This is a genomic window from Bacillus sp. NPDC057893, from assembly GCF_042796455.1.
Lineage (GTDB): Bacteria > Bacillota > Bacilli > Bacillales > Bacillaceae_G > Bacillus_A.
In genome coordinates, this window is record NZ_JBHVNG010000002.1 from 402,020 (window position 1) to 459,153 (window position 57,134).

General features: G+C 36.4%; 63 protein-coding genes and 2 other annotated features (2 of these 65 running past the window's edge). Of the genes, 38 read left to right on the forward strand and 25 right to left on the reverse strand.

Annotation, left to right across the window (positions count from 1 at the left end; all coding sequences use genetic code 11):
- On the forward strand, positions 1–1,151 hold the 3' portion of the coding sequence (locus tag ACFVQC_RS10685; protein WP_377898320.1) for a peptide ABC transporter substrate-binding protein. It extends 496 nt beyond the left edge of the window; only the last 1,151 of its 1,647 coding nucleotides appear in the window; the start codon falls outside the window, past its left edge; the stop codon is at positions 1,149–1,151.
- 29 nt (positions 1,152–1,180) lie between these two features.
- Here ACFVQC_RS10685 and ACFVQC_RS10690 read toward each other — a convergent pair whose 3' ends face one another.
- Entirely contained in the window at positions 1,181–1,384 is a 204-nt protein-coding gene (locus ACFVQC_RS10690) for a hypothetical protein (protein ID WP_000559981.1), read from the reverse strand.
- A gap of 579 nt (positions 1,385–1,963) precedes the next feature.
- Between ACFVQC_RS10690 and spx the strand changes: the two genes are divergently transcribed.
- A complete protein-coding gene (spx, locus tag ACFVQC_RS10695; RefSeq protein ID WP_002011348.1) occupies positions 1,964–2,359 on the forward strand; it encodes a transcriptional regulator Spx in 396 nt (131 codons plus the stop codon).
- A 50-nt stretch (positions 2,360–2,409) separates the two neighbouring features.
- Here spx and ACFVQC_RS10700 read toward each other — a convergent pair whose 3' ends face one another.
- Entirely contained in the window at positions 2,410–3,084 is a 675-nt protein-coding gene (locus ACFVQC_RS10700; protein WP_193654807.1) for a TerC family protein, read from the reverse strand.
- Positions 3,085–3,520: 436 nt separating this feature from the next.
- Here ACFVQC_RS10700 and mecA point away from each other — a divergent pair, with 436 nt between their 5' ends.
- The 4 genes from mecA (at position 3,521) to pepF (ending at position 9,024) form a co-directional block, all read left to right on the forward strand.
- A complete protein-coding gene (gene mecA / locus ACFVQC_RS10705; protein WP_377896125.1) occupies positions 3,521–4,204 on the forward strand; it encodes an adaptor protein MecA in 684 nt (227 codons plus the stop codon).
- Between the two features lie 72 nt (positions 4,205–4,276).
- Positions 4,277–5,821 (forward strand): cardiolipin synthase, encoded by a 1,545-nt coding sequence (locus ACFVQC_RS10710; protein ID WP_002149818.1) that lies wholly within the window; start codon positions 4,277–4,279, stop codon positions 5,819–5,821.
- A gap of 90 nt (positions 5,822–5,911) precedes the next feature.
- Complete coding sequence (locus tag ACFVQC_RS10715) at positions 5,912–7,147, forward strand: competence protein CoiA (RefSeq protein ID WP_377898661.1); 1,236 nt, start codon at positions 5,912–5,914, stop codon at positions 7,145–7,147.
- A gap of 50 nt (positions 7,148–7,197) precedes the next feature.
- Positions 7,198–9,024 carry an oligoendopeptidase F gene (gene pepF / locus ACFVQC_RS10720; protein ID WP_377898321.1) on the forward strand — a complete coding sequence of 609 codons (1,827 nt, stop codon included), beginning with the start codon at positions 7,198–7,200 and terminating at the stop codon, positions 9,022–9,024.
- A 146-nt stretch (positions 9,025–9,170) separates the two neighbouring features.
- Here pepF and ACFVQC_RS10725 read toward each other — a convergent pair whose 3' ends face one another.
- The 4 genes from ACFVQC_RS10725 to ACFVQC_RS10740 all read right to left on the reverse strand — a co-directional run bounded on the left by ACFVQC_RS10725 (position 9,171) and on the right by ACFVQC_RS10740 (position 11,629).
- On the reverse strand, positions 9,171–9,344 hold the full coding sequence (locus ACFVQC_RS10725; RefSeq protein WP_000748141.1) for a hypothetical protein: 174 nt from the start codon (positions 9,342–9,344) through the stop codon (positions 9,171–9,173).
- Positions 9,345–9,573: 229 nt separating this feature from the next.
- Positions 9,574–10,467, reverse strand: coding sequence for a ClpXP adapter SpxH family protein (locus tag ACFVQC_RS10730; protein WP_002149814.1), 894 nt, complete (start codon positions 10,465–10,467; stop codon positions 9,574–9,576).
- Positions 10,467–10,865 (reverse strand): globin domain-containing protein, encoded by a 399-nt coding sequence (locus ACFVQC_RS10735; RefSeq protein ID WP_000043388.1) that lies wholly within the window; start codon positions 10,863–10,865, stop codon positions 10,467–10,469. Before ACFVQC_RS10735 ends, ACFVQC_RS10730 begins: the two co-directional genes overlap by 1 nt.
- A gap of 185 nt (positions 10,866–11,050) precedes the next feature.
- Entirely contained in the window at positions 11,051–11,629 is a 579-nt protein-coding gene (locus ACFVQC_RS10740; RefSeq protein ID WP_377898322.1) for a CYTH domain-containing protein, read from the reverse strand.
- A 144-nt stretch (positions 11,630–11,773) separates the two neighbouring features.
- Between ACFVQC_RS10740 and ACFVQC_RS10745 the strand changes: the two genes are divergently transcribed.
- The 4 genes from ACFVQC_RS10745 to ACFVQC_RS10760 are packed head-to-tail and all read left to right on the forward strand — an operon-like array spanning position 11,774 to position 14,539.
- The gene (locus tag ACFVQC_RS10745) at positions 11,774–12,145 is read left to right on the forward strand and encodes a UPF0738 family protein (RefSeq protein WP_377898323.1); all 372 of its coding nucleotides are present in this window, start codon (positions 11,774–11,776) and stop codon (positions 12,143–12,145) included.
- Between the two features lie 30 nt (positions 12,146–12,175).
- Positions 12,176–12,814 (forward strand): GTP diphosphokinase, encoded by a 639-nt coding sequence (gene yjbM / locus ACFVQC_RS10750; protein WP_377898324.1) that lies wholly within the window; start codon positions 12,176–12,178, stop codon positions 12,812–12,814.
- An 18-nt stretch (positions 12,815–12,832) separates the two neighbouring features.
- Positions 12,833–13,630: an NAD kinase gene (locus tag ACFVQC_RS10755; RefSeq protein ID WP_000673196.1), complete on the forward strand. Its 798-nt coding sequence runs from the start codon at positions 12,833–12,835 to the stop codon at positions 13,628–13,630.
- Between the two features lie 15 nt (positions 13,631–13,645).
- A complete protein-coding gene (locus tag ACFVQC_RS10760; RefSeq protein ID WP_377898325.1) occupies positions 13,646–14,539 on the forward strand; it encodes an RluA family pseudouridine synthase in 894 nt (297 codons plus the stop codon).
- Positions 14,540–14,584: 45 nt separating this feature from the next.
- Here the strand turns inward: ACFVQC_RS10760 and ACFVQC_RS10765 are convergent, their stop codons facing one another.
- From ACFVQC_RS10765 to ACFVQC_RS10795, 7 genes are all read right to left on the reverse strand, one after another.
- Entirely contained in the window at positions 14,585–15,979 is a 1,395-nt protein-coding gene (locus ACFVQC_RS10765; RefSeq protein ID WP_377898326.1) for a peptidase G2 autoproteolytic cleavage domain-containing protein, read from the reverse strand.
- Between the two features lie 298 nt (positions 15,980–16,277).
- Positions 16,278–17,018, reverse strand: a complete 741-nt coding sequence (gene prpE, locus ACFVQC_RS10770; RefSeq protein ID WP_377892493.1) for a bis(5'-nucleosyl)-tetraphosphatase PrpE — start codon at positions 17,016–17,018, stop codon at positions 16,278–16,280.
- 79 nt (positions 17,019–17,097) lie between these two features.
- On the reverse strand, positions 17,098–18,258 hold the full coding sequence (locus ACFVQC_RS10775; protein ID WP_377892492.1) for an FtsW/RodA/SpoVE family cell cycle protein: 1,161 nt from the start codon (positions 18,256–18,258) through the stop codon (positions 17,098–17,100).
- A gap of 130 nt (positions 18,259–18,388) precedes the next feature.
- Positions 18,389–19,315 (reverse strand): glycosyltransferase family 2 protein, encoded by a 927-nt coding sequence (locus tag ACFVQC_RS10780; protein ID WP_377898327.1) that lies wholly within the window; start codon positions 19,313–19,315, stop codon positions 18,389–18,391.
- A gap of 6 nt (positions 19,316–19,321) precedes the next feature.
- Positions 19,322–20,080: a class I SAM-dependent methyltransferase gene (locus tag ACFVQC_RS10785; RefSeq protein WP_377898328.1), complete on the reverse strand. Its 759-nt coding sequence runs from the start codon at positions 20,078–20,080 to the stop codon at positions 19,322–19,324.
- A 224-nt stretch (positions 20,081–20,304) separates the two neighbouring features.
- Entirely contained in the window at positions 20,305–21,150 is an 846-nt protein-coding gene (locus ACFVQC_RS10790) for a TylF/MycF family methyltransferase (protein ID WP_377898329.1), read from the reverse strand.
- Positions 21,151–21,272: 122 nt separating this feature from the next.
- Positions 21,273–22,043: a BclA C-terminal domain-containing protein gene (locus ACFVQC_RS10795; protein WP_377898330.1), complete on the reverse strand. Its 771-nt coding sequence runs from the start codon at positions 22,041–22,043 to the stop codon at positions 21,273–21,275.
- A 165-nt stretch (positions 22,044–22,208) separates the two neighbouring features.
- Here ACFVQC_RS10795 and ACFVQC_RS10800 point away from each other — a divergent pair, with 165 nt between their 5' ends.
- The 10 genes from ACFVQC_RS10800 (at position 22,209) to ACFVQC_RS10845 (ending at position 30,253) form a co-directional block, all read left to right on the forward strand.
- A complete protein-coding gene (locus ACFVQC_RS10800) occupies positions 22,209–23,306 on the forward strand; it encodes a glycosyltransferase (protein ID WP_377898331.1) in 1,098 nt (365 codons plus the stop codon).
- Between the two features lie 155 nt (positions 23,307–23,461).
- A complete protein-coding gene (locus ACFVQC_RS10805; protein ID WP_219917499.1) occupies positions 23,462–24,151 on the forward strand; it encodes a class I SAM-dependent methyltransferase in 690 nt (229 codons plus the stop codon).
- Complete coding sequence (locus ACFVQC_RS10810; protein ID WP_002149797.1) at positions 24,148–24,834, forward strand: glycosyltransferase family protein; 687 nt, start codon at positions 24,148–24,150, stop codon at positions 24,832–24,834. Before ACFVQC_RS10805 ends, ACFVQC_RS10810 begins: the two co-directional genes overlap by 4 nt.
- Before the next feature lie 13 nt (positions 24,835–24,847).
- Positions 24,848–25,528, forward strand: coding sequence for a glycosyltransferase family protein (locus tag ACFVQC_RS10815; RefSeq protein WP_377898332.1), 681 nt, complete (start codon positions 24,848–24,850; stop codon positions 25,526–25,528).
- 14 nt (positions 25,529–25,542) lie between these two features.
- Entirely contained in the window at positions 25,543–26,280 is a 738-nt protein-coding gene (locus tag ACFVQC_RS10820; RefSeq protein ID WP_377898333.1) for a sugar phosphate nucleotidyltransferase, read from the forward strand.
- Between the two features lie 8 nt (positions 26,281–26,288).
- Complete coding sequence (gene rfbC / locus ACFVQC_RS10825; protein WP_377892484.1) at positions 26,289–26,834, forward strand: dTDP-4-dehydrorhamnose 3,5-epimerase; 546 nt, start codon at positions 26,289–26,291, stop codon at positions 26,832–26,834.
- A gap of 15 nt (positions 26,835–26,849) precedes the next feature.
- Positions 26,850–27,821, forward strand: coding sequence for a dTDP-glucose 4,6-dehydratase (gene rfbB, locus ACFVQC_RS10830; protein WP_377898334.1), 972 nt, complete (start codon positions 26,850–26,852; stop codon positions 27,819–27,821).
- Positions 27,822–27,832: 11 nt separating this feature from the next.
- Complete coding sequence (rfbD, locus tag ACFVQC_RS10835) at positions 27,833–28,687, forward strand: dTDP-4-dehydrorhamnose reductase (protein WP_377898335.1); 855 nt, start codon at positions 27,833–27,835, stop codon at positions 28,685–28,687.
- A 108-nt stretch (positions 28,688–28,795) separates the two neighbouring features.
- Entirely contained in the window at positions 28,796–29,566 is a 771-nt protein-coding gene (gene fabI, locus ACFVQC_RS10840) for an enoyl-ACP reductase FabI (RefSeq protein WP_002011384.1), read from the forward strand.
- Between the two features lie 150 nt (positions 29,567–29,716).
- Entirely contained in the window at positions 29,717–30,253 is a 537-nt protein-coding gene (locus tag ACFVQC_RS10845; protein ID WP_377898662.1) for a spore coat CotO family protein, read from the forward strand.
- Between the two features lie 48 nt (positions 30,254–30,301).
- Here ACFVQC_RS10845 and exsY read toward each other — a convergent pair whose 3' ends face one another.
- Positions 30,302–30,766, reverse strand: a complete 465-nt coding sequence (gene exsY / locus ACFVQC_RS10850; RefSeq protein ID WP_377898336.1) for an exosporium assembly protein ExsY — start codon at positions 30,764–30,766, stop codon at positions 30,302–30,304.
- A 124-nt stretch (positions 30,767–30,890) separates the two neighbouring features.
- Here exsY and ACFVQC_RS10855 point away from each other — a divergent pair, with 124 nt between their 5' ends.
- Together ACFVQC_RS10855 and ACFVQC_RS10860 are read left to right on the forward strand one after the other, a co-directional pair.
- Entirely contained in the window at positions 30,891–31,250 is a 360-nt protein-coding gene (locus ACFVQC_RS10855; protein WP_377898337.1) for a DUF1360 domain-containing protein, read from the forward strand.
- Positions 31,251–31,413: 163 nt separating this feature from the next.
- Positions 31,414–31,599, forward strand: coding sequence for a hypothetical protein (locus ACFVQC_RS10860; RefSeq protein ID WP_033718211.1), 186 nt, complete (start codon positions 31,414–31,416; stop codon positions 31,597–31,599).
- Positions 31,600–31,675: 76 nt separating this feature from the next.
- Here ACFVQC_RS10860 and exsF read toward each other — a convergent pair whose 3' ends face one another.
- The 6 genes from exsF to ACFVQC_RS10890 form a co-directional block, all read right to left on the reverse strand.
- The gene (exsF, locus tag ACFVQC_RS10865; RefSeq protein WP_377898338.1) at positions 31,676–32,179 is read right to left on the reverse strand and encodes an exosporium protein ExsF; all 504 of its coding nucleotides are present in this window, start codon (positions 32,177–32,179) and stop codon (positions 31,676–31,678) included.
- Positions 32,180–32,346: 167 nt separating this feature from the next.
- A complete protein-coding gene (gene cotY / locus ACFVQC_RS10870) occupies positions 32,347–32,817 on the reverse strand; it encodes a spore coat protein CotY (RefSeq protein ID WP_002149778.1) in 471 nt (156 codons plus the stop codon).
- Between the two features lie 296 nt (positions 32,818–33,113).
- A complete protein-coding gene (locus tag ACFVQC_RS10875) occupies positions 33,114–35,180 on the reverse strand; it encodes an ATP-dependent helicase (RefSeq protein WP_377892475.1) in 2,067 nt (688 codons plus the stop codon).
- Positions 35,181–35,280: 100 nt separating this feature from the next.
- The gene (locus ACFVQC_RS10880; RefSeq protein WP_377898339.1) at positions 35,281–35,703 is read right to left on the reverse strand and encodes a GNAT family N-acetyltransferase; all 423 of its coding nucleotides are present in this window, start codon (positions 35,701–35,703) and stop codon (positions 35,281–35,283) included.
- Between the two features lies 1 nt (position 35,704).
- Positions 35,705–36,223, reverse strand: a complete 519-nt coding sequence (locus ACFVQC_RS10885; protein ID WP_377892473.1) for a YjcG family protein — start codon at positions 36,221–36,223, stop codon at positions 35,705–35,707.
- Positions 36,224–36,313: 90 nt separating this feature from the next.
- A complete protein-coding gene (locus tag ACFVQC_RS10890; protein ID WP_377898340.1) occupies positions 36,314–37,045 on the reverse strand; it encodes an alpha/beta hydrolase in 732 nt (243 codons plus the stop codon).
- Positions 37,046–37,248: 203 nt separating this feature from the next.
- Here ACFVQC_RS10890 and ACFVQC_RS10895 point away from each other — a divergent pair, with 203 nt between their 5' ends.
- Positions 37,249–38,160 (forward strand): DMT family transporter, encoded by a 912-nt coding sequence (locus ACFVQC_RS10895; protein ID WP_377898341.1) that lies wholly within the window; start codon positions 37,249–37,251, stop codon positions 38,158–38,160.
- Positions 38,161–38,340: 180 nt separating this feature from the next.
- Positions 38,341–38,913, forward strand: coding sequence for a Crp/Fnr family transcriptional regulator (locus ACFVQC_RS10900; protein ID WP_377898342.1), 573 nt, complete (start codon positions 38,341–38,343; stop codon positions 38,911–38,913).
- Here the strand turns inward: ACFVQC_RS10900 and ACFVQC_RS10905 are convergent.
- Positions 38,906–39,577 (reverse strand): DUF4386 domain-containing protein, encoded by a 672-nt coding sequence (locus tag ACFVQC_RS10905; protein ID WP_377898343.1) that lies wholly within the window; start codon positions 39,575–39,577, stop codon positions 38,906–38,908. The genes ACFVQC_RS10900 and ACFVQC_RS10905 overlap by 8 nt on opposite strands.
- An 88-nt stretch (positions 39,578–39,665) precedes the next feature.
- On the opposite strand from ACFVQC_RS10905, the gene ACFVQC_RS10910 reads away from it, so the two are divergent.
- A complete protein-coding gene (locus ACFVQC_RS10910) occupies positions 39,666–40,061 on the forward strand; it encodes a PH domain-containing protein (RefSeq protein WP_377898344.1) in 396 nt (131 codons plus the stop codon).
- Positions 40,062–40,085: 24 nt separating this feature from the next.
- Here the strand turns inward: ACFVQC_RS10910 and ACFVQC_RS10915 are convergent, their stop codons facing one another.
- Both ACFVQC_RS10915 and putP read right to left on the reverse strand, forming a co-directional pair.
- A complete protein-coding gene (locus tag ACFVQC_RS10915; RefSeq protein WP_377892462.1) occupies positions 40,086–40,484 on the reverse strand; it encodes an Ig-like domain-containing protein in 399 nt (132 codons plus the stop codon).
- 162 nt (positions 40,485–40,646) lie between these two features.
- Entirely contained in the window at positions 40,647–42,125 is a 1,479-nt protein-coding gene (putP, locus tag ACFVQC_RS10920) for a sodium/proline symporter PutP (protein ID WP_377898345.1), read from the reverse strand.
- Between the two features lie 306 nt (positions 42,126–42,431).
- Positions 42,432–42,670, forward strand: a binding site (T-box leader).
- Positions 42,671–42,733: 63 nt separating this feature from the next.
- Positions 42,734–42,980, forward strand: a binding site (T-box leader).
- A 51-nt stretch (positions 42,981–43,031) separates the two neighbouring features.
- On the opposite strand from putP, the gene trpE reads away from it, so the two are divergent.
- From trpE to ACFVQC_RS10970, 10 genes are all read left to right on the forward strand, one after another.
- On the forward strand, positions 43,032–44,450 hold the full coding sequence (trpE, locus tag ACFVQC_RS10925; protein ID WP_377898346.1) for an anthranilate synthase component I: 1,419 nt from the start codon (positions 43,032–43,034) through the stop codon (positions 44,448–44,450).
- A complete protein-coding gene (locus tag ACFVQC_RS10930; RefSeq protein WP_002158848.1) occupies positions 44,447–45,034 on the forward strand; it encodes an aminodeoxychorismate/anthranilate synthase component II in 588 nt (195 codons plus the stop codon). Before trpE ends, ACFVQC_RS10930 begins: the two co-directional genes overlap by 4 nt.
- The gene (gene trpD / locus ACFVQC_RS10935; RefSeq protein ID WP_377898347.1) at positions 45,031–46,056 is read left to right on the forward strand and encodes an anthranilate phosphoribosyltransferase; all 1,026 of its coding nucleotides are present in this window, start codon (positions 45,031–45,033) and stop codon (positions 46,054–46,056) included. The genes ACFVQC_RS10930 and trpD overlap by 4 nt, the downstream gene beginning before the upstream one ends.
- Position 46,057: 1 nt before the next feature.
- Positions 46,058–46,819 (forward strand): indole-3-glycerol phosphate synthase TrpC, encoded by a 762-nt coding sequence (gene trpC, locus ACFVQC_RS10940; protein ID WP_377892454.1) that lies wholly within the window; start codon positions 46,058–46,060, stop codon positions 46,817–46,819.
- Positions 46,816–47,430: a phosphoribosylanthranilate isomerase gene (locus ACFVQC_RS10945; protein WP_377898348.1), complete on the forward strand. Its 615-nt coding sequence runs from the start codon at positions 46,816–46,818 to the stop codon at positions 47,428–47,430. The genes trpC and ACFVQC_RS10945 overlap by 4 nt, the downstream gene beginning before the upstream one ends.
- The gene (gene trpB / locus ACFVQC_RS10950) at positions 47,427–48,620 is read left to right on the forward strand and encodes a tryptophan synthase subunit beta (protein WP_377892450.1); all 1,194 of its coding nucleotides are present in this window, start codon (positions 47,427–47,429) and stop codon (positions 48,618–48,620) included. The genes ACFVQC_RS10945 and trpB overlap by 4 nt, the downstream gene beginning before the upstream one ends.
- 3 nt (positions 48,621–48,623) lie before the next feature.
- The gene (trpA, locus tag ACFVQC_RS10955) at positions 48,624–49,400 is read left to right on the forward strand and encodes a tryptophan synthase subunit alpha (protein ID WP_377898349.1); all 777 of its coding nucleotides are present in this window, start codon (positions 48,624–48,626) and stop codon (positions 49,398–49,400) included.
- Positions 49,401–49,473: 73 nt separating this feature from the next.
- The gene (locus tag ACFVQC_RS10960) at positions 49,474–49,824 is read left to right on the forward strand and encodes a DUF4029 domain-containing protein (RefSeq protein ID WP_377898350.1); all 351 of its coding nucleotides are present in this window, start codon (positions 49,474–49,476) and stop codon (positions 49,822–49,824) included.
- A 126-nt stretch (positions 49,825–49,950) separates the two neighbouring features.
- Positions 49,951–51,450 carry an L-lactate permease gene (locus ACFVQC_RS10965; protein WP_377898351.1) on the forward strand — a complete coding sequence of 500 codons (1,500 nt, stop codon included), beginning with the start codon at positions 49,951–49,953 and terminating at the stop codon, positions 51,448–51,450.
- Positions 51,451–51,540: 90 nt separating this feature from the next.
- The gene (locus tag ACFVQC_RS10970; protein ID WP_377898352.1) at positions 51,541–52,224 is read left to right on the forward strand and encodes a DUF2278 family protein; all 684 of its coding nucleotides are present in this window, start codon (positions 51,541–51,543) and stop codon (positions 52,222–52,224) included.
- Positions 52,225–52,238: 14 nt separating this feature from the next.
- Here ACFVQC_RS10970 and ACFVQC_RS10975 read toward each other — a convergent pair whose 3' ends face one another.
- Positions 52,239–53,072 carry a hypothetical protein gene (locus ACFVQC_RS10975; protein WP_377898353.1) on the reverse strand — a complete coding sequence of 278 codons (834 nt, stop codon included), beginning with the start codon at positions 53,070–53,072 and terminating at the stop codon, positions 52,239–52,241.
- 195 nt (positions 53,073–53,267) lie between these two features.
- Here ACFVQC_RS10975 and ACFVQC_RS10980 point away from each other — a divergent pair, with 195 nt between their 5' ends.
- Both ACFVQC_RS10980 and ACFVQC_RS10985 read left to right on the forward strand, forming a co-directional pair.
- Positions 53,268–54,053 (forward strand): zinc ribbon domain-containing protein, encoded by a 786-nt coding sequence (locus ACFVQC_RS10980; protein WP_377898354.1) that lies wholly within the window; start codon positions 53,268–53,270, stop codon positions 54,051–54,053.
- A 19-nt stretch (positions 54,054–54,072) separates the two neighbouring features.
- Positions 54,073–55,311, forward strand: a complete 1,239-nt coding sequence (locus tag ACFVQC_RS10985) for a TcaA 3rd/4th domain-containing protein (protein ID WP_377898355.1) — start codon at positions 54,073–54,075, stop codon at positions 55,309–55,311.
- Positions 55,312–55,354: 43 nt separating this feature from the next.
- Here the strand turns inward: ACFVQC_RS10985 and ACFVQC_RS10990 are convergent, their stop codons facing one another.
- The gene (locus ACFVQC_RS10990; protein WP_002140880.1) at positions 55,355–55,777 is read right to left on the reverse strand and encodes a hypothetical protein; all 423 of its coding nucleotides are present in this window, start codon (positions 55,775–55,777) and stop codon (positions 55,355–55,357) included.
- 199 nt (positions 55,778–55,976) lie between these two features.
- On the opposite strand from ACFVQC_RS10990, the gene ACFVQC_RS10995 reads away from it, so the two are divergent.
- Positions 55,977–57,134: the 5' portion of an FAD-dependent oxidoreductase gene (locus ACFVQC_RS10995; protein ID WP_377898356.1), read on the forward strand. 177 nt of this gene lie beyond the right edge of the window; only the first 1,158 of its 1,335 coding nucleotides appear in the window; its start codon is at positions 55,977–55,979; the stop codon falls past the right edge of the window.

Consider the following 57,134-nt stretch of genomic DNA (forward strand, 5'->3'; position numbering starts at 1 on the left):
TGAAAGCGATTGATGATCATACATTAGAAGTAGAATTAGATAATTCTATTCCATATCTTGTTGATTTAATGGTCTATCCAATCTTCTATCCTGTTAATGAAAAGTATGTGAAAGAGCAAGGGACGAAGTTTGGTTTAGAAGCAAATACAACACTTTATAACGGTCCATTTACATTAAGTGATTGGCAACATGAACGTAGCTTCAAAATGACAAAGAGCTCATCATATTGGGACAATAAAGAAGTGAAGCTTGAGGAAGTAAACTTTAATATTGTAAAAGATACATCTACGCCAATTAATTTATATGAAACAAACGCAGTCGATCGAGCGACGTTATTAGCAGAGTTCATCGATAAATATAAAGGAAAACCAGATTTCAAAACGGTAGAAGATACATCTGTATTCTTCCTTCGCTTAAATCAAAAAGACCCAGCTTTAGCAAATAAAAATATTCGTAAAGCAATTTCTCTTGGTTTTGACCGTAAACCATTCGTTGATACATTATTAAATAACGGTTCTAAGCCAGCGACGGGATTAATTCCTGACAATTTTATTAAAGGACCGGATAAAAAAGATTTCCGTGTTGAAAATGGAGATATTGTAAAACCAAATGTAAAAGAAGCGAAAAAGTATTGGGAAACTGGTAAAAAAGAGCTTGGTAAAAACGAAATTGAATTAGAGCTATTAAATGAAGATGTTGAATTATCGAAGAAAACTGGTGAATATTTAAAAGGTGAATTAGAAAAGAATTTACCAGGATTAACAGTGAAAATTAAACAACAACCATTCGCGCAAAAACTAAAATTAGAAGATGCTGGCGATTATGTAATGTCATTCTCTGGATGGAGTGCAGACTTCCCGGATCCAGTTACATATCTTGATATGTTTGTAACTGATGGAGCGCAAAACAAAATGAAGTATTCTAATCCGAAGTACGATGAGATTATTATGAAAGCGAAGAAAGATGGAAGCGATGTAAATGCTCGCTGGAAAAACTTATTAGAAGCAGAAAAAATGTTACTTGATGATGCTGCGATTGTTCCAGTATATCAACGTGGTAGAGCATATTTACAAAGAGAAACAATTAAAGATATGTACAACCATAAGTATGGTGGCGAAGTAAGCTTCAAATGGGCATCAGTAGAGAAATAACAAAAAAAGCAGGTGATTACCTGCTTTTTTTAGTACGTACGTTTTTTATAAATGCCTTTTCCGCCAACTTGGTTCCAGCCAGATTGTACATCTAAACTTTTGTTAACAAACTTCATTTTTTCTTTCCCACCAAAGAGCTTTTCACCGATGCTATTTGTAATGACACCAATCAATGCTGTTATTCCGATGATGAGGGTAGCAACAATGATAAAATCAGTAAAAAAAGCGATCATATGCAAATTCCCCCTTTGCCTGTCTATATTTTTATTGTATGAGATAAATGGTAAAAAAGAAAGAAATGTCAGAAAAATATTCGATTTACTTTAGAAAGCATATAGACATGAGCGGGGAGATTTGTTAAAATTAGAACAGGTGTTCTTTTTGTTTCTAACCTTTAGAGTCTTACATTTTTCAATTGTTTTGTCGGAAAAAGGTAAGAAAACGCTCTCTTTTTGATAGGGAAGATTATGAAACTGTAATTGTATAGCAATTGAAAATTATTGTAGAAAGTAAGTATCAAAAGGGTTGAAGACCGTTGTTAAAGGACAGTTTTAATGAGTGTAATCATGTTACATAGCAGTGGAGTACACGGAGAATTTTTCTCAACTAGCAGTAAATTCACTGTATATTTCTTGCAAAAACTATTGTATAATGATTATAGAAGTTACTTATTAAAAGTAATTGTTGTTGCTTACATGAATTGCGATTTTTTACTTTGCTATAAGACAAGTTATCGCGAAAAATTGCGGAAGTTAGAAATTTAAACTGTAATTAGTACAGAATTTGTACTCTTTAAGGAGAGTGAGCTTTGTATGGTAACATTATATAGTTCTCCAAGCTGTACGTCTTGTAGAAAGGCGAAATTATGGCTAGAGGAAAATCATATTCCTTATACAGAACGTAATATTTTCTCAGATCCATTAACGATTGATGAGATTAAAGAGATTTTACGTATGACAGAAAGCGGAACGGATGAGATTATTTCTACTCGTTCAAAAGTTTTCCAAGAATTGAATGTGAACTTAGAGTCTTTACCACTTCAAGATTTATATAAGATGATTCGTGACTATCCAGGTATTTTACGTCGTCCAATTATGATTGACGAAAAACGCCTTCAAGTAGGTTACAACGAAGACGAAATCCGTCGTTTCTTACCACGTACAGTAAGAACGTTCCAATTACGTGAAGCACAGCGTCTTGTAAATTAATTATAATAATATGAAAACCTTCTACCTATTATAGGGTAGAAGGTTTTTTTTTACTGTTTCACATTACGTAACCGCACTTGTTGAACGATAAAGCCTATGCATAAAATGGTGAAAATGAACAAATAAGGGATACTTGCGGTAAAACTAGGATTATGATGAAAAAACGTTGCAAGTCTGTCTTCATGTGTAATCATTTTTCCTGCTGTATAGGCGAGAACTGCTGCTCCGCAATAAATGAGAAATGGAAAGCGTTCCATGAGTATTAAAATAAGTTTGCTTCCCCAAATAATAATCGGGATAGAAATGAATAAACCGATAATTACGAGTGAAAGTCTTCCGTGTGCTGCTCCTGCAATGGCAATAACATTGTCAAACCCCATAACGAGATCCGCGAATACAATTGTACGCACAGCTTGGAATAAAGTCGTTTTTCCTTGGATAGAAGAAAGATCGTTGTTATTATCAGTGAGTAAATTGACCGCAATTAATGTGAGTAAAATTCCGCCGGTGAGTTGTAAAAATGGGATATCAAGTAAATAGACAGCTAGTATTGTGAGGAGAATTCGTAGCACAATTGCTAACATAGTACCAATCAAAATGGCTTTATTTCGTTTTGCTTCAGGTAAATTTCGGCTAGCTAGTGCGATGACAATTGCGTTATCGCCACCTAGTACAACATCGATACCGACAATCATTAGTACAGATGTTAAAAACTCTAAGTCCATTCGTCTGCCTCCATTTATGATGTTTTAATAAGCGAAATATATGTATGTGGTGAAGAAAGTTTGTCTAGTTTTGATCCCGCGCCCCCGGGGACAAAATAACCACCTATAATAGAAGTTTCACTTTATTACAGTGTACGGGGGAATATGGGAATGTATGTCCAAATTTTTTGTGAACAGTGAATTGGTATAATGGTATATTTATCCCGATTGGTGCGAGCTAATAATCAGTGGAGGATGAAAAAAATACTGATTACTGTTTCACTTTATGTAAACAGTCGAATACAGATAGGTATATAACTATTTTTGTAAAATAAATCGATTTTATTTCCATTCTGGAGAATCTTATCATAAAATGAGAGTACAAGAATCTATTGTTTTGTCATATGAGTGGGGAATCCCTTCATAACAATTCTAAGCAGGAAGGGAGAGTTGTATTTTGGATATTGAAAGAATTAATGACCATACGATGAAATTTTTTATTACGTACATTGATATAGAGGACAGAGGGTTTAACCGTGAAGAAATTTGGTATGATCGCGAACGAAGTGAAGAGCTCTTTTGGGAGATGATGGACGAAGCTCGTGATCATGATGATTTCTTTGTCGATGGACCGTTATGGATTCAAGTGCAAGCAGTCGATAAGGGGATTGAAGTACTTGTAACGAAAGCGGAGCTTTCAAAGGATGGACAAAAGCTGGAACTACCAATAGGTGTGGATAAAATTATAGACATTCCTCTAGATGAAGGCATCGAATCATTATTCCAGCAAGAATTAGTCGAAGAGGTAGAAGAACAAGTAGGAACAAACTTTAATGAAGATGGTACGTTTGGCTTTTTAATTAAGTTTAATGATTTTGAAGATGTCATTTCATTAAGTCATCGTCTTATCTTTGAAGATATAAAAGATGAATTGCATTCATTTGAGGACCGCTATTATGTATATGTAGAATTTGATGAAGTGCTACATGAAGAAGAAGAGATTGATCGTATTTTAAGTATTGTTTTAGAATATGGAGAAGAATCTACTTTAACGATTCACCGTGTAAGTGAGTATGGGAAACAGGTTGTGAAAGAGCGTGCGCTTGAGACAATTCGCAACAATTTCCCTCCTAAAATGTAGGCCGATTTCTATAGTATGAAATCGGCTTTTTTTATGAAGAATGGGAAGGCTTTCTTATTTAGGGGGTAAGAGATGAAAAATACACTAAAACTACTTTTCTTTTTTCTACTACTGTTCGCATTATTTGTTTCATTACGCATGTTTATTGATGTAGCATTTTATTCGGATGTCATGGGGATAAAGGATGTTTCGATTTTAGGTATTATTAGTATTTTATTTACGGTTTCCGCATTTTTAATTGGATGTGTTATTTTCTTAGAAAACCGCCATCCGTCAAAAACACTTACGTGGTTAATCGTACTAGGTATTTTTCCAGTGTTCGGTTTCTTTGCTTATCTTTTATTTGGACAAAACTTTCGCAGAAAAAGAATGTTCCAAAAGAAGGCATTACTCGATGAACAGGCGTTTTTACAATATAAGGGACACGAAGATTACGAAGAACGGATTTTACGAAATCATAAGCATCAAGAATTGTTATTTCGTTTAGCAGATCGATTGGGTGCTTTAAATATTTCATTTCAAACTGAAACGAGGACATTAACAAATGGAGACGAAACGTTTCAGGCAATTTTAGATGGGTTAAATCGAGCGAAACACCACATTCATATGGAGTATTACATTGTGCGTGATGACAAGCTCGGTACAGAAATTAAAGATATTTTAATAAAAAAATCAAAAGAAGGCGTTGTCGTTCGTTTTTTATATGACGCGGTTGGAAGCTTTAAATTATCAAATTCGTATATTGAAGAATTGAATGATGCAGGAGTAGAAATGATTCCATTTTTCCCTGTGCGTTTTCCGATTTTAAACGATAAAATTAATTATCGAAACCACCGAAAAATCGTTATTATAGATGGAAATGAAGGGTTTGTAGGTGGATTAAATATTGGTGATGAGTATTTAGGGAAGGATAAATATTTTGGTTTTTGGCGAGACACGCATTTATATTTACGCGGTGAAGCAGTTCAAAGTTTACAGCTGATTTTCCTTCAAGACTGGTTTTATATGACTGGTGAGGCGGTATTGGCACCTGAATATTTACAAGCGGAAGCAGTTGAGGGTGATCATTGGGGCGGAGTCCAACTTGTTGGAGGTGGACCAGATAATAAATGGGAAACAATTAAACATTTATATTTTGCAATGATTGCTTCAGCTAGGAAATCGATTTGGATTGCAACACCATACTTTATTCCAGATGATGATATTTTATCTGCATTAAAAGTAGCTGCACTTGCTGGTATTGATGTTCGTTTGTTAATGCCAAGTAAGCCGGATAAGCGGACTGTCTTTTATGCATCAAGATCGTACTTTCCGGAGTTATTAGATGCAGGAGTAAAAATATATGAATATGAAAAAGGTTTTCTTCATAGTAAAGTCGTTATCGTGGATTCTGATCTCGCATCAATTGGAACAGCTAATATGGATATGAGGAGTTTTCATTTAAACTTTGAAGTAAATGCCTTTTTGTATGATACAGATAGCATTCGAAAGCTCGTTCAAGATTTTAAAGATGATTTAGAAGAATCCAGTGAAATTCATGTTGACCGATTTCATAAGAGACGTCTTCATAGGCGGATTGTTGAATCGACGTATCGGTTATTATCACCTTTATTATAGAAAGAGATGTCCTAATTTAGGACATCTCTTTTTTTGAGAGGAATTTGTAGTAATTTGTAGAATACAAGGAGTTGAAAGGGTGTGATTGTGATGTTTATTGCAAGGAGAGAAAACGGAGAGAAAATTCATCTATTATATAACCGGGATGAAGAACGTTTACGCGAAATGCGTAAACGAGAAAAATTCTTTTGTACAGCTTGCGGAAAAGAAGTGCAAATGAAATTAGGAAAACAGAAGAGCTGGCATTTTGCTCATAAGAAAGTGGATTCATGTCTTACGTTTTATGAAGCAGAATCTATGTATCATATGCACGGTAAAGAATTGTTATATAGATGGTTAAAACGTCAAGATTTTCATGTAGATATAGAGCATTATCTGCCGGTAATCAAGCAACGACCAGATATTTACGTAGAGAGAGCGGATAGAAAAATTGCGATTGAATATCAATGTGCAAATCTCTCCGTAGAGCAGCTTTATAAGCGAACATATTCGTATTGGCAAGCTAGTATACAAGTCATCTGGATAATCGGTGGAAATCAGTTAAAAAAGCAATCCGCCTATTGGATGACATTCTCCTCCCTTATGGCGTTCTCCTTACAACCTTACCCTCAGCCATTTCTTATTTTCTTTTGTCCGAAACAAAAATCGTTTATGAAATGCACATTTATCACTCCGTTTTCTACAAATGTTTCTTTCTCACATACTATTTATTTACCAACTGATACGACTACTGTTGACATGCTCTTTTCTCCCGTTCCTTTCCGGAAAGAGGTATTAGGACAAGAATGGAAGAGAAAAAAGAACTATTTTCGGCAAAACGCTCTATCTATCTGGAATTATAATCATAAGTCACTACTCCGCCTCTTATATCAATATAAATGTACCCCAGCGAGTTTTCCTTCTGAAATCGGTGTTCCGCTCCCATCCTCATTTGCTTTTCAAACAAATCCATTTATATGGCAAGCTTCTCTTTATATGAAGTGTATAGGTATGCTTAAGGTAGGGGAGTATATTTCTCTGCAATACGTATGTAACTATGTAGCAAAGTATACGAAGAGGCGTCTACTTCCGTATTTTGCACAACATATATGGAAGGTAGCAGTTGCAGAGTATATGACATTTTTATGTTATGCAGGTGTATTAATAAAAATAGGTAGTAATAAGTATCGAAAAATAAGAGATGTTGTGTTGGTAAAAACAGAGGAAGAAATTATGAAATATGATGAAATTTGCTTAGCTCATGCACTATCTCTATTTGAGACAAAGTACAACATGAGAGATGGAAAAGGGGATATAATAAAGACTGATCGTGAAGGAATTATATAAGAAAAATCGAATTGTACTTAAGTAGAGATATTATAAGGAGGGCTTAAAGAATGGCTGAACAAAATACAGTAAAATCATTACCAGATCGCAATGAGATTGAAGAAGCAAACACATGGCGATTAGAAGATATTTTCCAAACAGATGCAGAATGGGAAAAAGAATTCCAAGCTATTAAAGAGCTATTGCCAAAGTTAACTGAATTTAAAGGGAAGCTTGGCGAATCTGCAGACAATTTGCTTGAGGCATTGCAATATGAAGATGAAATTTCAATGCGATTAGGTAAGCTATATACATATGCACATATGCGTTACGATCAAGATACAACAAACTCTGTGTATCAAGCATTAAATGATCGCGCAACAAATTTATACTCACAAGTATCTAGTAGCACAGCTTATATCGTACCTGAAATTTTAGCTATTTCAGAAGATACATTGCAAACTTTCTTACAAGAAAATCGAGAACTAAGTGTATATGAGCATGCATTAGAAGAAATTACCCGTCAACGTCCGCACGTATTATCTGAGGCAGAAGAAGCGTTATTAGCAGAAGCATCTGAAGTGATGAGTGCATCAAGTAATACATTCGGTATGTTGAATAATGCGGATTTGAAATTCCCATCTATTAAAGGTGAGGATGGAGAAGAGGTAGAAATAACGCATGGTCGTTACATTCAGTTTTTAGAAAGTGATGATCGTCGTGTACGGGAAGATGCATTCAAAGCTGTATTTGAAACGTACGGAAAATATAAGAACACATTTGCAAGTACGTTAAGCGGGGCTGTGAAACGTAATAATTTCAATGCGCGCGTTCGTAAATACGATTCTGCACGTCAAGCTGCATTAAGTAATAATAATATTCCTGAGGCGGTGTATGATCAACTTATTGAATCGGTAAATGATAATTTACACTTACTACATCGATACATTGATATTCGTAAGCGTGCTCTAGGTCTTGATGAGCTTCATATGTACGATTTATATACACCACTTGTACCAGAAGTGAAAATGAATGTGAAGTATGAAGAAGCGCAAGAAATGTTATTGAAATCTTTAAATGTACTTGGTGATGAATATGTTGAAATTCTGAAAGAAGCATATGAAAATCGCTGGGTAGATGTATATGAGAATAAAGGAAAACGAAGTGGAGCATATTCATCTGGTGCATACGGAACAAACCCGTATATTTTAATGAACTGGCATGATAATGTAAATAATTTATTTACACTTGCTCATGAGTTTGGTCATTCAGTGCATAGTTACTATACAAGGAAGACACAACCGCACGTATATGGTGATTATTCAATCTTCGTTGCAGAAGTGGCATCAACTTGTAATGAAGCACTTCTAAATGATTACTTATTGAAGACGACAGTAGATAAGAAAGAGCGTCTATATTTATTAAATCACTATTTAGAAGGATTCCGTGGTACTGTATTCCGTCAAACAATGTTTGCAGAGTTTGAGCATATCATTCATAAGAAAGTACAAGAAGGACATGCTGTTACGCCAGATATGTTAACGGAGATCTACTACGATTTAAATAAGAAATATTTCGGGGACGCTTTAGTAATCGATAAAGAAATCGGTTTAGAATGGTCTCGTATTCCGCACTTCTATTACAACTATTACGTATATCAATACGCAACAGGATTTAGTGCAGCGACAGCTTTGTCAAAACAAATTTTAGAAGAGGGACAACCAGCAGTAGAACGTTACATTAACGAATTCTTAAAAGCTGGAAGCTCTGATTACCCAATTGAAGTGTTGAAAAAAGCAGGAGTAGATATGGCATCACCAGAACCTGTAAAAGAAGCATTACAAGTATTTGAAGAGAAGTTAAATGAATTAGAAGCGCTATTGTTTGAAGAGAAGTAATGAGAAAAGACGAGGGATTTTATCCTCGTCTTTTTTGTTTGAAACATTTTCTCAAAAGTACATAATGTCGATATTTGTCGAATTATTAAGGTGATTTTCTTTATTTTTTCTATATTAGAAGGAATTTTCACGACTTATTTTTGTAGTTAAAATCCTTTAAATCGTTTTCTATAGTTGAAATAAGAGACAGCGATGACGATAACCCCGAATAAAAGAGGGAAGGCAATAATTTTAGGAAAAGCTTGTAATAGAGAGAGGATATACAAGAAAAAAGAAACAATAACACATAGAAAGATAAGAAAAATATGAGACTTTTTCATAAGGAAACCTCCTAAATTGCTTTTTTTATAGCTTATTCAAGAATGAAAACGTTTAGAATGTGACAAAAATGTGAAATTCGACAAAAGGGGTTGTCATCTGACGTCGAATCTTGTAATATAATAAGCGTGAACGAATTCACATACAAACATATACCCCTTTGTTTGAACGTGAAAATTTCTCCCATCCCCTTTAATATTTTTATAAGCCGTAAAGAAAAAGACCTGGTGTTTACACCAGGTCTTTTTCTTTTGCTATCCATTTCCAATAACGCTCGCACTTCACTTCAATCATTTGTACTTTTCGTTTTAGTTGTAATTTCTTTAGTTCACGTTCTATTTCTTGCTGAGGGCAGTCATATATAAATGAGATTTCCTTTGAAGAAATAAATTGTGTTGCTTCTAGTAATACTTCTAAAGGAGGTAATGGCTCTGGCTCAATCTCGCATTTTACAAGTTCTTTTAATAGCTGTACGTATACATCATAGGAATAAATTCCCGCGATTTTAATACCTTCCTCATCTGAATTTGCATGAAAAAATAGGAGGGAAGGTATTTCTGTAATATGCATCTCATTTGTGAATTTTAGGTCGCATTGGAAAGCTTTTTTTGCGCTAACTGAGTGTAGGTCTTTTTTAAATTCCTCTACATCAATGCCACTATCTTTAGCGCATGTAAGCAATAATTCACAGTCAGGGTTTGATACATTTTCAAGAAGAATGTATTCTTGAAGTTTTCGCAAAAACTTCGAACCTGCTTTTCGGCCTTGCAACTCCGCCGCTTTAATCGCCATCGAAACTAAATATGGTGTTGACGATGCCTCTTGCATATGTACTTTTCCATCACATGAAAAACCTTGTAAACTTGTTGTTTTTTCCCACACAAATCGAATATTAGCAGGTTTATTCCATTTGTGTGAGGAAGCGTTTGCTCCGTCCACTTTTCCTGTTACGATATGACGAATAGAGAAGTATTTCCCATACTCAAGCCATAGTTTAATAATAAATGGCTCGATATCCCAGCAATCTTTACAAAGTGGATCAATAAATAAATATGCTTCTACAGATTTATGCTCGCATGTGGAAGGAGAAGGCATATTTATATGCTTTACTTCCTGCTTATCCATTACACTTCACCTGTTTCATTTGGAGTATTGACCATATGTTGAGCAGTTAATGCTAAACGTTCAAAAACAAACTCTCTTATATGACCGTGCACTCCTGTATCATCCATTGCTTGCTCCATACATGATAGCCAAGCTTCTGCGCGTTTTGGAGTAATCTCAAACGGAAGATGGCGTGCTCTTAGCATAGGATGCCCATGTTCTTCAGTGTATAAATTAGGACCACCTAAATATTGTGTTAAAAATTGTTTCTGCTTCCTAGCAGTTTCTGTTAAATCATCCGGGAAGATCGGAGATAAGTCAGGGTGTTCACTGACATAGGAATAAAATGTATCCACTAATGTTGCAATGCATTGCTCACCGCCAATTGCTTCAAATGGTGTCATCGGTTGCTTGCTCATCCTTTATAAACTCCTTTTTCCATGAAATGTATATCTATTGTAGCAATGGAATGTTATGAAGGGCAACTAAACAGCCTTCATAACATTCTTTGCTTATTCTATATGTTGCTAATAAATCTTCACTTTCCAAAAAAGGTGAAACATAGCCACCAGTAAATCACTTCTGCACTGATGGAAATTTTACTTTAGCGCTCTTCGTTTTGTTTGGCAAGGAAAAAGCGTTTTACTTTGTTGTTTGTATGACGAACTGGTACGTTATGTTGCTTTAATAACCTTATAAATGCTGCTTTACCAGTCTCTTCATCTTGCACTTCGTATTCGATTTCATAATCATCGTGATTGTAATAGAAACTATGATCAAAGACAAGTGTTCCGCCTTCAAATAATGTTTCAGCTCTTTCTGTTGTTAAACTTCCCATATAAGTTAAAGAGGAAACGGGAATTTGTAATTTGCCTAGCTGATCCATTACAGTTCCTTGAATGATTGCGTTTGTTTCCATCATAAGTTTGGCTTCTTTTTCTGTTATAGATTGATGGGTTTCTAATAAACCAATTTCAGCAGGTTGTTTTAATGTTAATGTATAAGTTCCATCTTTATGACGAATACGAAGAGCAGATCCCGTATCTTTTAAAGAAAATTGAGGTGTTTCAAAGTAGTGATTCACTTGTTTTGTAAATGCTTCAATAGAAAAAGATTTGCATAATGTTTGGAATTCTTCCTCTGTAACCATATTTTTAAATTCAATTTCAATTTCTTGTGTCATTGTATGCGCTCCTTTTGAAAAATAATTCTTTACACATTATCGCTTTTTCACAAATTCGGTTCAATGTTTTATTTGTTTGCGTCCATGTTATGATACAATAATACTGTTAAGTAAGACAGGAAGTTGAGATGGAGGAGTTCGAGCATGCAAAATAAAATTCAAGTTAAGAGCGTAGAAACGAGAGAGAATGCGCTTATTTTTTGTGCGGAAAATACTGAAATAGAGGTAAAGGAGTTAAGTGTGCGTAATCACGTACTTGTAGACTCAGACAATTTATCATTTTTATATATCTTAGAAAACGAATCATCTTTCATTTATGTAAGTATTCCGCATACATGCTGGGAAGCAATGCATGAAGCGATGAATAAAGATACAGCGATGTTTATTCGCGTGAATGATGTTGAAATAGAATTAGAAGGATTAAAAGAAGAAGTAGAATATTTAGTTGAAAATATTGAAGGTAATGCAAATTACGGAGAAGAACTAGTAACTGCTGTAGAAAAAGTGTTTCTATAAGCAAATGGATTGATTTTGGTGGTGGTTGAAATGAATCGTAATTGGGAAGAATTTTTAGCGCCTTATCACCAAGCGGTGGCGGAGCTGAAAGTGAAACTAAAAGGAATGCGTACTCAATTTGCAATGTTAACGGAGCATTCTCCAATTGAGTTTGTAACAGGAAGGGTAAAGTCGGTTGCAAGTATTATTGATAAAGCGGAGAAGAGAAATGTACCGCTAGGCCGAATTAGAGAAGATATGCAGGACATTGCGGGCCTTCGAATGATGTGTCAATTCGTAGATGAGATTAAGCCTGTTGTAGAATATCTTCGAAAACGAAATGATTTTGACATTGTGGAAGAACGTGATTATGTAACGCAAAAGAAAGATAGCGGCTATCGCTCTTACCACGTTGTCATTAGTTATCCTGTTCAAACGATACAGGGGGAGAAAAAAGTGTTAGTTGAAATTCAAATTCGCACGTTAGCAATGAATTTTTGGGCAACGATTGAGCATTCTTTAAATTACAAATATAGTGGACGTTTTCCTGAAGATATTAAAATACGCTTACAACGTGCAGCGGAAGCGGCGTTTTTATTAGATGAAGAAATGTCTTCCATTCGTCTTGAAATTCAAGAAGCGCAAAAGGTCTTTTCACGAAAGCAGGAAACGAAAGATTCTGAATCATAAACTAAAGGGTGTTGGGCGATGAAATTTACAATTATGTCAAAGGGAGATCAATCATCAGATACACTAGCAAGTACGATGAAAGAATACTTGTTAGATTTTGGGTTTACAATGGATGAAAAGGAACCTGATATTGTAATTTCTGTTGGGGGAGATGGAACGCTTTTATATGCATTCCATCGTTACTATAATCGATTAGATGAAACCGCATTTGTTGGTGTACATACAGGGCATTTAGGTTTCTATGCAGATTGGTTACCGACGGAAGTAGAGAAGTTGGTGATTGCAATCGCTAAAACACCGTTCCAAGTGGTTGAATATCCACTTTTAGAAGTGATTATTCGCTATGTGAATGGTAGTAAAGAGTCGCAGTATTTGGCGATGAATGAAGCGACTGTAAAAAGTGCAGAAGGTACATTAGTAACAGAAGTGGAAATACGCGGAGAGTATTTCGAAACGTTTCGCGGAGATGGTCTTTGTATTTCTACTCCTTCAGGAAGTACCGCGTATAATAAGGCGCTTGGCGGAGCAATTATTCACCCTTCTATTGAAGCGATTCAAATTGCAGAAATGGCATCTATCAACAATCGTGTATTTCGTACGGTAGGTTCGCCGCTCGTGCTGCCGAAGCATCATACATGCGTTTTAAAGCCGGCTGCAGGAATGAACTTGCAAATTACGGTGGATCATTTGACGATGGTTCATCAAGATGTGAAATCAATTCAGTATCGCGTTGCAAACGAGAAAGTACGATTTGTTCGTTTCCGTCCGTTCCCATTCTGGAAACGTGTTCGTGACTCGTTTGTTGCAGATAAATAGAGAGGGTTTATATATTTGAACAGATTTACATTGAAATGGGATATAGGGCTGGCTGAAGAGGGAACTTTAGTTAGAGAATTTTTGAAAACAAAAGGGATTTCGAAAGCTGCTTTAACGGATATAAAGTTCCGTGGCGGAGCAATTGAAGTAAACGGTCAACACACGAGTGTTCGTCACAAGTTACAAGCTGGTGAAGAGTTACAAGTCTTTTTTCCAGTGGAGGAAAGAAGTGAAGGGATGGAAGTGGAAGAAATCCCTTTATGTATCGTATATGAAGATGATGCGGTTCTTGTTATAAATAAAGAAGCAAATATGTCGACAATTCCGTCTAGGGAGCACCCGTCAGGAAGTGTTGCAAACGCTATTTTATATCATTATGATAAACAAAATCTTGCAAGTACGGTGCACATTGTGACGAGGTTAGACCGTGATACTTCAGGGCTTATGTTAATTGCGAAAAATAGATTCGTTCACCACCTTTTATCGAAGCAGCATCAACAAAAAGGGGTGAAACGAACGTATGAGGCAATCGTTCATGGGACTATTTTAGAAGAAGTAGGAACGATTGACGCGCCAATCGGACGAAAAGCGGATAGTATTATCGAGCGAACTGTCTGTGAAGATGGTCAAAGAGCTGTTACTCATTTTAGAGTGATGGAGAGTTCTCCCGATAAGACGCATGTAGCACTTGAGCTCGAGACGGGAAGAACACATCAAATTCGTGTACATATGGCATATATAGGACATCCGCTACTTGGGGATGATCTATACGGCGGCCGAAGAGATGTGATAAAACGTCAAGCGCTGCATAGTACATCTTTGACGTTTTATCATCCTATTTTAGAAAAGGGAATGACTTTTACCGTAAGTATCCCAGAGGATATGCAATACGCTTTACATAACAATTAAAAGGGAACAAAATTCTTATCATAAAAAGAATTTTGTTCCCTTTTTTTAGCGGAATAATATTAAAATTTGATGTTCACCAGTACGCTTTATAACGAAAAAGCCACTTTCAGCTTTTGTAGCAATGCCGTCATCATTTGGACGACAATATCCGTGTGTTTCGCAAGTACCGTCATCACGTACTAACATTTGTCCAATTAATCCGACAGGAAGCCACTCAGTACGGTCTCTTCTTGATAGATACTTACAAGCTGGATTCCATTCTGTATTTAAAAGAGGTTGTATTTCTTGCGTATTCGTACGCGTATATTGACGTTTTCCGAAGCGGTCTGTTTTATAGCGTTTTTGCCAACTTAAAGCACCGCTATTTCCTATGAGAGCAGGAGTAGCGCTGGATATGCCTAATATGAATGTATCATTTGAAGTAGCTTTTCGAATTTTTTCTTCGTTACTAAATGTAATGAAATAACCGACATCAATAGGGGTATGATCTTCTGTTTCAAACATTTGTGCAAAATCAGTCCCGCTTGCATTGTAAGAAGCACCATCGATATACATTTCTCCGTTATGGGCAAGCCATTTGGCACCTATATTATGATCAGAGTCATTTGTCCCATTTGCGATAAACCAGGAATAAGCTTCTTCTGCTGTACCAAATTTACCCATAATATGGCTGCCTGCAAAATTAGCTGTTGATGTATGATTTCCTTCCGCATGAGATGAGAATCCGTTAGCGATAGTTGCGGTTCCTTCTGCATGTGCTGCTTCGCCGAAAGTAATTGTATGCTTTCCTTCCGCATGAGAATAAGAACCACCTGCTGTCGTTTCACTTCCTTCACTATGCGAACTATGTCCAGTTGCCTTTGTTTTTGAACCTTCTGCATGAGAAAAGGGACCCGTTGCATGTGTAAGAAGCCCTTCTGCATGTGAAGCGATTCCATCAGCTTTAGAGTGAAGTCCTTCTTTATATGCGTGACGAGCTCCTTTGTTATTTTCTTTTTTTATAGGTGTAGGTACAGGAGCCTGAGTAGGGGTGGATCCTTCTATTTGTACATCGTTGCCTGAGATTAATGCTTCTTTTATTTTTTTTACTTGATTTATAATAGTCGCTGGAATTTCCGGTTGTACTTTTTCCTTTATTGCTGCAGGAATGTTTTCTTCTATATTTTCTTGTATCTTTTCCGAATTAAGCACAGGTTCAACATCATTAGAAGCGAGCTTCTTTTTTTGTTGTGCTTTTATTTTCCTGCTATCTATAATCCGCCTCATAACAGCATTTTCTAAAGAGACATATTTTTCTCTCGGTTTTCTTTTTTTTGATGACTCTTGTTCTTCTATTTCTTCTATAGCTGCAGCTCGAATACTGCACCAGTTGTTAATTCCATAAATGGGATGGTATAAAGGGTGGAATTTTCTTTTTTGTTTAGAAGATTTTTTCTTCATTCCGTCACCTCCTGCGACAGTATATGCCGCACAATTAAAAAAAGATGCACTTTATTGCATCTTTTTTTAATTGCTTTATCTAGTTTTAGTGTAGGATATGTCTAGAAAACACCATGCTCCCCTGCAAATCGTGAATTGTACTAAGTAGGGATTTGCGGGCAGTAAGACTCTCCCACCTCAAAAATCGGCAGTAAAGCAAAGAGGTTAGGTGGGAGTCAGGCTGCCCGTAAAAGCCCGATTGGTGCGGGCTAACAATCAGTGGGGGATGAACGAAACCCCCACTGATTAAAGTTTCACTTTATGAAATTGGGCGGAACTTTTCAGAGACAAAAGGTAGGGAAGAAGGGACAGAAACGGTCTCCAACTCAGGGTAACGTAGTCCAGTTAGTTTACCACCAAATACAGCGCCGGTATCAATATTGACTGTATGATTCACAAAGCGGGGTTCATTGACAGGTGTATGTCCATAAATAATCCATGTTTCACCCTTATACTCTTTCGCCCAATCTCGACGGATAGGTGATCCGTCAGGGTTTTTTTCGCCTGTAATATCACCATATAATACAAATGTTTGTACTTTTTTATCTTCTCTTCCTATGTAATCTTGCCGAATACCAGCGTGACAGACGATTAATTTTTTTTCATCCAGTATGTGATATAGCGGTGATTGTTCGTAAAGAGTAATGAATTTTTCTTTTATTACTTGTTGCTTATTAGAAGGCAATGCTTCATATTCTGCAACAGTTGTTTCGAGCCCATGAGCGATTGTAACATTACGCCCAAGGAAGAAACGATACAGTTTATTACAGTGATTCCCTGGTGCATAATAAGCATCTTTTCTATGTATTACGAGCTCCCATACAATTTCAATCATACGTAATGAATGAGGACCTCGGTCCGTAATATCACCAACGAATGCAAGCTTTCGTTTTGCGTTATGAATTGGGAGACCACTATCCCAGCTATAACCTAGTTTCGTTGTTAAATCTTGAAACTCTTGGAAGCATCCGTGAATATCACCTATAATGTCGTATTTCATATGTAAACCTCCAGCTTATTTTTTCATTAGTATATCTAAAATGGCCATAGAAAAAAACCATACCGTTTTTCGATATGGTTCATTTAAACATAAAGATTTTAGTTCTTGAGCGTACGTTTAAAATAAATCCAATAGCAACCATATATGTGAGCAGTGAACTCCCGCCATAGCTCATAAGAGGTAACGTTATTCCTGTAATAGGGAGTAAACCGATTGTCATCCCGATATTTTGGAATACTTGGAACGTGAACATTCCGATTGTACCAGCGCAAATATAACTACCGAAAGGTTCATTGCTTTCTAAAGCGATATGAATCATTCGGTAAATGAGTAAGAAAAAAAGTGAAATGATGACACTTGCTCCTAAAAAGCCGAATTGTTCAGCGACATTTGTGAAAATAAAATCTGTATGTGGCTCTGGGAAATATACTTGTCCATTCTCCCATCCTTTTCCTTGCATTTCTCCTGATCCAGCAGCTAAGAATGCTTGTCTTAATTGGTATCCTTGAGCGTCATATTTGTAAGGTGCCAGCCAGCCGTAGAAGCGGTTTAATTGATATTCTTTTAGAATATGACCTTTAAAGAACGCTGTATGAATGAAATAAACATAAGTTAAGGCAGAGCTCATGGCGAAAACGAGGGAGGTTAATCCGAAAATAAAGCGCCAACGTATACCAGAAACTAAAATCATTGCTGCGAGCATAGCCGTAATTACCATCGTGTTTCCTAAATCAGGTTCTTTTGCGATAAGAAGTAGAGGTGGTAAACTAGCTGCGAATATTTTTCCGAGCAAAATGAAATCTTCACGTGCTGTCCGAAAAGGGTATTTCTCATTATGATTCGCTATAATTCGTCCAACGACGATAATTAAAAATAATTTCATAATTTCTGAAGGTTGAAAGTTTCCGATACCTGGGAGTCTATACCATGCGGTAGCCCCTTTAATCGTAACAGCACCTGGAACTTGAAGTTCTAGACCAATAAGAAGTATGAGTGCAAAGCTATACAAATACCAAGCAATTTGTTTATATCGATCAAAATCAATAACCATAATAACGCCAATGGCGATAAATCCAATGATGTACCATTGGATTTGTTTTAATACAAAATTTACGTTTTGTAAAAATGGTGGTAAAGAAGCTTGTGCACTTGCAATAGCAAAGCAACTAACAGTCCCGATGGCAAATAAAATGAATATTAATATGTAGTCTATTTGATATTGAGGGTTCGGATCTTTCACTGTATGAATTCCTTTCTACTGCTCTCTATATTAGTGGATTTTAGTTGGTGCATCACATAGTTTAAAAAGAATGTATGAACTATACGCATTATTCAGGTGCAGCTCACACATTTTATTTTCGTAGAATAGACTAATGATGTAGCTCTTTTATAATTATGTCCAAACAATGGGAAAGACGTACATGTGCATCTGGAATGAGGTTTGGTAGACTGTGATAATATTTTAAGGAGTTTTTACACCATTGGTAAGCGCTAAGTAAAGCTATTCTATAGTCCGTAGTATTTTGTAAAAAGCCATATTCTTTTGATGTTATAATGAGATGCATGAAATCTTCAGAGCCTTCAAGGAGCTTGTCGTGTATTTGTTGTCCAGCATGATAGCGAAATTGACTTAACGGCTCAGATATATACACCGCATCTCCTTTAGAAAGTAGAGAAATCCAGGATGCCATATCGACACTACAAGCATATGGTCTATCTTGTAGCGTTCCAAAAGGTTCAGTGAGTAACTGTTTTCTAAACAGAATAGTTGTAGGCTCACCGATAATGTTATGCCCACCTTTTAACATCCAGTCGCCTAAAAATATTCCGTTTAATTGAATGTCTTCGCTATATAATCTTTGTGTTGGATGAGCATCTCCAATTAAATTTCCGTGATCATCAATACGTACTCGATAAGAAGTTATAAGAGCGAGATTTTTATTTGTGTCTTGCTCAAAATAAGCCATCATTTTTTGTATTTTATGATTATAAAACACATCATCGTCCATTAAAAAATTTATATACTCCCCATTAGATTTCTCTAAGAGCATAAGATCGTTATGAAATTGTCCTAAAGTAGTGGTATTTCGAATGTATGTTATGTTTTTATAATTAGGTAAATACTGTTCATTTATTAAGATTTCTGTTTCATCATTTGTACTATCGTCTCCTATAATAATTTCAATGTATGGATAAGTTTGTGCTAATGCACTTTCTAGAGCGATTTTGAAATAATGTGGTCGATTATAAGTGGGAATAAGGATGGAAACGAGAGGTGGCTTTTTTTCATTATTCATACGAAACTACCTTTCAGAAGCTTTTTTTGTAAGAACGATATCTTGATAACTTGTATACTCATTTCTGCCGCACCATAAACCATAATGCGGTTTATTAATTACCTCTAAGCCATATTTATTTAATAAGATGCGGATATCTTCTTCAGGATAGGCAACTGCAAAATTAGGAATATCTTTATTCACAACATAACAATTTTCAATTTGATGATAAAAACCTAATGTACTTAGCCCTGAATTTAAGTAATAGGATGATTCAGGGTTAATGAGAAAGAAGGTAATAAAACATCTCCCATCTTTTTTTAGAACACGTACAATCTCAGATACGTAATGTTCTAATTCTTTCGGAAGGAGATGGGTAAATACAGAAGTTAAAAAAACAAAATCGAATGAATCGTCTTCATATGGAAATTTGTATTGAGAAGCATCTTCTTTTCCTTCTGGGTTGTAGAATTGATTATATATATCAACGTGTTCAAAATGAAAATTGCTACGGGCAGCTGAAATATTATTTTTGCACCATGTAATGCCATCTTTAAATAAATCAAATCCATAATAAGCTCCATCATCGCTTAAGTAATTCATTAATGGAACCGCCATTCGGCCGACACCACAACCTACATCTAACACTGTTTCATTGGATTTTAAACTACCAATTTGAATAAAATGCTTTATGAATTCTTTTCCAACCTTTTGAAAGTCGCCCCCTACATATTGGACGAGTTCGGGAGGTGGGATTAATGCGATTTTTTTTTCAAGCTCGCTCATAATTTCACTCCTTCCTTGTAGTAAACAGGGAACCAACATTTTTAATATGCAGCTAACATTTTATAGTGGGAGGAGAAATGATATTTGAACTGTTGCGATATGTAAAAAGCTCCCTAGAACAACTGGAAATAGTAATGGGAGCCTTTGTTTTTATTTATCATGCTATTGGCGAAGGCTAATAATTAGTGTGAGATGGAGAAACCCTAACTGAATAAAGTTTCACCCTATTCTTTTCGCCAATAAACCCCGAATACATCAATTTTAGTAATAGGAGCTTTTAAGTTTCTTTGATTTCTAAAGTCTGTTACAGCATCTGCACATGCTGGTAATCCGTAATCATCAATAATAATATAGCCACCTGTTGAAACTTTATCGTATAAGTTTACAAGACCATCCATCGTTGATTCATACATATCACCGTCAAGGCGAGCAATCGCAATTTTTTCTATCGGTGCTGACGGTAAAGTATCTTTAAACCAACCTTTTAAAAACTTTACCTGGTCATTTAATAAATCGTATTTTCTAAAGTTTTCTTGTACTTGTTCTAAAGAAACACGTAAATAATCAAAGCTGTGTAAGTAATCGCCGAAATCTCTCGGGTATTGTTCTATATTTGGTGTTGGGAGGCCCTCAAATGAATCAGCAACCCATACATTGCGATCAGTAATGTTGTTTGCTTGTAAAAAACCATTCATAAAAATGCACGATCCCCCGCGCCACACACCTGTTTCAATAAAATCACCTTCTATATTTTCACGGACAACTGTTTCTAATGCTTCATGTAATTGATTCATGCGTTCCCGGCCGATCATACTGTGTGCTGCTCTTGGCCAATCCATTCCGTCTTGACGTTCGCTTTTTAAAACGTTAGGTTTAATAATTTTTAAATTATGATTTTCTGCATATTGTTTAATAAATAAAGGGAGTGGAACTGTAACGGGTTCGTATGGAAGTTCCTTAGATATATGTAACGAAGCAGGTAAATATGGCTCATACTCTAGCCATATTTCAAACAGAATTGTTTTCTTTAACAACTCGAGATAAAGCTGGACAGCAGATTTATTTTCCATATAGATGCCTCCTGCGAAATGTCATACAACAATATGATTATGTAGGTAGTGAAGGTTTCATGATTGAATTCATAATTGAAAAAGCAGTAAAACTAATATCAGTTTTACTGCTAAGGAAAAAATTAAGCGATTTTTTCAATAATAATTGATGCACTCGTACCAAGAGCTAACGATAATCCAAGCCCTGTAACAATCGCTTCAACCATTGATGGAGTTACTGTAATTTGTGTAATTGCTTGGATAACGATAGGTGCTCCAAGTGAGATTAAACTTGTTCCAGTGCCAGGGATATCAACACCATTCACTTGAATTGCAAGACCACCTAATACACTTGCTAATGCAGTATATGCGATAACAGTAATTTTATAGAATCCAGTTTCACTTATGATGAAAGTATCAGCATCTAATTGAGAAATTGCTGTACCAAACTGAGATCCAACAGTGTTAAATGGTACTGGGTCATTAAATCCAAGAGATATGCTAATTGCAGCAGAGTTAAATGCGTACAATCCTGCTGGAAGTCCTAATCCAGATGGTCCAGTAGGTCCAGATGGTCCAGTAGGTCCAGTAGGTCCAGTAGGTCCAGTAGGTCCAGTAGGTCCAGTAGGTCCAGTAGGTCCAGTAGGTCCAGTCGGCCCGGTCGGTCCAGTCGAACCAGTAGGTCCAGTCGAACCAGTAGGTCCAGTAGGTCCAGTCGGCCCAGTCGAACCAGTAGGTCCAGTCGCGCCAGTACCGCTAGTCGGCCCGGTCGGTCCAGTAGGTCCAGTCGGCCCGGTAGGAAGGGTAAACGGCGGTATTGGCGGTAAAGTCGGTCCTACAAGATTAGGATCAAATGCACTAGCTGATAAGGATTCATCGGGATTTAAGCCATCTGAATAATTATTATTTGACATAAATTCACCTCCATAAAGCTTTCATTATATAGTAGATGCAAAACCGTAAGAAAATGACACGGACATTTGAATTATTGAAAAGAAATCTTAAATAGCTTGAACAAGTTAAAAAAATGGAAAGTTTATTGTATGTATAACATATGATTGAGTTGGAAGAGGGTGATTTTGTTGAACAAGCAAGGAATTACAATTAGTCTATGTATGATTGTTCGAGATGAGGAAAATACAATAGATCGATGTTTGGACGCGGTAGAAAAAATCGTGGATGAAATTGTAATAGTTGATACAGGTTCTGTTGATCGAACGAAAAAAATTGTAGGAAAATACACTTCTAACATATACGATTTTCAATGGATTGATGATTTTGCAGCGGCTAGAAATTTTGCTTTTTCAAAAGCAACGCAAGAATATATATTATGGCTAGATGCGGATGATGTTTTATTAGAGGATGCTCAAGAATCACTGAAAACATTAAAACGAGAGTTAGATGGTAAAGTTGACGCTGTTTCTATGCCTTACTATCTTGTAATGGATTCTAATGGGAAGCCTTTATATTGCACAAGAAGGTATCGACTTGTAAAGCGCGAAAAACAGTTTCAATGGTTTGGTAAAGTACATGAGTATTTAGCGGTTTCCGGTGAAATTTTTAATAGCAACATTGCTATTACACATAAAAAGGAAAAAGAAGTAACGGATCGTAATTTGAAAATTTTTCAAAATACTGTAGCAGCTGGAGAAGAATTAAGCCCGAGAGATTTATTTTATTACGGTAATGAATCTATGGATAATCAAAAATATGACGATGCGGTTCTTCTGTATGAAACATTTCTTAATCAAGAGGAAGGATGGCATGAAGAGAAAATTTATGCATGTGGTAAGTTAGGGGATTGTTATGCGAAGTTAGGAGACTGGGAGAAGGCAGTTGAATCTTGTACGAAGTCGTTTCGTTATGGTATTCCTAGAGGAGAGAATTGTACAAGAATAGGATATATATACATGGAACAACAAAAGTATAATGAAGCGATATTTTGGTTTAAGCTAGCAACTGAAGTGCCGCTAGCAGAGGATAGTCCTTTTCACAGTCCGGCTAGTTATACGTGGATTCCATATTTGCAAATGTGTATTTGTTATAGCAGATTAGGAGATCAAGATAAAGCTTATTATTATAATGAATTGGCAGCTTCTTATGTTCCGAATAATGCTGCGATTGAATATAACCGTAAATATTTTAGAGGCGTCTATGATAAACAATATAAAATGTGATTTGTTCTATTTTTAGGAAATGACTTGTCGCTATTCTAACGATAGTAGATTGGCTATATATTAGAGTATCGGTAATGTAACCAATAGAGATGGCATCCTTTGTAGAATGTATTTTATTTATATTTCAAATTCAATTTGCATAAGGAGTGTGTGAAATGAATCGGGAGAAAAGTTCTTTATACGAAGAAAAAGCTGAACATTATTATAATGCGGCAAATCCTAATTTATTAAAGCATATAAAAAAGGAATGGCAAGAAGTTCTTGATATTGGCTGCTCGAGCGGTGCATTAGGAGCGGCTATAAAAGAAAATGGAGCACGTGTATCAGGAATTGAAGCGTTCCCAGAGGCTGCCGAAAAAGCGAAAGAAAAACTAGATCATGTTATTTTAGGTGATATAGAAACAATGGATCTTCCTTATGAGAAGGAACAATTTGATTGTGTCATATTCGGGGATGTATTAGAGCATTTATTCGATCCATGGGCTGTCATAGAAAAAGTAAAACCTTATATAAAACAAAATGGAGTTATTTTAGCTAGCATACCGAACGTTGCTCACATTTCAGTGTTAGCTCCTTTATTAGCTGGAAATTGGACGTATACAGAATATGGTTTGTTAGATAAAACACATATTCGTTTCTTTACATTTAATGAGATGTTGCGAATGTTTTTAAAAGCGGGCTATTCTATTAGTAAAGTAGATCGTGTATATATCGATCACAAAATGTATGAACCACTAATTGAAGAGTTATATGGAATTTGTAAGAAATATCGTCTTGGAAGTGGCTTCATGGCTGAGACGGTTGTATTTCAATATATTATTGAAGCAGAAAAATCACAACTATGAATAATCCTGATAAAACGATTTTGATGGTGACATGTGTAAATGATTCGAAATTGTATGCACAATGCGTGAGACATATATTGAAATTGGCAGTACCTCCAGGATATAGTGTACAATTCATGCCAATTCGCGGTGCAAAAAGTATGACGAGCGGATACAATCAAGCACTTTCGAATCCAGCGAAATATAAAGTGTATTTACACCAAGATGTTTTTATTGTAAATGGGGCTTTTTTATTTGGATTAATTCAATTATTTACGGAACACGAGCATCTTGGGATGATTGGGATGGTTGGAGCCCAGTATGTTCCCCCGCACGGTGTATGGAACGAAGGAAGAGGGATAGTTGGGAAAGTAATTGGTTACATGAACGAGTTATTTTATATGGCTAGTTTAGAGCAACCATTTCATGAATCGAAAACATTTATTCCAGTGGAATGTATTGACGGTTTATTGATGGCGACACAATATGATATTCCGTGGCGAGAGGACTTATTTGATGGGTTTGATTTTTATGATGTATCCCAATCGTTTGAATTTAAAAAAGCTGGGTATACAGTCGGTGTCCCTGTGCAGCGTGATGCTTGGTGTATTCATTATCATTTTGATGTAAATATGACGAATTATGAAAAGTATAGGAAAGTGTTCGTGGAGCATTATATGTCAGATGTAAATAAGGAAGAATGAAGGGGCTACAAAAATGAAAGATCATACAATATTAGTCGTTGTTTGTGTAAATAATGAAGAGCTTTTCGAGCAATGTGAGAGACAAATAAGAAACATTTTTGTTCCCCCTGGCTATGTAGTGCAAATTTTTCCGATACGAGATGCGAAAAGTATGGCAAGTGCGTACAATCGAGCACTTTCATATCCGGCGAAATATAAAGTATATATACATCAAGATACTTACCTTATTAATCGTGATATGTTTTATACCCTCATTTCTCTTTTTAAAGAAAATGAAAAGCTTGGCTTAATTGGAGTGGCAGGCGCCCAATTTTTACCGAGTAACGGGATATGGTGGGAAGGTAAAAACTTGGTAGGGAAAGTGATTGAATACAGAAGACGGAATTATCAATTATTAAATTTAAATCAGGATTTTTATGGGAATAAATCATTTATGTCAGTTCAGGCAATTGATGGTCTACTAATGGCAACGCAACATGACCTTCCATGGCGAGAGGATTTGTTTCAAGGATTCCATTTCTATGATGTGTCACAGTCTTTAGAATTTCAAAAGGCTGGATATTTAATTGGTATCCCTAATCAATCAAATCTATGGTGTATTCATTACAATGGAGATGAGTTTGATGCGGATACATATGAGAAATACCGAAAAGTTTTTGTGGAACATTATAAAGATATACTATCTCCATCATAAGGGAGAGATGAAGGATGAAAGGGATTATTTTAGCAGGCGGGACAGGATCGAGATTATATCCAATAACGAAAGTAACAAATAAACATTTACTTCCCGTTGGGCGGTATCCGATGATTTATCATGCGGTATATAAGCTGAAGCAATGTGAAATTACAGATATTATGATTATTACAGGTAAAGAGCATATGGGAGATGTTGTGAGCTTTCTAGGAAGTGGTCAAGAATTTGGTGTGTCCTTTACGTATCGTGTGCAAGATAAGGCGGGCGGGATTGCGCAGGCGCTAGGACTTTGTGAAGATTTCGTTGGTAATGATCGTATGGCAGTTATATTAGGCGATAATATCTTTTCAGATGATATTCGTCCGTATGTTGAAGAGTTTGCAAGTCAAAAAGAAGGGGCAAAAGTGCTGCTTCAATCTGTAGAAGATCCCGAAAGATTTGGTGTAGCGCATATTCAAGGCCGAAAAATAATTGAAATTGAAGAAAAGCCGAAGAAGCCGAAAAGTGCTTATGCTGTGACGGGAATTTATTTGTATGATTCGAAAGTCTTTTCTTATATAAAAGAATTAAAACCTTCCTCAAGAGGGGAACTTGAAATTACAGATATAAATAATTGGTACTTAAAAAGAGGAGTGCTTACTTATAATGAAATGAGCGGCTGGTGGACGGATGCGGGAACGCATGCTTCTCTTCAAAGAGCGAATACGTTAGCGCGGGATATAAACTTTGGGAAACAGTTTAATGGAGAATAGGTGGAAATATGAAAGTTGTAGAAACAAATTTTACCGATGCGAAATTGTTAGAACCGAGGATATTTGGAGATGAGCGCGGTTATTTTACAGAAAGTTATAATAAGAAGATGCTAGAAACGTTAGGGATTACGCATTCATTTGTACAGGATAACGTATCTTATTCAGCTAGGTCGGGGACGATTCGAGGGCTACACTTTCAAAAAAATCCGAAAGCACAAACGAAACTCATTCAAGTTATGCAAGGGGCAATATATGATGTTATCGTTGATTTGCGAAAAGATTCACCTACATTTAAAAAGTGGAGCGGTTATATTTTAAGCGCGGATAATCATAGGCAATTATTAGTGCCGAAAGGATTCGCTCATGGTTTTTGTACACTTGTACCTCATACAATTGTTATGTATAAAGTAGATGAGTATTATAGTGCTAATCACGATTCCGGTTTGCTTTGGGAAGATAAAGAATTATCAATTCCATGGCCGATAACAAATCCTATCTTGTCCGATAAGGATCGAATATTACCATTACTTCAGGAATATGAAGATAGTTTTTAAGTAGGAGAGTTGTTTATGAATATATTAGTTACAGGTGGAGCTGGATTTATTGGAAGTAATTTCATTCACTATATGTTAAAAAACTATGAAACATATAAAATCATTAATTACGATGCATTAACATATAGCGGGAATTTAAATAATGTAAAGTCTATTCAAGAAAATCCTAACTACTCATTTGTAAAAGGGAAAATCCAAAATGGAGAGCTGCTGGAACATGTTATTAAGGAACGTGACGTGCAAGTAATTGTAAATTTCGCGGCTGAATCACATGTGGATCGTAGTATTGAAAACCCAATCCCTTTTTATGATACGAATGTAATAGGTACAGTCACACTGTTGGAGTTAGTGAAAAAATATTCACATATTAAACTCGTGCAAGTATCAACAGATGAAGTATACGGTTCTTTAGGGAAAACCGGAAAATTTACAGAGGAAACCCCGCTAGCTCCTAATAGTCCATATTCTTCAAGTAAAGCGAGTAGCGACATGATAGCCTTATCTTATTATGAAACGTATCAATTACCAGTTGTTGTAACACGTTGTTCTAATAACTATGGACCGTACCAATATCCTGAGAAATTAATTCCGTTAATGGTTACGAATGCGCTTGAAGAAAAGAAACTACCATTATATGGTGATGGATTGAATGTAAGGGATTGGCTGCATGTAACGGATCATTGTAGTGCAATTGACACCGTTTTACATAAGGGATGTGTAGGAGAGGTATATAATATCGGCGGGAATAACGAAAAAACAAATGTAGATGTTGTGGAACAAATTATAAAACTTTTAGGAAAAACGAAAAAAGATATTGAATTTGTAACAGACCGTTTAGGTCACGACCGTCGTTATGCGATTGATGCACAAAAAATGAAGAATGAGTTTGAATGGGAACCGAAGTATACGTTCGAACAAGGATTAAAAGAAACGGTGGAATGGTATAAAAACAATGTGGACTGGTGGAAACCACTAAAAGAAAAGTAAGGGGCATGTAGATGAAAGAACGGATTATCATAACGGGAGCGAACGGTCAGCTAGGGAAGCAACTACAAGAAGAGTTGAATTCTGAAGAATATGACATATATCCATTTGATAAAAAGTTATTAGATGTAACAAATATATCCCGAATTAAGCAAGTGGTACAAGAAATAAAGCCACATACAATTGTTCATTGTGCAGCGTATACGAAGGTAGATGGTGCTGAGAAAGAACAGGATCTTGCTTACTTAATAAATGCGATTGGAGCTCGAAATGTAGCGGTTGCTTCACAATTAGTAGGGGCTAAGTTAGTGTATGTCAGTACCGATTATGTATTTCCAGGTGACAAACCGGATGGCTATCATGAATTTCATAATCCAGCACCGATAAATATATATGGAGCTTCTAAATTTGCAGGAGAGCAGTTCGTAAAAGAGTTACATAATAAATATTTTATAGTTCGTACATCGTGGTTGTATGGTAAGTATGGAAATAATTTTGTGAAAACGATGCTACGATTAGGAAAAGAGAGAGAAAAGATATCTGTTGTAGCTGATCAAGTTGGTTCTCCTACGTACGTGGCGGATTTAATTACTGTGATTAATAAGCTCATCCATACATCCTTATACGGTACGTATCACGTATCAAATCGCGGTTCATGTTCTTGGTTTGAATTTGCTCAAAAAATATTTTCGCATACAAAAATAAGAGTGAATGTGTTACCTGTGTCGACTGAGGAATTTGGATCGGCGGCAGCGAGACCGAAATATTCGATCTTTCAGCATAAAATGCTACAATTAAATGGTTTTTTACAAATGCCTACTTGGGAAGAAGGATTAGAAAGGTTTTTTATAGAAACAAAAAGTCATTAACAAATTTATGTTAGTGACTTTTTTGTTTGCCTTTAAGAGGTTTTATGGTACTATAATTATAGTATCAGGTACTAATAACAAGTATAAGTATTTCTGGGAGGATATATCATGGAACTATTACAAGGGAAAACATTTGTTGTTATGGGCGTTGCGAACCAAAGAAGTATTGCATGGGGAATTGCTCGCTCTTTGCATAATGCAGGTGCAAAATTAATATTCACATATGCAGGAGAGCGTTTAGAAAGAAACGTTCGTGAACTAGCGGAAACATTAGAAGGACAAGAATCACTTGTATTACCTTGTGATGTAACGAATGATGAGGAACTTACAGCTTGCTTTGAAACTATTAAGCAAGAAGTTGGTACAATTCACGGTGTTGCACACTGTATTGCTTTTGCAAATCGTGATGATTTAAAAGGCGAATTTGTAGATACTTCTCGCGATGGATTTTTACTTGCACAAAATATTAGTGCATTCTCTTTAACAGCTGTAGCAAGAGAAGCGAAGAAAGTAATGACAGAAGGCGGAAATATTTTAACTTTAACATACCTTGGCGGCGAGCGCGTTGTGAAGAACTATAACGTTATGGGTGTGGCGAAAGCTTCATTAGAAGCTAGCGTGAAATATTTAGCGAACGATTTAGGACAACATGGCATTCGCGTTAACGCTATTTCTGCAGGGCCGATTCGTACGTTATCTGCGAAAGGTGTAGGCGACTTTAACTCAATCTTAAAAGAAATTGAAGAGCGCGCACCACTTCGTCGTGCGACGACTCCAGAAGAAGTTGGAGATACAGCAGTATTCTTATTCAGTGATTTAGCACGCGGAGTAACAGGTGAAAACATTCATGTTGATTCAGGATATCATATTCTAGGATAAATATAATATTGATTATAGTTTTTTAAAAAGGACAGTCTCTACATATTGAGGCTGTCCTTTTTAATTGTTCTAGGAAAGAACGATTTTTAACGAAAGTTCTTGCATTGTTATGAATATAACTATAATAGTACACGATTTATCCAGCTATGTATGGAAGTGGGAGGGACGAGTGTGAAGAATAAAAATAAAAGTTCAACAGTTGGAAAACCGTTGTTATATATTGCACAAGTAAATTTAGAACTTGCTGCACCGAAAATAAAAAGAATTATCCTTACAAACTTTGAAAATGAGGATAGAAAAGAGCAAAGTGATAGAAATGAAAGTATTGTAAGTAGTGCAGTGGAAGAGACGGTAGAACGAGAAAAGCTTGCGAAAGAGGAGCAGCAAGTGGAAGAAGAAAAAGTAGAAGGCAAACTAGAAGAAGAGGAACAAGAAGAGCAAGTGAGAACAGTCCCGCACAATAAATCATTTAAGGATATGAGCAATGAAGAAAAACTTCAGTTTTTAGTAAGCCGCCCTCATTACATTCCGAAAGTAAGATGTAGGATAAGAACGACTACCGTCTCATATATAGGATCGATTATATCTTATCGTAATGGCATTGTATCCATTATGCCACCAAATAGTATGAGAGATGTTCGGTTATCTATAGAAGACATCAAAACGATTGATATGGCCGGTTTTTAAATATGTAAAGGTGGTAGAAAGCTTCTACCACCCCAATAGTTTTTTAGTTTACTTAACTATAGAAACGTCGCGTAAGCACTGAATAGCACAGAAGCAGCTTAAATCAACAGTAATGCAAGTAGATGTCGATATTAATCTTGCATTTGGTACAGCTAAAAACGTACAAATTGGATCGTCGTTAGGTGGTACAGGAGAACCATCACCTAATACTACAGTTAACACACGTAGGACAGCACAGCTATCGTCATCTACGCTTTCTACACGGAAAATTGGAGATTGGCAGCTAGTAAGGCTTGAAGATGGTGCAAATGCTTCAAATGGCGTTCCAGCTTTTGTGTATAAAATAAAAGGGCGTGTATTTGCTACTGCTGCAGTATTGTGTGCTCCTAAAAATGGAATTTCACAACCAGAACCACATGTTGAACTAGAGCAATCTTGTAATTCATTGATGAATTTTACGACGTCAACTACACAATGAGAAGAGCCATGGTGTTTATTTTCGTTACAACTCATTAATGTCACTCCTTATCTTCTTGTTTGTATTTACATTAATAAGATATTGGAGTGGGGGAGATTTGGTCACAATCTTAAGACCTTTTTTTTTAAATAGGCTAAAGAGGATAGGGAAGGTGGAATTATGTTATTTACAAGCTGGCTTTTATTTTTTATTTTTGCGCTAGCTGCTTTTAGGTTAACTCGTCTTATTGTTTATGATAAAATTACAACTTTTTTGCGAAGACCGTTTATTGATGAGTTAGAGATTACAGAGCCTGATGGAAGTGTATCGACTTTTACAAAGGTGAAAGGGAAAGGATTAAGAAAGTGGATTGGAGAATTATTAAGCTGCTATTGGTGTACAGGTGTGTGGGTTAGTGCTTTTTTATTAGTTTTATATAAATGGATTCCAATTGTTGCAGAGCCTGTGCTAGCATTATTAGCCATTGCAGGTGCAGCAGCGATCATTGAAACAATTACAGGATATTTTATGGGAGAATAATAAAGTGAAACTTTAATCAGTGGGGGCATCCCCCGCTAATTATCAGCCCTCACCAATCGGGATAAATCTTCATGATGCTAGTAAAAGCGGAGTTTAAGAGGATGAGGGAACGGAAATAAGGAGTTGTTCATATAGTAAATAGACAGAATTGACAGTAGAGGAGATGTTTGCTGTGAGCAATAATCCAAGGCAAAATTCATATGACCTACAGCAGTGGTATAACATACAGCAACAGCAACAAGCACAACATCAGGCATATCAAGAGCAATTACAGCAACAAGGGTTTGTGAAAAAAAAGGGATGCAACTGTGGGAAAAAGAAGAATACAATAAAACAATATGAAGAATGAAACACTCATGTTACGGTGAGTGTTTTTTATTATAAATATAAAAAGCGGTATTTCAATTAAGAAATACCGCCTTTTACTAGCTAATTTGTGCAACTGTTAATGCTGCAGCACGGATGTCTACAGTTCCAAGCAGTTCAACTGGTACAATTTGAATTAAGTCACCAGGGTTTAAGTTAATAAGAATAACACCACTGGATACATCTACTTCACCAGTACCAATAACGTTAGAGCGAACTGCTGTACCTGATCCAGGAATAATGTTAGCTGGTGTACCTAATGATAAGAAGAAACGACCAGCTTCTGGTGCAGTAGGAACGTTATCAAGACTAATTGTTAATGTATAACTGATTTGATAAATACCAGCTACTTGAATTCGAATACCGTCTCCGACACTTACTGTATTATTTATTACAGGAACAGTAATATTTGGGTTTGGACTTACGCTAGGTAATAGTAGTGGTGTGAATAATGAAGCGAATTGAGGTGCAGAAGCGTTGAAAGCAAAACCGAAGGCAGGTAGTGTACTAGGTGGTTTCGCTTCGCAATCAATTTTAGTAAATTCGCAATCAGAAGAGAACATGTTTTTCACTCCTTTATCTGTTTCTACTTTCAGTTAATGAAAAGGACAGGTTCTATGTTCTAGACAAGTTCCCAATTTTATAAAAAATACATAATAATACCTTTTAAGCATGGATTGGGTGGCAGAAAATTCTGCCACCCAATCCATGCTTAAATCGTTATTTAGTTTTAAATCGTAACATCACGTAAGCATTGAATAGCACAGAAACAACTTAAATCAACTGTCAGACAAGCAGGGGTCGATATTAACCTTGCATTTGGTACATTTAAAAACGTACAAATTGGATCGTCACCAGGTGGTACAGAGGATCCATCACCTAATACTACAGCTAATGCACGTAACACAGCACAATCATCATCATCAATGCTTTCAACGCGAAAAATTGGAGATCTACAGCTAACAAGACTTCCTGATGGTGCAAATGCTTCAAAAGGTTCTCCAGTTTTTGTGTATAAAATAAAAGGACGTGTATTCGCTACTGATGCAGTGTTATGTGCTCCTAAAAATGGAACTTCGCAACCAGATCCACATGTAGTGGTTGCACATTCTTGTAATTCATGTATAAAACGAACGACATTAGATACACAGTTGAAATCAAAATCATGGTGATGATTATCTTCGTTGCAATTGCAGCTCATTATGTTCACTCCTTATCGTGAGTTCTGACATACACTATTACAATATGAACGGGATATGGTCGATATTACGTTAATTCTTAGGATAGAAACAGGGAATTTATCCCGCATTAACGGGCAGTAAGACTCCCGCCTCAAAATTTAGCAGGAGCAAAGAAGTTAGGTGAGAGCCCTGCTGCCCGTAAACGCCCGATTGGTGAGGGCTAATAATCAGTGGGGGATGAACAAAATCCCCACTGATTAAAGTTTCACTTTATATAGAGGGGATGTACATAACGTGATATGGAAAAAAGACACCCTTATTTAATGGGTGTCTTTTCAGGTAAATCTTTTCGCGTAGTATATAAAAAACGAGATATATCTAGTTTTTTTCCTCTGAAAAATTGCGGAGAGGAAATGTAAAGTTCTTCTTTTGCGCGTGTAATTGCGACATAAAGTAGTCGGCGTTCTTCTTCTAAGGCTTCAGAAGTATCTGTGACACGGTCATTTGCATCTTTTAAAGAAGAAGTGTGCGGCAGAATACCATCGCTCGCTCCAAGTAAAAAGACGCATGGAAACTCAAGGCCTTTCGCGTTATGAATCGACATAAGCGATACGGCATCTTTTTGCGGCATTGTTTTTAATGCTTCCATTTCTTTTTGGCCTTGAATCGCCTCGTCAATAAATTGTAAGTAAGCTGGAATATCCGTAAAGCGAGTTGCAGACTCCATTAATTCTTCTAACATTTCTTCTTGTATGTCCTTATGCATCGTAAAGGAAGAACGATCATTACTTTGTAAGTACTCTAAATACTTTCCTTTACCATGAATAATTTCTTTCAATGCTTTTTTCGGTTCAAGTTCTTTTATAAACTTAATAAAATCAATTCGCTCATTTACTTTTTTAACTTGAAAAGGTTTCAAGCTTGGGTTTAATAATAGAAAATGAAGAAGAGAAGGGAAACGGCCCTCACCATATTTCCATTGTTCACGTTCAATAAATGAAATGCACTCATCACGGCCAATATACATCGTTGGCAATATATTTGAAAGTGATTCGAGGCGGAACGGTTCCAGCACGAGTCGTAAATGATCTAATACGGGCCTAATTAAAGAATGCTCGTAGAACGATTGGCTCGCCCCATGTTTTATAAATGGAATTTTATGAATTGTAAGCTGATCGAGTAAAGAACGACTTACAGAATGTGTACGATATAATAAACAAAAATCTTTATAATTTCGTTCACCACTATCTACTTTTTCCTGAATGAGTTGCAAAATTTGATTTGCTTCATCAAGAGTTGTCGCAGGTCGTGCATAAAACGGCTGCATGCCATCGTTACGAACAGAATATAGCTCTTTATCAAAACGTTCTTGATTGAGCTTAATAACTTCATTTCCAAGTCCGACGATAAATGGATTAGATCGATAATTCGTATTAAGCGCGATAATCGTTGTATTATCAAATTCCTTTGGAAAAGATAAAATAATTTGGTGACTTGCCCCTCGCCAGCCGTAAATCGCTTGATCGTCATCACCTGCGATAAATAAATTATTTCTTGGCGTGGCTAACAATTTTACAATTTCATATTGTGCATACGACGTATCTTGAAACTCATCTACTTCAATGTAATGAAAACGCTCTTGTAATTGAGTAAGCAGAGGAGCGTTATTTTCTAACAGATAATACATTTCTAATAAGATGTCGTCAAAATCGATATAATTGTATCGTTGTTTTACCTCTTCGAAACGCTCGTATACTTCTTTGAACTCTTGTTCAACCGGTGTTTTCGCTTGTACATCTTTTGGACGATTCAATTTGTTTTTCTCAAGTGAAATCATAGCGAGTATCGTTTCAGCATCATAATCGTCTTTCAAACGTAATTCTTTCAAAATTTTCTTTATCATAATTTGTTTATGTTTTTCATTTGCTAAAATTTGCTGATTATATCCTTGACTACGAAGCAATTTTAAAAAGACAGAGTGGAATGTACCAGCAACGACATAGCTACTTGCGGCATGATTCATACCAGGTAAATTCGCTACACGGCTTCGAATTTCTTCAGCTGCTTTTTGTGTAAACGTCAGCAGCAAAATATTTCGCGGATGGACATGTTTTACATTAACTAAATAACCAACGCGAGTTGTTAAAACAGATGTTTTACCACTTCCAGCACCAGCTAGTGTAAGGACAGGTCCTTCTGTCGTTTGCACTGCTTCTAACTGTTTTTCATTTAAATAAATACCTTGCTGTTCTAAAGCGCGGAAATACGCCGCATCTGCATCTTCTTCCATAATTAAATGGGTAGATGTTTTCGGAATATGATACGTCGCTTGCGGAATGCCAGCGTGTGTTAACGATTTTTGTGAAAATTTTTCTTGTGTCATATATTCACCTTCAAAACTATAGCATCAACATTTAACTTTAGCGGAAGAAAAAGAAAATAGCAATGTAAAAAAACAGGAGGGGCTACCTCCTGTTTTCAAATTACAATTCTTTTATCATAACGACGTGCGGGATATCGGCTTCCATAAATACATCAGAACTCGTAACATACCCAAGTTTTTTATAGAAATCTTCAGCGTGCGTTTGAGCATGAAGTTTCAGTTTTGGTAGCGATTCTTCCTTCGCATATGCTTCAAGTGCATCCATAATGATTTTGCCAATGCCTTTTTTGCGATGGGAAGCTAGTACGCAAATGCGTTCCATTTTTCCAACTGCATCAACGATGCGGAAGCGACCAGCACCAACTGGAACATCATTATCATATATAACAACGTGCGCCGAAGTATCTTCAAACTCATCATACTCTTCTTCTGCAGAAACACGTTGCTCATTCACAAATACTTGCTTACGTACAGAGAATGCATCTCTTAGTTGTTCGTCCGTTTGTACGATTTGTGCGTGCAAATTAGTTGTTCTCCTTTCCAAGGTGGAATGTTTCATGTACAGTCCATGTTCCATTTTCTAATTGGTATAGAAGGTGGAAACGATCGATTGGTTGCTCATAATAGAAATCTTTCATACGTAATCGACCTAATACATCAGCGTGCTCTGCATCTGATAAGTCTTGACCGATTGTTAAATGCGGTACGAAAGAGTACTCGCGTTCTTGTGTAAAGAATCCATTATGCATTTCTTCATTTAAGAAAGTAAGTTCAGGTGTTTTTTCTACTTTAAAATAAAGAACATTATTAACAGGTGCGAATGAACCGACTTTTCCAACATGAAGGGTGAAAGGGTTCGTTTTGATTGCGATTGTATGTAACTCATTCACAATCGATTCTAATTGTTCATCTTGCGTCTCAAAGGGTGTTTTCAATGTAATATGTGGCGGAACTAATGCGTAATGTGGATCATAACGCTTACGCAATCCGTTCGCTTTATCTTGAATCATTTTTGATGGGAAAATTACAATTCCTAATTTCATGTTCCAATTCCTCCCTTTGCAAGTCTAGTTAGATTTTGAGAATAAATCTCTTTGTCTATTATATCAAATTATTCTGAATACCGCTCTCTATTATTTCATTGATAGAATATGAGAAAATGCTTTCGGTAAATCTGCTTGCCAATATTTCCATGTATGATTCCCTTCAAACTCTTCATAATGCGTGATGAAATTTCTATCTGTAAGTAGTTTGTTTAACTCGCGATTTGGCTCTACGAAATCAGATACTTGTCCGTCTGTACGCTTGACAGCTGTTTCTTCGGTCCCAATGACGTGATAAATTTCTAGCGCCCCCGGATCTTTGAAATCTTTTGCTAAGTTCATGACTGTTTCATCAACAAATGGTGATTGCATAACGACCTTGCCGAATGTATGCGGATACATAAGTGCGGTCATGAAGGAAACTGTACCGCCAAGAGAATCTCCAATTAAAACGCGTCCTTTACCCATTTGATACGTTGGATAATTTGCATCAATATATGGAGCAAGCTCGTGAGCAAGGAAACGAATGTAAGCAGCATTTTTTACATCGCTCGGGAAATATTTTTCCTTACGATCGTGTACATTTTTATATGGAATACCGACAATAATTGTGCGGTCGATTTCTTCAGTTTCACGAAGACGCTCAATTACACGGTGCGCTTTACCGAGCTGAAAATAATCTCTACCATCTTGTGCAATAACAACCGTATGTTTATGGAGAGGTGTGTAATTTACTGGTAAATAAACAAGAAGTGTAAGTTCTTCTTGAAGTGATGTACTAAAAAATGAAATTTCTTCAATTCTCCCTATTGTTTGATTCATGTATATCCCCCTAAATGAAAATTTACTGTAATGATTGTAAGAGCGACGCTTGTAGTGAAAAGGAAAGAAATATTCACTAATAGGCGCCTTAATTTCTATTTTACCATAATGGTACGAAGAATCTAAAAAATTAGTATTTAAGTTATGAAAGAAAACGGATATAATGAAGTGGGATTTTTTACAGGTGAGAGGGGAGACAGGATTTGAAACAAGAAAGATCAATCGCACTACCATTAGCCGTTTCCATTATAGCCATTTCATTCGCAGCTGTTTTTGCAAAGCTGTCCTCAGCACCATCTTCAATTTTAAGTATGTACCGATTATGGATTATCGTACTTATTATGCTGCCGATCGTTTGGAAAAAACGGGAAGAGTTTAGTAGGATTCAAATAAAAGATTGGGGATTTTTAATTGGATCTGGTTTCTTTTTAGCTCTTCATTTTCTTTTATGGTTTGAATCCTTAAAGCATACGACAGTTGCTAGTTCGACGATTATTTTAGCACTTCAACCGATCGTATCTTTAGTGGGAGGTTTTTTCTTATTTAAAGAAAGAACAACCTACTCAGCAATTGCGACGATGGGAATTGCGATACTAGGCGTAATGTGTATTGGCTGGGGAGATTTAGGGCTAAGTGAGCAAGCAATTTATGGGGATATATTATCCTTTTTAAGTGTAATAGCAGTTGTCGGTTATTTATTTATCGGACAAACGACAGTAAAGAAAGTATCTCATTGGATTTATAGTTTTACTGTATTTGCCTTCGCTGGTATATTTATAGCGATTTATAACGTTATACTTCAAGTGCCATTTACAGGCTATACGAAGTGGGATTGGAGTATTTTTCTTTTACTTGCGATTGTACCGACAGTGTCACACGTCATTAATAATTGGTTATTAAATTACGTAAATGCAACAACAATTTCAATGAGTATTTTAGGGGAACCAGTTGGGGCATCTATACTAGCGTTCTTCTTACTTGGGGAAAAATTAAACGCAATGCAAATTATCGGTAGCATACTCGTATTGTTTGGTGTATCTGTTTTCTTACTACAGCAACAAAAGCGAACATCAAAAAATGTGGTGAACGAGCCGGCTTATACACAGGAAGTATAACGAGTTTATTGTAAAATATGAGAAGAGAAGTTATTGGTAACTTCTCTTTTTTTGTTCCATGCAGAAAATAAAACAGATCAATAGGGGGAATTCCCGCCATATAGCATGAAAAAAGATAATATATAGTGGAGTTACATCATACGTTTCTCATACAAATATAGAGGGGGAAGGAGAGACCAAATGAAAGATATTTTAATGAAATACATGACAAAGCTTACAACATTAAGTGAAGAGCAGCAGCGCATAATCGTGGAAGAATTACAAATTGAAGAATATAAAAAAGGAACAGTGCTCCTAAGACAAGGAGATGTTCCGTCAAAATGTTATTTTGTATTAAAAGGATGCGTGAGGCAGCACTGTATAGATGAAGCAGGGAGAGAGGTTACATCAAATTTTTATACAGAAGAACAAGCAATCGCAAATTTCAATCATCATAAACAAGATAAATCATCCCCACATACGTTAACGTGCCTAGAAGATTGTCTAGTTGTAGTTGGCGATCTGTATAGTGAAAAGGACATGTATAAGAAATATTCACAGTTAGAAGAAATGACGCGCCAAATGATTGAATACAATTTTGGTGAAGTACAAGAAGAACTTACATTATTTATTGCATCGACACCAGAAGAGCGCTACAAATCATTATTACAAAAGCGACCTCATTTAATTCATCGTGTTCCTCAATATCAATTGGCAAGTTATCTAGGTATTACGCCAGAATCATTAAGCAGAATTAAGAAACGACTCAAATAGTAGAGTTTTTTCCACCTCTAAGCAATAGCCATATACTAAATCCTAGTTCACCTGCGATCATCGGTAGTTGAAAGACAACGTTAAGAATGGAAATAATCGCATCATATTGTGAAAACATCGTATTCATTACGTTAATGATGATATAGCCGATTGCAGCAATGAGCAGTAATATACTAATAGTTTTCGGTATGTTTTTAGATTGAAAGGTTACGTATCCTAAGGTGAGAAGATGTAAACCGAAAATGATTAATCCTACAGACCAAATGTGTTCAAAAGCTTCTAGAAATAACATTGTATATGCTTCTGAATTAGCAACTGTGCTTTTTGAAAGCAGCAATACCAATGTTAAATTGAATATAGCAATCCCAAGTATAGCTGTATACATAAGACGAAGACAGGCAGCTAGTAATGAGAGGCTAGCATGGATAGGTTTTAGAAAGAAATAAAGAGCCCACGAGGCGATAATATCCGTAATAAAAATGATAATCCATCCGAAAATTTCTGCTTTGAAAAGTGAACTTGAAGTTTGAATATTATGGAGTGTCGTGCTCGCATCTCCTTGTACAACGAGATTTCCGTGAACAAAACCGTAAGAAAAAAATGCAGCGAATGCCATAATAAGAAGAGAAGCACCAGCAAATAAGGCAAACTTTCGTTCATTCATCATACATCCTCCTATTTCAATATTGCTTTCATTTTAATAGAGTAGAGGTGGATGATTCATTGACTTAAATCAAGAGAGGAGGAGTTTAATGGAATTTCCATCAAAAAAAGATGTATGGTTATATCCAATTTTTTTAGTTGCCATTGGTGCATGTTTTGCACCGTTATTAGCTGGAAGAGCTTACTTTCTGCTACTTTTTACGATTCCTTTAGTAATTCTTTTCGTTTGGAGCTGGTTTACAACGAAATATATCGTGGAAGAAGAAGTGATTTTTATTAAATCAGGACCCATTAAGAAGCGGATTTTAATAAAAGATATAAAGAAAATTTCCAATACAAAAAATCCATTAGCCGCCTATGCACTATCATTCGATCGATTAGAAATTTTATATGGATCATATGAAACAGAACTTATTTCTCCAAAAAATAAAGAAAAATTTATTTTGTTGTTAAAAAGGAAAAATCCTCAAATTGAAATAAAGTAAAAGAGTGGCTTCATAGCCACTCTTTTACTTTGGATTTGTCATATAAGGCTGTACATGAATGACACATAAATCACGAAATTTTCCTTCAGCAGTTGTAACAATTACGACTGCTCTTCCTGCACTTTTTCCAGTAATCGTTACCGTATCACCTTTTGGATATATAGTGATAATGTCAGAATTCATATTTGTCCAAATAAGTTCTTTATCGGTTGCTTGCATTGGCAAAACAGAAGCTGATAAATCCGCACTTTGTCCAGTTTTTATTTTTAACTTATTTTTTTGCATATGAATACCGATAACGGAAATAACAGAAGGAGCAATTGAAATTTTGGATGGATTAGGTTGAATTTTTAAACAAGACGTAGAAGTGTTTGTAATAGGTGAAAATTTTCTTATATGTTGTTGCTGGAAAGCTGCTAACATGTTGGAGTCCCCTTTCTGTATAAGTGCTGATACTAATACTATAACGGAGTAGTGTTATGTTAAATTTAACGAAACATAAAGAATTTGTTAAATTTGAGAAGAAGATTGTCGAACTGTAAAAAAAAAATCTCTGCTGTTACGATAACAGCAGAGATTTCTTTTTTATAGATTATGACGATGTTGTTTTTCAAAATCCTCAAATTGCTCTTCAACTTCTTTTGAAGGTTTAGTTAGTAAACTAACAATTATGATCACTATTAAACTAATAGCGAAACCAGGAATCATTTCATATAAGAAATCTTTTAGGAATTTGAATTGAGTCCAAATAATTACTGTAGCGGCACCTGAAATCATACCAGCAAGCGCGCCCCATTTCGTCATACGTTTCCAATATAAGCTTAATAAAATAGCAGGTCCAAATGAAGAACCAAATCCAGCCCAAGCATATCCAACAAGAGCTAAAATCGTATCATTTTGTTTAAGCGCTAATGCACACCCAATTAAAGCAACGCCAAGAACAGCCATACGACCGACAAATACAAGCTCTTTATCAGAAGCAGAACGCTTAAAGAATGTACGATATAAATCTTCAGTTACCGCACTTGAAGTAACGAGCAACTGAGAAGAGATTGTGCTCATAATAGCTGCTAAAATAGCGGCTAATAAAAATCCAGTAATAAGTGGGTGGAATAAAATTTTTCCAAGTTCAAGGAAAATTGTCTCTGGGTTAGATAATGTCAAACCTTGTTGTGAATAGTAAGCAATACCGATAAGACCAGTAAACATAGCTCCGACAACAGAGAAAATCATCCAGCTCATACCAATTCTTCGTGCGCTTTTAATTTCTTTTACAGACGAAATTGCCATAAAGCGTACGATAATATGAGGTTGTCCAACATAACCAAGGCCCCATGCGAATAAAGAAATCATTCCTAAAGTAGAGGCACCTTTAAAAATATCTAAACGTGTTGGATCTACAGATCGAATTGTATCAAATGCAGGTCCAAGTCCGTTTGAATTCATAATTGTTACAATAGGAACAAGAATAAGAGCAATTACCATAATGATTCCTTGCACGAAATCTGTCCAACTTACTGCTAAGAAACCACCAAATAGTGTGTAAGCTACAACAACGCCTGCTACAATGAGTAATCCAACATGATAGTTCATACCAAATGAATTTTCAAATAATACAGCGCCTGAAACGAGTCCTGAAGCTACATAGAAAGTAAAGAAAATCATAATAACAAGTCCGGATACTAAGCGTAGCATGTGAGATTTGTCGTGGAAGCGGTGTTCCAAAAATTCTGGGATAGTAATAGAGTTGTTTGCAATTTCTGAGTAGGTACGTAAGCGAGGAGCGACATAAAGCCAGTTTGCGTATGCGCCTAGTGTTAGGCCGATCGCAATCCAACTACTACTTAATCCAACGCTAAACATTGCACCGGGTAATCCCATTAAAAGCCAACCACTCATATCGGATGCTCCAGCACTTAATGCTGTTACTGCGGGGCCTAGTGTACGCCCGCCAAGCATATAATCTGTTAAGTTGGACGTTCGTTTGTAGGCGAAATAGCCGATTACTAACATCCCGAGCATGTAAATAGAGATAGAAGTTAAAGTTAACATCTGCGTACTCATGTAGTTCCCCTTCCTTTTGTCATGTCTTTTGATGCATTTTGCATATTTATAATCTATCATGATTATTCAGAAAAATCCATTCGGAAATACGAATTTTCTGAAATGTAAGCGTTTTTTGACAATGTCTCGCTTTTGTAATATATAATTTTCTGACAAAAAACCTTAATTTTAATAGAGTATTTATTATATTTACATAAAAACAGGTTGTTTTGTCAATATAATATCGGATGAAGAAAAAATATTTTTTTTGGAAAAAGTATTGACTTATTAGAAATGAGAGGAATATAATGAGTGCAACTTAAAAAAATGCAAGCGTTGATGAAGAAGAGTACACATGATGAACATGTCAGAGAGCTGATGGTTGGTGCGAATCAGTATGGGATTGATGTGGAATGGGCTTCGGAGCTTCCAAACCGAAACGAAAGAAGTAGGCTTTGGCGACATGATCTCATCGATATAAGAGACACGTATTATTTTTTGATACGGCAAAGTGCGTTACATTCGTAACGAATTAAGGTGGCACCACGGGAGTACCCGTCCTTTCTATAGGATGAGTACTCCCTTTTTGTGTACAAAAAATTGTTGAACGCACTATAAAAATTAAATAAGTTAAATCGTTTAAGTAAGAAGAGTACGTATATTTGGAGACGTTACAGAGAGCCGGGGGCAGGTGGGAGCCCGGTACGGTGCCATATACGGAATGGGCTTACGAGAGGTATGCTGAACAATTTCTATTCAGTAGGCAACCCGGGTTCCGCCGTTACAAGGATAAGGTATATATTTTGTACCTGAATAAAGCGGGATGCTTTTGCGTCCAACCTGAGGTGGTACCACGGTAAATTTATCGTCCTCTACATATTTCGATATGTAGAGGACTTTTTTATTTTTCAGAGTGAGGTGAAAGGCATGATGACGAAAGAAGAATTTATGAAGCAAAAAGAACAAGGAAAAACATTTTTAGTAATCGCTGAAGAAGAAGGAGATAGCATTACGCCAATTTCTTTATATAGACGTATGAAAGGGAAGAAGAAATTTTTATTAGAAAGCTCACAGCTTCATCAAGATAAAGGACGCTATTCTTACTTAGGGTGTAATCCTTATGGAGAAGTGAAAAGTGTTGGTATAGAAGTAGAGCGAACGATGTATGGGCAAACAGAAAAGCTGCAAGGCAACGTACTGCAAGTATTAGAAGATGTAATCGCACCAGCGCAAGTAGACAGTCCATTCCCGTTTTGCGGGGGAGCAGTTGGATATATCGGCTATGACGTAATTCGGCAGTATGAAAATATAGGAGTAGACTTGCATGATCCATTAAATATTCCAGAAGTACACCTTTTACTGTATCGCGAGTTTATCGTTTACGATCATTTACGCCAAAAACTATCGTTTGTATATGTATGCAAGGAAGATGAATCAGCTTTTTATGAAGAAGTATACGAGAGATTGCAACGATACAAAGAGGAAGTGCTAAACGGAGAAGAAGAGAAGGTTAGTGAAGTAATATCATCTTTATCATTTACTTCTTCAGTAACGGAAAAAGAATTTTGTGAAATGGTAGAAATAGCAAAAGAATACATTCGGGCCGGAGATATTTTTCAAGTTGTATTATCCCAGCGTTTGCAAAGTGAATGTAAAGGAGATCCATTTGCATTATACCGGAAACTTCGAATTGCAAATCCATCACCATATATGTTCTATATCGATTTTCAAGATTATGTTGTACTTGGCTCTTCGCCAGAAAGTTTACTATCAGTAAGAGACGATAAGGTGATGACAAACCCAATTGCCGGTACGAGGCCGAGAGGGAAAACGAAGCAGGAAGATGAAGAAATCGAAAAAGAACTGTTAGGAAATGAGAAAGAGCGGGCGGAGCATATGATGCTTGTGGACCTAGGCCGAAATGATATTGGCAGAGTAAGTGAAATTGGTTCTGTGACGATAAATAAATATATGAAAGTGGAGAAATACTCTCACGTTATGCACATTGTATCCGAAGTTTACGGAACATTGCGAAAACGAATGAGTGGGTTTGATGCATTAGCGTATTGTTTACCAGCTGGTACAGTATCAGGTGCTCCGAAAATTAGAGCGATGGAAATTATTAATACGTTAGAGCATGAAAAAAGAAATGTATACGCCGGAGCAGTTGGATATATTTCATTCTCAGGAAATCTTGATATGGCGCTAGCAATTCGAACGATGGTTGTAAAAGATGAGAAAGCGTACGTTCAGGCAGGAGCGGGTATCGTCTACGATTCAGACCCTGTAGATGAATATGAAGAAACATTAAATAAAGCGAGAGCGCTTTTGGAGGTTATGAAATGATTGTACTGATTGATAACTATGATTCATTCACATATAACTTGTATCAACTATTAGGCGAGTACGAGGAAGAAATTGTTGTAGTAAGAAATGATCAAATAACAATTGAACAATTAGAGGAGATGAAGCCGAAAGGAATTGTGCTATCACCAGGACCTGGAAAACCAGAAGATGCTGGAATTTGTATCGATGTTATTCGTCACTTTTATAAGAACGTTCCCATCTTAGGAATTTGCCTTGGCCATCAAGCAATCATATCCGCATTTGGAGGAGAAATTGTTAGAGCAGAGCGCATTAAACACGGAAAAACATCGCGTGTGAAACATAACGGAACGTCAATCTTTTCGTACGTTACGCAGCCGCTAACAGCGATGCGTTACCATTCACTCGTCGCAGCGCAAAATGGTTTGCCGCAGTGTTTTGACATACTCGCGACAGCGATGGATGACGGAGAAATCATGGCAGTTCGTCACAACTATTATCCGCTCTTCGGATTACAGTTTCACCCAGAATCAATTGCAACAGAAGAAGGCGGAAAGTTAATACGTGCCTTTTTAGCAGAAGTGAAAGAGGAGGAGAGAGTATGAACAGTTATCTTCGAAAGTTAGTAGAGGGACAACATTTAACAGAAGAGGAAATGTATGAAGCGGGACTTCTTTTATTAAGTGACAACATATTGGAAAGTGAAGTTGCAGCTTTCTTAGTATTGCTGAAAGCGAAAGGCGAAACAGCAGAAGAAATATACGGTCTCGTTCGTGCTCTTCGCGAAAAGGCATTACCGTTTTCAAATCATATAAAAGGCGCGATGGACAATTGCGGAACGGGTGGTGACGGTGCGCAAACATTCAATATTAGTACAACATCGGCATTTGTACTTGCCGGAGCTGGTGTAAAGGTTGCGAAACATGGAAACCGCGCTGTTTCTAGTAAAACAGGAAGTGCTGATTTATTAGAAGAACTTGGTGTAAACATTAGTTGTACGCCAGGTGAGATTGACTACTTATTAGAAAATGTAGGGATTGCTTTCTTATTTGCACCAGCGATGCATCCAGCATTAAGACGCATTATGAAAATAAGAAAAGAATTAAACGTTCCGACGATCTTTAACTTAATTGGACCGTTGACGAATCCGGTTAATTTAGAAACACAATTTGTCGGTATTTATAAACGAGATATGTTATTGCCGGTAGCGGAAGTATTGCAGAAACTAGGCAGAAAACAAGCGCTCGTCGTAAACGGAAGTGGATTTTTAGATGAAGCATCATTACAAGGAGAAAACTGCGTTGCTATTTTAAAAGACAATGAAATAATTGAAATGAGTATTGCACCAGAAAACTACGGTTTTTCAAGAGTGAAAAATGAGGAAATTAGAGGCGGAAATTCAAAAGAAAATGCAAAGATTACGCTCGGAGTATTAAATGGAGAAAAGAGTGTTTACCGTGATACCGTTTTATTAAATGCAGGGCTTGCTCTTTTCGCAAACGGAAAAGCGGAAACGATTGAAGAAGGAATTAAACTAGCAACGCATAGCATTGACTCCGGAAAAGCATTAAAAAAATTAAACTTATTAATTACAGCAAGCAACGAAAAATTAGAAAGGGTGAATTAAAGTGGGGACGATTTTAGACAAAATTGTAGAGCAGAAGAAAAAAGAAGTTGCGGAGTTATATGAAACATATACACCAGTAAAAGCAAAAAGAAAAACATACTCACTTGTAGAAGCGCTAAAGCAATTTACTGTCATTGCAGAAGTAAAGCGAGCATCACCATCAAAAGGAGATATTAATTTACACGTTAATGTACCAAAGCAAGTAAAAACATATGAAGAGTGCGGCGCTGGTGCAGTTTCTGTTTTAACAGACGGTCAATTTTTTAAAGGATCGTTTCACGACTTACAAACAGCAAGAGCAGAAAGTAACATTCCTCTTTTATGTAAAGATTTTATAATTGATAAGATTCAAATTGATAGAGCTTATGAAGCTGGTGCAGATCTTATTTTATTAATCGTTGCAGCATTGTCAAAAGAGAAATTAAAAGAGCTTTATAACTACGTACTAGAAATGGGATTAGAAGCGATTGTTGAAGTTCATGATGAACAGGAATTAGAAATTGCGACCCGATTAAATCCGCACGTTATCGGAATTAATAACCGTAATTTAAAAACGTTTGAAGTAGATTTAAGCCAAACTGAAAAACTCGGAAAACGACTGAATGAGGAAAATCTGCTTTGGATTAGTGAAAGTGGTATTCATTCAAAAGAAGATATTATTCGCGTCAAACGAGCTGGTGCAAAAGGTGTATTAGTTGGTGAAGCACTTATGACAACGTCTTCTATTAGTAGCTTTTTCGATGAATGCAAGGTGAAAATATGAAAGTGAAAATTTGCGGTATTACTGATGTTGAAACAGCGAAAAGAGCTTGCGAATACGGAGCAGATGCAATCGGATTCGTTTTTGCAGAAAGTAAACGCCAAATCACTCCAGGGCAAGCGAAAGAAATTATTGGAGAAATTCCAGCACACGTTTTCAAGGTCGGTGTTTTCGTAAATGAATCGGTAGAAGTGATCCAGAAAATTGCAGAGGAGTGCGGGTTAACGCATGTGCAATTACATGGGGATGAAGACAACCATCAAATCAGAAGAGTGAAGATTCCGTCTATAAAAGCGTTAGGAGTAGCTTTAGAGAAAGATATTGAACATGCGAAAAAATACGAAACAGATTATCTGTTATTTGATAGCCCGAAAGAAAAGTTTTACGGAGGGAATGGTAAGACATTTTCATGGGAGTTACTCGCACATATGCCAAACGAGTTGCGAGAGAAAACGATATTAGCTGGCGGATTAAACGTCATTAATATAGAAGAAGCCATTCAAACCGTTCAGCCATATATGGTCGATGTGAGTAGCGGGGTAGAGACAGAAGGAAAGAAAGATTTAGAGAAAATAAAACAATTTATTAAAAAAGCGAAGGAGTGTTCCAAATGAACTACGCATATCCAGATGAAAAAGGTCATTACGGTATATACGGAGGACGATACGTTCCAGAAACGTTAATGCAATCCGTACTAGAACTAGAAGAAGCGTATAAAGAAGCGATGCAAGATGAAGAGTTTCAAAAGGAATTAAATCATTATTTACAAACGTACGTTGGAAGAGAAACACCGCTTTATTTCGCTGAAAATATGACGAAGTATTGCGGCGGAGCAAAGATTTATTTAAAGCGTGAAGATTTGAACCATACGGGAGCTCATAAAATTAACAATACAATCGGTCAGGCACTTCTTGCGGTAAGAATGGGTAAGAAAAAAGTTGTCGCTGAAACAGGAGCAGGACAACACGGAGTTGCAACAGCTACTGTATGTGCACTTCTCGGTTTAGAATGCGTCATCTTCATGGGAGAAGAAGATGTGAGACGACAAAAATTAAACGTGTTCCGAATGGAATTACTCGGAGCAAAAGTAGAAAGCGTAGCGGCAGGTAGCGGCACGTTAAAAGATGCGGTAAACGAGGCGCTTCGTTACTGGGTTTCACATGTACACGATACGCACTACATTATGGGATCAGTTCTCGGACCACATCCATTTCCGCAAATTGTTCGTGATTTCCAAAGTGTAATTGGGAAAGAAACGAAAAAACAATACGAAGCGTTAGAAGGAAAATTACCAGAAGCAGTCGTTGCTTGTATTGGTGGTGGTAGTAACGCAATGGGAATGTTTTATCCGTTCGTACACGATGAAGAAGTTGCCCTTTACGGCGTTGAAGCAGCTGGGAAAGGTGTTCATACAGAAAAGCACGCAGCCACTTTAACGAAAGGAAGCGTCGGTGTTTTACACGGATCGATGATGTATCTTCTGCAAAATGAAGAAGGGCAAATTCAAGAAGCGCACTCTATTTCAGCTGGACTAGATTACCCAGGTGTTGGGCCAGAACATAGTTTGTTAAAAGACATCGGCCGCGTTTCTTACCATTCGATTACCGATGATGAAGCGTTAGAAGCGTTTCAATTATTAACGAAAAAAGAAGGTATTATCCCAGCATTAGAAAGTTCACATGCTGTCGCGTACGCTTTAAAACTAGCGCCACAAATGAAGCAAGACGAAGGACTTGTCATTTGTTTATCCGGCCGCGGCGATAAAGATGTAGAGAGTATAAAACGTTATTTGGGAGAGGTGTAAAAAATGGGAGTAGAAAAAATTACAGCAGCATTTGAAAATGGTAAAAAGGCATTTATTCCGTACGTAATGGGCGGAGATGGTGGACTTGAAAAGTTAAAAGAAAGAATTCGTTTTCTTGATGAAGCAGGAGCAAGCATCGTTGAAATCGGTATTCCGTTCTCAGATCCAGTCGCAGATGGGCCAACTATTCAAAGAGCAGGAAAACGAGCGCTAGATAGCGGTGTAACATTAAAAGGTATTTTTCAAGCATTAATAGAGGTGAGGCAAGAAATTCAAATTCCATTCGTACTCATGACATATTTAAATCCAGTACTCGCATTCGGAAAGGAACGTTTCATTGAGAGCTGTCTTGAAGCAGGGGTGGACGGTATTATCGTTCCAGACTTACCGTATGAAGAACAAGACATTATTGCACCGCTCCTTCGCGTGGCGAATATCGCTTTAATTCCACTCGTTACCGTAACGAGTCCTATTGAAAGAATTGAAAAAATCACGAGTGAATCACAAGGATTCGTCTATGCCGTTACGGTAGCGGGCGTAACAGGAGTACGTCAAAACTTTAAAGGTGAGATTCATAGTTACTTAGAAAAAGTAAAATCACACGTCCACTTACCAGTAGTCGCAGGATTCGGTATTTCAACAAGAGAGCAAATAGAAGAAATGATTACAATATGTGATGGTGTTGTCGTTGGAAGTAAAGTCATTGAGCTTTTAGAAAATGAAAAGCAAGAAGAAATATGTGAGTTAATACATGCAGTAAAAGAAACAGAAGAGGCATAAGTCTCTTCTGTTTCTTTTATGTGAAAAGTGTTAAAATATACAGAAAACACTTATAATTTAGAGGTGAGAAGGCATGCTAAGACGTAAACTATTATATCTTCTTTTAACCGTACCACTATATGCCTGGTTAATTAGCATGACGAAAATAGAGTTAATGGCTCTATTTCTAGGGTATTTATTCATCTTTTCCAACTTAAACAGGATTCAAGAGCAATCTATTTTCGAAGTATGTATATTTTCGGTTAGTATAGAACTATTTAGTATCGTTTCGATTGTATTATTAAGTGAATTATTCCAATGGATCCATTCATTTGAATTAATAAAACTTGGGAATATTGTATTGCAAGTAATATGTGCTTATATTGTGTTTGTTGTACTAGAAAAAATGATTGGACAGCAGACGGTTTTTCAGGATAAAAGATAAAATATTAGTTATTCAAAAAAGGAGCCGCTTGGCTCCTTTTTTAAATCTGTTATAAAAATAATTGAAAATTATAACATCTGTTATATAATAGTTAAAATTATACTTTTTACGAAATGAGATGATAACATGGCCATATTGTTGGCACTTATCCCAATTATGATGATTTTCATTTGTTTATTTTTATTTAAACAAACGTCATTAAGATCCTCATTAATTTCTTATGCCGTTTCTATTGGAATTGTTTTACTCTCGCCAACATTTCGGTTAGGGATAAGTGAAACTGTACACGCTACGATTAAAGGTTGGTTAATTTGTTTTATTGTTGGATACGTTTTGTTTTTCGGTATTTTTTTATTTCACCTCATGAACAAAATGGGATACATCGATCAAGTAGCGAGATTTCTAGAACAAGTCACGCGCGATCGATTATTGCAAATGCTTCTTATGTGTTTTGGTATTTGTCCGCTTATTGAATCAGTAAGTGGGTTCGGAATTGGCTTTATGGTCGCAGCTCCTATTTTTCTTTCTCTCGGTTATAAACCGTTTCAAGCTGTGCTACTTTCGTTTATCGGTTTACTTGCAAGTTCATGGGGCGCAATGGCAACGGGGACGATTATCGGTTCTCAGCTTATTAACATGCCGCTTACAACTCTTGGTATAAATACAGCATTATTAAGCATCCCGATTTTTGCATACTTTATCATCCTTTCTTTATACGTTGTCGGTGGCTTTCAGGCAGTTATAGAAAAGTGGAAGGAAGGGATAGGGTTCTTTCTATTATTTTCTCTCGGAATCTATCTTTCTAACGCATACGTAAGTGTTGAACTAGCAGGAATATTAAGTTCTATCGTTACCATTACATTTGTTTTTTTAATCATTAAATTAAAAGGAAAAGATGAGCAAAACCTTTTAACAGAACATGCGGCGGCTACGGAGAGAGAAGTATCCATTATAAAAATTATTAGCCCTTATATCTTTTTAACAGTTTGTATTTTACTTTCTCGCCTCGTTCCAGCATTACATGATCTGCTTAGGTCATATGCAGTTCTCGATTTAAAATCATATTCTTACAAACTAGAGCTACTATATTCGCCAGGATTTTGGCTCGCCATGACTTGTTTATTTACAATTATTTTCTTCCGCATTCCATCTAATATTATTAAAAAATCACTCTCGCAAACGATAAAACAATGGATTCCATTCGCAATTACAACGACAATGTTCATTGCGATTTCAGAGTTAATGGGGGCATCTGGTATGCATTCATTACTCGCAAAGACAGCTGGTGAAACATTTGGTACCTTTTTCGTTTTCGTTGCTCCTTTCATTGGAGGAATAGGCGGCTTTTTAACTGGTAGCAATGCAGGTTCAAATGCGATGTTTATTAAACTCCAAATGCAAACAGCACAAAACGTAGCGCTCCCATGGCAATACGTCACAACGCTGCAAAACACCGCATCATCAGTAGCGACAATCGCTTGCCCATCACGTATTACACTTGGTGCTTATTTATGTAATATCCCTTATCGTGAAAACGAACTATTAAAGAAGACGACGTTAATGATTTTTGGTGCGGTGTTACTTGTAGTAGTGGAAGTTTTCTTTTGGTATATATTGAGAAATTAAAAATCCTCCTAACATAGGAGGATTTTCTTTATGACTGGATAATGTTTTAAATATGAAAAGCTTCTACTAAATGAATAGGAGATGAAAGGTATGCCCTTAAAAAACTACGGTGTATTAAAAGGTACAGTTATACAATCTAAGATTGGAAAAGGCAAAACACCTCATTATCAAGTTCATTTACAAGGTGAAGCAGGAGTAGATTATCGCATTGCAATTAACGTGAAATCGCAAAGTTATCCGTCAGAAGTTTTATATTTTGCGAGCGACGATATTCGATCAGAGGCGATTCATATTTTACCGACATTACCGTTCGGTTTTACAGAAATAAAAAATAATGAACCGAAAGTAGCTTTAGATTATGTAAGAGGTAATTTATTTGATTCCAAGCAAATGATTCCTTTACCTGCTGAAAAAGCAGGAGTTGATAATGATTTAAATGAAAAGATAGAGCGTTATATAAAGCGAGCAATAGAAGAAAAGGCGATTATTTATGCGTTTGGTGAAAGATGGGGACCAGAAGAAAAAATACCTGATTCGTATTTCGACTTTACACCTGGAAACGGTATACACGATATTCATATGAATCAAGGAAATGTAGAGAAATGGCAAGGTGATGATGGCATATGGCAAGACGGTGGACTACTTATTCATTTTGAGAAGAGGGAAGAGTGGGTAGGTATTTTCCTTGCCTTTCAGTCGCAATCATGGTGTACCGATGAAGAGGGGCATGCTCGTGTTCCGGTTGAGAATTGTGATTATAAGAGAAATAATTGATGAGAAGAGGGCGTTCAAAAAGAACGCCCTCCTCTTATTTTATAAAACCCAAAACTAACAAGTGTAGAAATACAAGAGAAAAGAAGCGCTACACTAGAAAATGCAATGAGATACATATTATACTTCATCATTTTTCCGATGAGTTGGTTACTATCGTACTGAAAAAGTCCTGCAATTATATTGAATAAAAATAACATGATAAACATGACGATAACACCGTCTATTGATCCTTTAATGTCTGGTTGACTTAAAGCAATATGTGCAGAAATACAAATAGCGATAAATAAAAATAACCAAAAAGAAGGGGTCAATAAATTACTCATTGTAAACAAGCTTTTTAATAAAAAGAATGTTGATAAAAACATGTTTTGGATCATGTCTAAGTTAATAGAAGTCGATGCAACAGTTGTTTCTAGAGTCGTATTAAATAAAGAATATGACTCTGGTACGAAATAGCGCATTAAAAGTATTAAGGCAGTAATACCAGAAATAATAGGGCCGATACCGATAAAGAAATTACCGATTCGTTGATATATATTTTTTTGATTGTATTGATGTTGTACGTAACCTAAAGCTCCTTGACTTGTATCTGTCGGGAAGAACTGCGTTGCTACAATTTTATGGCGGAATAATAGACACATAATTGCATGTCCAAGTTCATGAACGGGAACACCAATCCACGCGGTTAAAAGAAAACCTTTCCTACCAAAAGCTCTCGACCAATACATTCGTGTGAGAGATTCTAAATAGCCTAATATAAATCCAATTACAATGATGACACCAATTAAAGAAAATAATTGGATCACGCTTGTAAGGAGTGTTTGAAAAATCGAGTTTACAAATTCCACTGTCTTCATCCAATCTGTTAAAAATGTTAGTTGCTCTGTTTCATAATAACATTATTTTTCTATATTACTAGCACACATAGTTTCGTTTAAAAGAAGGATTTCATATTCTTTTTCTTGTAGTCATGTTTTATGTACAAAGTCATATATTGAATTTGTAACACCCTATAAGGTATATGCTTAAGGAGGGATGAGAGAATGAAATGTACGGCGTGTAATACAGAAAATGAAACGGAAGCAAAGTTTTGCGGGAATTGTGGACATTCGTTAACGGAAGAAGTGGTAGCAAGTGGTGCACAGGAAGAAGGACAGCAACAAGCGCGCGCAGCACAAGTAAAGGAAAGTCGCCCGAATGAAACGGTAGAACAAGCGAAACAATTTGCAAGTGGCTATTTTCAGTTCTTTAAAAATGCTTTTAAATCACCATCGGCCATTATGAAAAGTGGAAATATTGAAGTGCGAAATGGAATTGCAAGCCTTGTACTTATTTGTTTTTTAGGAGCATGTATTTTTTATAGAATGTTGAGCGCAGCGGCGACTGTTACGAGGACATTAGTGCCAGATATAACTACTCCTACTTTCTTTGGAGAATCTGTAATGGTCTTTTTCTTTTTATTAATTTTAACTTTATTTGTCGGATTTATTATTTTTGTAAGTGGTAAGATGATGAAATCATCTTTTTCTTTTCTTGAAGCATTCGGTATATGGGGGACGATAGCGACGCCAGCTATTGCTATACTAGTTCTTTCTTTTCTTTTTAGTTTCTTATTAATCTTTTTTTTACCAATATTATTAGTGCTAGCTACAACGTATATGGGAATTAGTATAATTGTAGCTATATTCAAACTAGATAACGGTGGATTAGATCCTGTTTACACACTTATGATTGCAAGTGTTTTAATCGGAATTGCAACGTTTCTTGTATTTTGGTCTTACATTAACACGATAATTCAAACCTTTACTGGGGGATTCACAGGCTTCTAATGAAAAGGTGGTTGAATGGATGGATGTATGTACAAAGTGCGGAATTAAGTTTGAAGATGGAGTGCAATTTTGTCAAAACTGCGGGACGAAGAGGGGAAATCCTGTAGTAAAGAAGCAGAAAATGAGCAAAGGGACAATAATTGGAATTACACTTTTAACATTTTTTATTATAGTATTGGGCGGATTATATGCGTATGGATCTTCATATTACTCACATTCATCGCAAGTAGAGAGAATTATTACTGTTTTACAAGAGAGGGACGGGGAGAAATTAGCTGAGATCATAACGGCAGATGACCCAGCCGTTATTGTAACAAGAGAGAGTTTAACGCCTCTATTTTCATATATAAAAGAAAATCCATCTTACGTGAATGAATTGAAAGAATATTTGAGGCAAAGTGAAAAACAAGGGGATGGAATAGAAAGAGCAGATTTTTCTTTAACGAAAGACGGAAAGTATTTCTTTTTATTTGATCGGTATAAATTGAAAGCGAAGACGTATTATACGACTTTGCTTACAAATGAAAAAGGTACATCTTTAAAAATGAACGAAAAAGAAATTGATAAGACAAATGACAAAAAGTTTGAGAAGCAATATGGACCGTTTCTTCCAGGAACTCAAGTATTTCAAGCGGAATATAAAAATGACTATGTAAAACTATCACGAGAGGAAAAGGTTGTACTTATAAAACAAAGTCAAAATAATGTAACGGTAGATTTAACGTTGCAAGGGCAATATATTACAGTTCAAACGAATGCGCCTGGTGCGACATTATATGTGAATCAAAAGCCAGTTACAACATTGACCGGAGAAGAAATTACGTGGGGACCGGTAGCGACTGATGGAAGTGCGGCGATTTATTTAGAGCGAAATGGAGAAAACGGAAGGGAAACGACCAAGGTAGAAACGGTAACGGCACTTTCGGCTTATAGCCTTCCATTTCAAAAGAAAAGTGTAGAAAAAACAGTTGTTTACAATGTTACTCCGCCGCCTACGACTGGGTATGTATATAATGGTTTCATCTTCCCTGATAGTGATATTCGAAAATTAACGGGTGCGGACTTAACATATTTAACGAAAGAACAATTGAAAATTGCTAGAAATGAAATATACGCAAGACATGGACATATTTTTCAAACGAAAGATATGCAAGCATATTTTTTAAAACAGTCTTGGTACAGAGAAAATCCGTATTTTACAGGAACGTTAACGGATATTGAAGCTTATAATGTTGAACTGATCAAATCAAGAGAATAGAGTGCGTGAAAAAGGTACAGTACATAACTGTACCTTTTTATGGTTATTTAGCTGGACCAGGATCCCTTGAGAAAAAGATGTGAAAGAGGAATGTGACTTTACTTGCTCCTCCTGATGTACTTGCTTGCACATCAGATAAAGAACTAGACGTTAAAGCAGCTTCAGAACGAGGGGGAACGACTATTTTGAGTGCATCATCTGATTCTGATGATATAGTAACCGTTATTGTATCCTCAGAAAAGTTCACAATTTTAACAGTACCAACTGGGAAGATGGATTTGCGAGCGTGTGAGGCAGAAGCAAAGCGAGTCGATTTCCAAATAGTTTGTGAGAAAGTGTCATTATCAGATAACCAAGCACGTGCACTGTATAAAGTTACACTAACGGTAAACTCTTGTTCAAGCGGGAGGGCGGGTCTCGGTTCTATCGGTTCCTCTGGAAGCTGGACGAGAAGGCCGGCGCACATGTATGTTTCACCTACTTTCAATAGTTACTGTTATAGCATATTAAATATCTTGTTTATAAGACACGACGATTACCTATTAACGCATAGTCTTGTGCACCAAATTTGTAGATGAAATTCTCTTTCTTTACAATGGAAGTAGGTGTTATTTTTATAAAATATGGAAATCGTAAAGAGTATGTAAAAAAGAAGGAGTGGTAAAGTGAACTATGTCATTATTGGCGGAGATGCAGCTGGTATGAGTGCAGCAATGCAAATTGTTAGAAGTGATGAAACGGCAAATGTTGTAACGTTAGAAAAAGGTGAAATTTATTCATACGCTCAGTGCGGATTACCGTATGTGATTAGTGGTGTTATCGCCTCTACTGAAAAGTTAATTGCACGCGATGTAAAGACGTTTCGTGATAAATATGGGATTGATGCGAAAGTGCGTCATGAAGTAACGAAAGTAGATACGGAAAAGAAAATTGTGTATGCAGTACATACGAAGACGAAAGATGTATTTGAATTTTCATATGACCGTTTATTAATTGCGACTGGTGTACGCCCTGTTATGCCGGATTGGGAAGGTAAAGATTTACAAGGTGTTCATCTTTTAAAAACAATTCCGGATGCTGAGCGTATAGTAGACACGCTACAAACAAATAGCGTTGAGCACGTAACGATTATTGGCGGCGGTGCAATTGGTCTAGAGATGGCAGAAACATTTGTAGAACTAGGAAAGAAAGTAAGAATGATTGAGCGAAACGATCATATTGGCACAATTTATGATGCCGATATGGCTGAATATATACATAAAGAAGCAGATAAACATAATATTGAAATTTTAACGAATGAAAATGTAAAAGCATTTAAAGGAAACGAAAGAGTAGAACAAATTGAAACGGATAAAGGTACGTATAAAACTGATCTCGTTTTAGTATCTGTCGGTGTACAGCCAAATACTGATTTTCTTGAGGGGACAAATGTACATAAAAATCATAAAGGTGCAATTGAAGTAAATGCTTATATGCAAACAAATGTGAAAGACGTATACGCGGCCGGAGACTGTGCAACGCATTACCATGTTATAAAGGAAACTCATGATCATATCCCGCTTGGAACGACTGCGAATAAACAAGGGCGACTTGCCGGACTCAATATGGTTGATAAACGAAGATCATTTAAAGGTACGTTAGGTACAGGTATTATTAAATTTATGAATCTGACGCTCGCAAGAACAGGCTTAAATGAAAAAGAAGCGAAAGGGCTAAACATCCCATATAAGACGGTCAAAGTAGATTCAACCAATATGGCAGGCTATTACCCGAGTGCTTCGCCACTTCACTTGAAATTACTATATCACGCCGATACGAAACAA

Bases quoted from the DNA above. Each gene is read 5' to 3' on its own strand.
- ACFVQC_RS10690 (WP_000559981.1), bottom strand. From the start codon at position 1,384: ATGATCGCTTTTTTTACTGATTTTATCATTGTTGCTACCCTCATCATC.
- spx (WP_002011348.1), top strand. From the start codon at position 1,964: ATGGTAACATTATATAGTTCTCCAAGCTGTACGTCTTGTAGAAAGGCG.
- ACFVQC_RS10700 (WP_193654807.1), bottom strand. From the start codon at position 3,084: ATGGACTTAGAGTTTTTAACATCTGTACTAATGATTGTCGGTATCGAT.
- ACFVQC_RS10710 (WP_002149818.1), top strand. From the start codon at position 4,277: ATGAAAAATACACTAAAACTACTTTTCTTTTTTCTACTACTGTTCGCA.
- ACFVQC_RS10715 (WP_377898661.1), top strand. From the start codon at position 5,912: ATGTTTATTGCAAGGAGAGAAAACGGAGAGAAAATTCATCTATTATAT.
- pepF (WP_377898321.1), top strand. From the start codon at position 7,198: ATGGCTGAACAAAATACAGTAAAATCATTACCAGATCGCAATGAGATT.
- ACFVQC_RS10725 (WP_000748141.1), bottom strand. From the start codon at position 9,344: ATGAAAAAGTCTCATATTTTTCTTATCTTTCTATGTGTTATTGTTTCT.
- ACFVQC_RS10730 (WP_002149814.1), bottom strand. From the start codon at position 10,467: ATGGATAAGCAGGAAGTAAAGCATATAAATATGCCTTCTCCTTCCACA.
- ACFVQC_RS10735 (WP_000043388.1), bottom strand. From the start codon at position 10,865: ATGAGCAAGCAACCGATGACACCATTTGAAGCAATTGGCGGTGAGCAA.
- ACFVQC_RS10740 (WP_377898322.1), bottom strand. From the start codon at position 11,629: ATGACACAAGAAATTGAAATTGAATTTAAAAATATGGTTACAGAGGAA.
- ACFVQC_RS10745 (WP_377898323.1), top strand. From the start codon at position 11,774: ATGCAAAATAAAATTCAAGTTAAGAGCGTAGAAACGAGAGAGAATGCG.
- yjbM (WP_377898324.1), top strand. From the start codon at position 12,176: ATGAATCGTAATTGGGAAGAATTTTTAGCGCCTTATCACCAAGCGGTG.
- ACFVQC_RS10755 (WP_000673196.1), top strand. From the start codon at position 12,833: ATGAAATTTACAATTATGTCAAAGGGAGATCAATCATCAGATACACTA.
- ACFVQC_RS10765 (WP_377898326.1), bottom strand. From the start codon at position 15,979: ATGAAGAAAAAATCTTCTAAACAAAAAAGAAAATTCCACCCTTTATAC.
- prpE (WP_377892493.1), bottom strand. From the start codon at position 17,018: ATGAAATACGACATTATAGGTGATATTCACGGATGCTTCCAAGAGTTT.
- ACFVQC_RS10780 (WP_377898327.1), bottom strand. From the start codon at position 19,315: ATGAATAATGAAAAAAAGCCACCTCTCGTTTCCATCCTTATTCCCACT.
- ACFVQC_RS10785 (WP_377898328.1), bottom strand. From the start codon at position 20,080: ATGAGCGAGCTTGAAAAAAAAATCGCATTAATCCCACCTCCCGAACTC.
- ACFVQC_RS10790 (WP_377898329.1), bottom strand. From the start codon at position 21,150: ATGGAAAATAAATCTGCTGTCCAGCTTTATCTCGAGTTGTTAAAGAAA.
- ACFVQC_RS10795 (WP_377898330.1), bottom strand. From the start codon at position 22,043: ATGTCAAATAATAATTATTCAGATGGCTTAAATCCCGATGAATCCTTA.
- ACFVQC_RS10805 (WP_219917499.1), top strand. From the start codon at position 23,462: ATGAATCGGGAGAAAAGTTCTTTATACGAAGAAAAAGCTGAACATTAT.
- ACFVQC_RS10810 (WP_002149797.1), top strand. From the start codon at position 24,148: ATGAATAATCCTGATAAAACGATTTTGATGGTGACATGTGTAAATGAT.
- ACFVQC_RS10815 (WP_377898332.1), top strand. From the start codon at position 24,848: ATGAAAGATCATACAATATTAGTCGTTGTTTGTGTAAATAATGAAGAG.
- ACFVQC_RS10820 (WP_377898333.1), top strand. From the start codon at position 25,543: ATGAAAGGGATTATTTTAGCAGGCGGGACAGGATCGAGATTATATCCA.
- rfbC (WP_377892484.1), top strand. From the start codon at position 26,289: ATGAAAGTTGTAGAAACAAATTTTACCGATGCGAAATTGTTAGAACCG.
- rfbB (WP_377898334.1), top strand. From the start codon at position 26,850: ATGAATATATTAGTTACAGGTGGAGCTGGATTTATTGGAAGTAATTTC.
- rfbD (WP_377898335.1), top strand. From the start codon at position 27,833: ATGAAAGAACGGATTATCATAACGGGAGCGAACGGTCAGCTAGGGAAG.
- fabI (WP_002011384.1), top strand. From the start codon at position 28,796: ATGGAACTATTACAAGGGAAAACATTTGTTGTTATGGGCGTTGCGAAC.
- ACFVQC_RS10845 (WP_377898662.1), top strand. From the start codon at position 29,717: ATGGAAGTGGGAGGGACGAGTGTGAAGAATAAAAATAAAAGTTCAACA.
- exsY (WP_377898336.1), bottom strand. From the start codon at position 30,766: ATGAGTTGTAACGAAAATAAACACCATGGCTCTTCTCATTGTGTAGTT.
- ACFVQC_RS10855 (WP_377898337.1), top strand. From the start codon at position 30,891: ATGTTATTTACAAGCTGGCTTTTATTTTTTATTTTTGCGCTAGCTGCT.
- ACFVQC_RS10860 (WP_033718211.1), top strand. From the start codon at position 31,414: ATGTTTGCTGTGAGCAATAATCCAAGGCAAAATTCATATGACCTACAG.
- exsF (WP_377898338.1), bottom strand. From the start codon at position 32,179: ATGTTCTCTTCTGATTGCGAATTTACTAAAATTGATTGCGAAGCGAAA.
- cotY (WP_002149778.1), bottom strand. From the start codon at position 32,817: ATGAGCTGCAATTGCAACGAAGATAATCATCACCATGATTTTGATTTC.
- ACFVQC_RS10875 (WP_377892475.1), bottom strand. From the start codon at position 35,180: ATGACACAAGAAAAATTTTCACAAAAATCGTTAACACACGCTGGCATT.
- ACFVQC_RS10885 (WP_377892473.1), bottom strand. From the start codon at position 36,223: ATGAAATTAGGAATTGTAATTTTCCCATCAAAAATGATTCAAGATAAA.
- ACFVQC_RS10890 (WP_377898340.1), bottom strand. From the start codon at position 37,045: ATGAATCAAACAATAGGGAGAATTGAAGAAATTTCATTTTTTAGTACA.
- ACFVQC_RS10900 (WP_377898342.1), top strand. From the start codon at position 38,341: ATGAAAGATATTTTAATGAAATACATGACAAAGCTTACAACATTAAGT.
- ACFVQC_RS10905 (WP_377898343.1), bottom strand. From the start codon at position 39,577: ATGAATGAACGAAAGTTTGCCTTATTTGCTGGTGCTTCTCTTCTTATT.
- ACFVQC_RS10910 (WP_377898344.1), top strand. From the start codon at position 39,666: ATGGAATTTCCATCAAAAAAAGATGTATGGTTATATCCAATTTTTTTA.
- ACFVQC_RS10915 (WP_377892462.1), bottom strand. From the start codon at position 40,484: ATGTTAGCAGCTTTCCAGCAACAACATATAAGAAAATTTTCACCTATT.
- putP (WP_377898345.1), bottom strand. From the start codon at position 42,125: ATGAGTACGCAGATGTTAACTTTAACTTCTATCTCTATTTACATGCTC.
- trpE (WP_377898346.1), top strand. From the start codon at position 43,032: ATGATGACGAAAGAAGAATTTATGAAGCAAAAAGAACAAGGAAAAACA.
- ACFVQC_RS10930 (WP_002158848.1), top strand. From the start codon at position 44,447: ATGATTGTACTGATTGATAACTATGATTCATTCACATATAACTTGTAT.
- trpD (WP_377898347.1), top strand. From the start codon at position 45,031: ATGAACAGTTATCTTCGAAAGTTAGTAGAGGGACAACATTTAACAGAA.
- ACFVQC_RS10945 (WP_377898348.1), top strand. From the start codon at position 46,816: ATGAAAGTGAAAATTTGCGGTATTACTGATGTTGAAACAGCGAAAAGA.
- trpB (WP_377892450.1), top strand. From the start codon at position 47,427: ATGAACTACGCATATCCAGATGAAAAAGGTCATTACGGTATATACGGA.
- trpA (WP_377898349.1), top strand. From the start codon at position 48,624: ATGGGAGTAGAAAAAATTACAGCAGCATTTGAAAATGGTAAAAAGGCA.
- ACFVQC_RS10960 (WP_377898350.1), top strand. From the start codon at position 49,474: ATGCTAAGACGTAAACTATTATATCTTCTTTTAACCGTACCACTATAT.
- ACFVQC_RS10965 (WP_377898351.1), top strand. From the start codon at position 49,951: ATGGCCATATTGTTGGCACTTATCCCAATTATGATGATTTTCATTTGT.
- ACFVQC_RS10970 (WP_377898352.1), top strand. From the start codon at position 51,541: ATGCCCTTAAAAAACTACGGTGTATTAAAAGGTACAGTTATACAATCT.
- ACFVQC_RS10980 (WP_377898354.1), top strand. From the start codon at position 53,268: ATGAAATGTACGGCGTGTAATACAGAAAATGAAACGGAAGCAAAGTTT.
- ACFVQC_RS10985 (WP_377898355.1), top strand. From the start codon at position 54,073: ATGGATGTATGTACAAAGTGCGGAATTAAGTTTGAAGATGGAGTGCAA.
- ACFVQC_RS10990 (WP_002140880.1), bottom strand. From the start codon at position 55,777: ATGTGCGCCGGCCTTCTCGTCCAGCTTCCAGAGGAACCGATAGAACCG.